The sequence below is a fragment of the Tepidanaerobacter sp. EBM-49 genome (assembly GCF_001896645.1).
Taxonomy (GTDB): Bacteria; Bacillota; Thermosediminibacteria; order Thermosediminibacterales; family Tepidanaerobacteraceae; genus Tepidanaerobacter; species Tepidanaerobacter syntrophicus.
The window spans coordinates 1-47,398 of record NZ_MPPE01000028.1; the positions used below are offsets into that span (position 1 = coordinate 1).

45 protein-coding genes, 2 tRNA genes and 1 riboswitch are annotated in these 47,398 nt (G+C 39.3%); of the genes, 28 read left to right on the plus strand and 19 right to left on the minus strand.

What is annotated here, in order from left to right; all coding sequences use genetic code 11:
- Positions 1–275: 275 nt before the first annotated feature.
- Both BUE08_RS04430 and BUE08_RS04435 read right to left on the minus strand, forming a co-directional pair.
- Positions 276–1,232, minus strand: a complete 957-nt coding sequence (locus BUE08_RS04430) for an L-lactate dehydrogenase (RefSeq protein WP_213951900.1) — start codon at positions 1,230–1,232, stop codon at positions 276–278.
- Positions 1,233–1,450: 218 nt separating this feature from the next.
- Complete coding sequence (locus BUE08_RS04435; protein WP_059033105.1) at positions 1,451–1,732, minus strand: hypothetical protein; 282 nt, start codon at positions 1,730–1,732, stop codon at positions 1,451–1,453.
- Between the two features lie 196 nt (positions 1,733–1,928).
- On the opposite strand from BUE08_RS04435, the gene BUE08_RS04440 reads away from it, so the two are divergent.
- The gene (locus BUE08_RS04440) at positions 1,929–3,335 is read left to right on the plus strand and encodes a B12-binding domain-containing radical SAM protein (protein ID WP_059033103.1); all 1,407 of its coding nucleotides are present in this window, start codon (positions 1,929–1,931) and stop codon (positions 3,333–3,335) included.
- A 42-nt stretch (positions 3,336–3,377) separates the two neighbouring features.
- Here BUE08_RS04440 and BUE08_RS04445 read toward each other — a convergent pair whose 3' ends face one another.
- The 3 genes from BUE08_RS04445 to BUE08_RS04455 form a co-directional block, all read right to left on the minus strand.
- Positions 3,378–3,617: a hypothetical protein gene (locus BUE08_RS04445; protein ID WP_286680436.1), complete on the minus strand. Its 240-nt coding sequence runs from the start codon at positions 3,615–3,617 to the stop codon at positions 3,378–3,380.
- On the minus strand, positions 3,593–3,754 hold the full coding sequence (locus BUE08_RS04450; RefSeq protein WP_238142672.1) for a hypothetical protein: 162 nt from the start codon (positions 3,752–3,754) through the stop codon (positions 3,593–3,595). The genes BUE08_RS04445 and BUE08_RS04450 overlap by 25 nt, the downstream gene beginning before the upstream one ends.
- A 210-nt stretch (positions 3,755–3,964) precedes the next feature.
- Entirely contained in the window at positions 3,965–4,261 is a 297-nt protein-coding gene (locus BUE08_RS04455; RefSeq protein ID WP_059033099.1) for a helix-turn-helix domain-containing protein, read from the minus strand.
- 187 nt (positions 4,262–4,448) lie between these two features.
- On the opposite strand from BUE08_RS04455, the gene BUE08_RS04460 reads away from it, so the two are divergent.
- The 9 genes from BUE08_RS04460 to BUE08_RS04500 all read left to right on the plus strand — a co-directional run bounded on the left by BUE08_RS04460 (position 4,449) and on the right by BUE08_RS04500 (position 13,366).
- The gene (locus BUE08_RS04460; RefSeq protein WP_059033098.1) at positions 4,449–4,649 is read left to right on the plus strand and encodes a helix-turn-helix domain-containing protein; all 201 of its coding nucleotides are present in this window, start codon (positions 4,449–4,451) and stop codon (positions 4,647–4,649) included.
- 46 nt (positions 4,650–4,695) lie between these two features.
- Positions 4,696–5,883, plus strand: a complete 1,188-nt coding sequence (locus BUE08_RS04465; RefSeq protein ID WP_059033096.1) for a MalY/PatB family protein — start codon at positions 4,696–4,698, stop codon at positions 5,881–5,883.
- 28 nt (positions 5,884–5,911) lie between these two features.
- Entirely contained in the window at positions 5,912–7,249 is a 1,338-nt protein-coding gene (locus BUE08_RS04470; protein ID WP_286680437.1) for an APC family permease, read from the plus strand.
- Positions 7,250–7,509: 260 nt separating this feature from the next.
- Complete coding sequence (gene glnA / locus BUE08_RS04475; protein WP_213951810.1) at positions 7,510–8,841, plus strand: type I glutamate--ammonia ligase; 1,332 nt, start codon at positions 7,510–7,512, stop codon at positions 8,839–8,841.
- Positions 8,842–8,912: 71 nt separating this feature from the next.
- Positions 8,913–9,200 (plus strand): Asp-tRNA(Asn)/Glu-tRNA(Gln) amidotransferase subunit GatC, encoded by a 288-nt coding sequence (gene gatC / locus BUE08_RS04480; RefSeq protein ID WP_059033089.1) that lies wholly within the window; start codon positions 8,913–8,915, stop codon positions 9,198–9,200.
- A 13-nt stretch (positions 9,201–9,213) separates the two neighbouring features.
- On the plus strand, positions 9,214–10,677 hold the full coding sequence (gene gatA, locus BUE08_RS04485) for an Asp-tRNA(Asn)/Glu-tRNA(Gln) amidotransferase subunit GatA (RefSeq protein WP_213996538.1): 1,464 nt from the start codon (positions 9,214–9,216) through the stop codon (positions 10,675–10,677).
- Between the two features lie 9 nt (positions 10,678–10,686).
- Entirely contained in the window at positions 10,687–12,117 is a 1,431-nt protein-coding gene (gene gatB / locus BUE08_RS04490) for an Asp-tRNA(Asn)/Glu-tRNA(Gln) amidotransferase subunit GatB (protein WP_213996540.1), read from the plus strand.
- 90 nt (positions 12,118–12,207) lie between these two features.
- Positions 12,208–12,975: a transposase gene (locus tag BUE08_RS04495; RefSeq protein ID WP_213951813.1), complete on the plus strand. Its 768-nt coding sequence runs from the start codon at positions 12,208–12,210 to the stop codon at positions 12,973–12,975.
- Positions 12,976–13,030: 55 nt separating this feature from the next.
- Positions 13,031–13,366 carry a hypothetical protein gene (locus tag BUE08_RS04500; RefSeq protein WP_213996541.1) on the plus strand — a complete coding sequence of 112 codons (336 nt, stop codon included), beginning with the start codon at positions 13,031–13,033 and terminating at the stop codon, positions 13,364–13,366.
- 77 nt (positions 13,367–13,443) lie between these two features.
- Here the strand turns inward: BUE08_RS04500 and aspA are convergent, their stop codons facing one another.
- From aspA to BUE08_RS04535, 7 genes are all read right to left on the minus strand, one after another.
- Positions 13,444–14,844 carry an aspartate ammonia-lyase gene (gene aspA, locus BUE08_RS04505; RefSeq protein WP_286680438.1) on the minus strand — a complete coding sequence of 467 codons (1,401 nt, stop codon included), beginning with the start codon at positions 14,842–14,844 and terminating at the stop codon, positions 13,444–13,446.
- 36 nt (positions 14,845–14,880) lie between these two features.
- Positions 14,881–15,606, minus strand: coding sequence for a cysteate racemase (gene cuyB, locus BUE08_RS04510; RefSeq protein ID WP_286680439.1), 726 nt, complete (start codon positions 15,604–15,606; stop codon positions 14,881–14,883).
- Between the two features lie 63 nt (positions 15,607–15,669).
- Positions 15,670–16,905: a dicarboxylate/amino acid:cation symporter gene (locus BUE08_RS04515; protein ID WP_273038987.1), complete on the minus strand. Its 1,236-nt coding sequence runs from the start codon at positions 16,903–16,905 to the stop codon at positions 15,670–15,672.
- Between the two features lie 188 nt (positions 16,906–17,093).
- Entirely contained in the window at positions 17,094–19,109 is a 2,016-nt protein-coding gene (locus BUE08_RS04520; protein ID WP_286680440.1) for a sigma-54 interaction domain-containing protein, read from the minus strand.
- 311 nt (positions 19,110–19,420) lie between these two features.
- A complete protein-coding gene (locus tag BUE08_RS04525; RefSeq protein WP_059033071.1) occupies positions 19,421–20,323 on the minus strand; it encodes an ABC transporter substrate-binding protein in 903 nt (300 codons plus the stop codon).
- A gap of 13 nt (positions 20,324–20,336) precedes the next feature.
- The gene (locus tag BUE08_RS04530; protein ID WP_213951820.1) at positions 20,337–20,987 is read right to left on the minus strand and encodes an ABC transporter permease; all 651 of its coding nucleotides are present in this window, start codon (positions 20,985–20,987) and stop codon (positions 20,337–20,339) included.
- A complete protein-coding gene (locus BUE08_RS04535) occupies positions 20,984–22,117 on the minus strand; it encodes an ABC transporter ATP-binding protein (protein WP_059033067.1) in 1,134 nt (377 codons plus the stop codon). The genes BUE08_RS04530 and BUE08_RS04535 overlap by 4 nt, the downstream gene beginning before the upstream one ends.
- Positions 22,118–22,223: 106 nt before the next feature.
- A riboswitch (cyclic di-AMP (ydaO/yuaA leader) is annotated at positions 22,224–22,356 on the minus strand.
- A 587-nt stretch (positions 22,357–22,943) separates the two neighbouring features.
- Here BUE08_RS04535 and BUE08_RS04540 point away from each other — a divergent pair.
- Complete coding sequence (locus BUE08_RS04540; protein WP_059033065.1) at positions 22,944–23,282, plus strand: encapsulin-associated ferritin-like protein; 339 nt, start codon at positions 22,944–22,946, stop codon at positions 23,280–23,282.
- Between the two features lie 16 nt (positions 23,283–23,298).
- Positions 23,299–24,087 carry a family 1 encapsulin nanocompartment shell protein gene (locus BUE08_RS04545; RefSeq protein WP_273038726.1) on the plus strand — a complete coding sequence of 263 codons (789 nt, stop codon included), beginning with the start codon at positions 23,299–23,301 and terminating at the stop codon, positions 24,085–24,087.
- A 50-nt stretch (positions 24,088–24,137) separates the two neighbouring features.
- On the opposite strand, the gene BUE08_RS04550 is transcribed toward BUE08_RS04545, so the two are convergent.
- The 6 genes from BUE08_RS04550 to BUE08_RS04575 all read right to left on the minus strand — a co-directional run bounded on the left by BUE08_RS04550 (position 24,138) and on the right by BUE08_RS04575 (position 30,567).
- Positions 24,138–25,559, minus strand: a complete 1,422-nt coding sequence (locus BUE08_RS04550; protein ID WP_059033061.1) for an FAD-binding oxidoreductase — start codon at positions 25,557–25,559, stop codon at positions 24,138–24,140.
- Positions 25,549–26,547, minus strand: a complete 999-nt coding sequence (locus BUE08_RS04555; protein WP_286680441.1) for an electron transfer flavoprotein subunit alpha/FixB family protein — start codon at positions 26,545–26,547, stop codon at positions 25,549–25,551. The genes BUE08_RS04550 and BUE08_RS04555 overlap by 11 nt, the downstream gene beginning before the upstream one ends.
- Before the next feature lie 14 nt (positions 26,548–26,561).
- Entirely contained in the window at positions 26,562–27,356 is a 795-nt protein-coding gene (locus BUE08_RS04560) for an electron transfer flavoprotein subunit beta/FixA family protein (RefSeq protein ID WP_213951826.1), read from the minus strand.
- Between the two features lie 46 nt (positions 27,357–27,402).
- The gene (locus tag BUE08_RS04565) at positions 27,403–28,980 is read right to left on the minus strand and encodes an L-lactate permease (protein ID WP_213996104.1); all 1,578 of its coding nucleotides are present in this window, start codon (positions 28,978–28,980) and stop codon (positions 27,403–27,405) included.
- 126 nt (positions 28,981–29,106) lie between these two features.
- Positions 29,107–29,802, minus strand: a complete 696-nt coding sequence (locus tag BUE08_RS04570) for a FadR/GntR family transcriptional regulator (protein ID WP_213996105.1) — start codon at positions 29,800–29,802, stop codon at positions 29,107–29,109.
- Between the two features lie 15 nt (positions 29,803–29,817).
- The gene (locus tag BUE08_RS04575; RefSeq protein WP_353682084.1) at positions 29,818–30,567 is read right to left on the minus strand and encodes an acyl-[acyl-carrier-protein] thioesterase; all 750 of its coding nucleotides are present in this window, start codon (positions 30,565–30,567) and stop codon (positions 29,818–29,820) included.
- 309 nt (positions 30,568–30,876) lie between these two features.
- Here BUE08_RS04575 and BUE08_RS04580 point away from each other — a divergent pair, with 309 nt between their 5' ends.
- The 14 genes from BUE08_RS04580 (at position 30,877) to BUE08_RS04645 (ending at position 46,685) form a co-directional block, all read left to right on the plus strand.
- Positions 30,877–32,445: a sigma 54-interacting transcriptional regulator gene (locus tag BUE08_RS04580; protein ID WP_286680443.1), complete on the plus strand. Its 1,569-nt coding sequence runs from the start codon at positions 30,877–30,879 to the stop codon at positions 32,443–32,445.
- The gene (locus BUE08_RS04585; RefSeq protein ID WP_286680444.1) at positions 32,438–33,613 is read left to right on the plus strand and encodes a trans-sulfuration enzyme family protein; all 1,176 of its coding nucleotides are present in this window, start codon (positions 32,438–32,440) and stop codon (positions 33,611–33,613) included. The genes BUE08_RS04580 and BUE08_RS04585 overlap by 8 nt, the downstream gene beginning before the upstream one ends.
- A 39-nt stretch (positions 33,614–33,652) precedes the next feature.
- Positions 33,653–34,855 (plus strand): M20 family metallopeptidase, encoded by a 1,203-nt coding sequence (locus BUE08_RS04590; protein WP_286680445.1) that lies wholly within the window; start codon positions 33,653–33,655, stop codon positions 34,853–34,855.
- 18 nt (positions 34,856–34,873) lie between these two features.
- Complete coding sequence (locus tag BUE08_RS04595; protein WP_059033047.1) at positions 34,874–36,274, plus strand: YfcC family protein; 1,401 nt, start codon at positions 34,874–34,876, stop codon at positions 36,272–36,274.
- Between the two features lie 190 nt (positions 36,275–36,464).
- Entirely contained in the window at positions 36,465–37,550 is a 1,086-nt protein-coding gene (locus BUE08_RS04600; RefSeq protein ID WP_273038720.1) for a stalk domain-containing protein, read from the plus strand.
- 81 nt (positions 37,551–37,631) lie between these two features.
- The gene (locus tag BUE08_RS04605; RefSeq protein WP_286680446.1) at positions 37,632–38,996 is read left to right on the plus strand and encodes a sigma-54 interaction domain-containing protein; all 1,365 of its coding nucleotides are present in this window, start codon (positions 37,632–37,634) and stop codon (positions 38,994–38,996) included.
- Between the two features lie 240 nt (positions 38,997–39,236).
- Positions 39,237–40,619 carry a tryptophanase gene (locus BUE08_RS04610; protein WP_059033044.1) on the plus strand — a complete coding sequence of 461 codons (1,383 nt, stop codon included), beginning with the start codon at positions 39,237–39,239 and terminating at the stop codon, positions 40,617–40,619.
- 90 nt (positions 40,620–40,709) lie between these two features.
- Positions 40,710–42,071, plus strand: a complete 1,362-nt coding sequence (locus BUE08_RS04615) for a sodium-dependent transporter (protein ID WP_213951838.1) — start codon at positions 40,710–40,712, stop codon at positions 42,069–42,071.
- 107 nt (positions 42,072–42,178) lie between these two features.
- Entirely contained in the window at positions 42,179–42,613 is a 435-nt protein-coding gene (locus BUE08_RS04620; RefSeq protein WP_286680447.1) for a hypothetical protein, read from the plus strand.
- 98 nt (positions 42,614–42,711) lie between these two features.
- Positions 42,712–43,527, plus strand: a complete 816-nt coding sequence (locus tag BUE08_RS04625; protein ID WP_059033042.1) for a transporter substrate-binding domain-containing protein — start codon at positions 42,712–42,714, stop codon at positions 43,525–43,527.
- Positions 43,528–43,546: 19 nt separating this feature from the next.
- Entirely contained in the window at positions 43,547–44,563 is a 1,017-nt protein-coding gene (locus BUE08_RS04630; RefSeq protein WP_286680448.1) for an ornithine cyclodeaminase family protein, read from the plus strand.
- A complete protein-coding gene (locus tag BUE08_RS04635) occupies positions 44,554–45,225 on the plus strand; it encodes an amino acid ABC transporter permease (protein ID WP_213951842.1) in 672 nt (223 codons plus the stop codon). Before BUE08_RS04630 ends, BUE08_RS04635 begins: the two co-directional genes overlap by 10 nt.
- 7 nt (positions 45,226–45,232) lie before the next feature.
- A complete protein-coding gene (locus BUE08_RS04640; protein WP_213951843.1) occupies positions 45,233–46,015 on the plus strand; it encodes an amino acid ABC transporter ATP-binding protein in 783 nt (260 codons plus the stop codon).
- Positions 46,008–46,685, plus strand: coding sequence for an amino acid ABC transporter permease (locus BUE08_RS04645; RefSeq protein WP_059033039.1), 678 nt, complete (start codon positions 46,008–46,010; stop codon positions 46,683–46,685). Before BUE08_RS04640 ends, BUE08_RS04645 begins: the two co-directional genes overlap by 8 nt.
- A gap of 19 nt (positions 46,686–46,704) precedes the next feature.
- Here BUE08_RS04645 and BUE08_RS04650 read toward each other — a convergent pair whose 3' ends face one another.
- On the minus strand, positions 46,705–46,986 hold the full coding sequence (locus tag BUE08_RS04650) for a DUF503 domain-containing protein (protein ID WP_213951844.1): 282 nt from the start codon (positions 46,984–46,986) through the stop codon (positions 46,705–46,707).
- Positions 46,987–47,165: 179 nt separating this feature from the next.
- Between BUE08_RS04650 and BUE08_RS04655 the strand changes: the two genes are divergently transcribed.
- Positions 47,166–47,252 (plus strand) — tRNA-Ser (locus tag BUE08_RS04655).
- A gap of 47 nt (positions 47,253–47,299) precedes the next feature.
- A tRNA-Ser gene (locus BUE08_RS04660) sits at positions 47,300–47,394 on the plus strand.
- Positions 47,395–47,398 lie beyond the last annotated feature (4 nt).

Below are 47,398 nucleotides of genomic sequence, written 5' to 3' on the forward strand. Positions count from 1 at the left end.
ACTTAAATCCAAGATATCAAAGCTGGATTCAGTTACCTTAGAGATAATAATTGATGGCATCTTTGACTATGAAAGCTTAGATGATGTGAAAAAGTATATTAACTAACTGAAAAGACCTAGTGCCCTACTTTTTCGAAAACAGACAGGTGCGGCAAAGAACACAAGGGGACTAAAGAACACAAGGGGACTGACCCCTTGTGTTCTTTGCCATTCCCTTGTGCCACTACACTATAAAATAAAGGAGTATAAGGACAGGACAAAACTGAACTTGATAATTATTTTAATTCATTTTCCACTTGCCTTATTGTTTCTTTTAGTTTAGTAGCTGATTCATTTAACATCAATTGTTCGTCTTCACTTATGTTAATATTAAATATTCTGTCTATACCTTTAACATTTACTACCGACGGTAAACTCAAAGCCACATCTTTTATTCCGTATTCGCCGTCTAGCACGCTTGAAACAGTCAATACAGAATTTTCGTTGCCCAGCATTGCTGAAAGAATGTTTGTTGTAGCAAGACCGATGCCATAATATGTTGCACCTTTCTTTTTTATTATCTCAGCACCCGCATCTCGAACATCTTCTATTAATTTTGACTTTTCTACAGCACCGTCCTTACCCGAATCTGCCCAAAATTCCTCTAATGGTTTACCGGCGATATTTGCAGTGCTCCACAAAGGCACTTCACTGTCACCGTGTTCACCTATTATGTAAGCATGAACATTTCTTACGTTGACTTCACAGTTTTTGCCAATTAAATACTTAAATCGTGCCGTATCCAGTGTTGTGCCTGTACCTATAACTTGATAACGAGGTAAACCGGATATCTTTTGAGCAAAGTAAGTAAGAATATCCACTGGATTCGATACTACCAAAATAATAGCATCACTGGTGTACTTGGTAACATTTACAATCACATCTTGAACAATCTTAACGTTGATTTTTGCAAGGTCTAGCCGCGACTGTCCGGGTTTTCTGTTGATGCCTGCAGTTATAACGACGATATCGGCATCTTTACAATCACTATATTCGCCTGCCCTAATGTCTACTTGCTTTACATAAGCAAGTCCATGGCTCATGTCCATAGCTTCTCCTTCAGCCTTGTCCCGATTGACATCGACAAAAACAATTTCAGATGCGATTCCGCTTACCACTGCCGTATAAGCAATAGTTGAACCTACGAAGCCCGCACCCACCATTACAATTTTCCCTTTTGCTTTCTTTTTCATAAGTTGTCCACTCCCCAGATCAGTTTCTGATTTATGTTATAATACAATCTACTACACATTGTATATATTATACATCCTGTTATATATAAGTAAATGAATAAGCAAGATAAATTTGGATAAATTTTCGCGGTTTTACAATACTAAGATATGATTTTAAGGCTAAATCTTATTAATGTGCCTTTTTTCACTAAATATCAATTATTAAATTAAGCTTGAAATTAACCGGCCTTTAAAGTGCTAGACAATACTATACTAATTACACCTAAAATGCCCATAATCACATCAAGTTGCCACCTAGGTTTAGATACAAGCATAAAATAAGTACCAGGAATTAACGAAAATAGTGCTATTAGACCCCATGGTGTGCCAATAAACGCATAAACAAACATGTTCAAAGCATTTTTTAGTATAAGCACATGAATAAACATAGCGACCGCATAGCCTACTATTCCAAGACCGATTAGGAAACGGACAACCTCAGCCCTTTTTGGTTTTTCCATAATTTTGGCCTCCAATAGAAATATTAAAATTTATTACATTATACCATATATTCACTAAGTATAAAATATTTATGTTTCTTATCTTTTACTGATAATAAGTAAAATCATCAGAAAATGTAATTTTGCAAATATTCGACATAACCTAAATAAAAGTGATACAATTATTTATATATTCTATTTACAGGAAGTGTGTGAGATGAAAGTAGTATTTATAACGCCGGCCAGTGATTTATGCCGGATGTTCCTCTACAGGTTGGGGAGCAAGGTTTACGGACAGAGAAACTCCATCACAGGTCCATTAATTCTTGGCAGAATATTAAAGGATGCAGGCCATGATGTCTCTGTATATGAAGAACTTTATGCAAATGTTGATTACTCCAAAATCATGGATGCTGATGTATACTGTATATCAACAATGACATCAACTGCTCCAAGAGCGTATTTTCTCGCAGATAGGTTACACAAAGAAACAAAAGGGCGTGTTATTATAGGTGGGATGCATGCAAGCGCATTACCTGAAGAAGCGGCTTTACACGCAGATCAAGTGGTTGTGGGAGAAGCTGAAACCGTAATACGCGACGTCATAGAAGGCAAAATCACCGACAAAATAGTTTATGCACCGCGCCTTGAAAATCTTGATGATGCACCGTTTCCTGATTATTCTCTTTTAAAAACTCCCTGCTCATGCGCAAATGTTATGACAACAAGAGGATGCCCTTTTTGCTGTTCTTTTTGCACTACTTCACGCATGTTCCATCCTTATAGGGAAAGAAGTGTTGATAGTGTGATGGAAGAACTTAGATACTATAAAAGCATTGGTTTTAAATACATGAACTTTGAAGATGATAATTTTACTGCAAATAAAAAAAGAGCAAAAGAAATTTGCCGTAGAATGATAGAAGAGGACCTTGTTTTTAGAGAAACATTTTTCTTTGGCAGGACCGACATGGCAAATGATGAAGAATTATTGGATCTTTTGGAAAGAGCGCATCTTACAAGGGTGCTTATAGGAATTGAATCGTTAAATCAAAAATCATTAGATACAATAAATAAACACCAGACGGTTGAAGATATAGAAAAATGTGCAGAGACTTTATCCCGCCACAAAATCAGAATTATTGCAAGTTTAGTGCTAGGCATTGATGATGACGGTAAAGAAGATATTAGAAAAAGTGTTGATTTTGCAAATAAAATCAATGCTTATCAGCTTCAGCCTGCAATTCTTACACCATTCCCGAAAACCGCAGTATATGAACAATATGAAAAAGAAAACAGGATGATGACAAAAGATTGGAGCCTATTTAATATGGCATATGTAACATTTATACCAAAAAAGATGAGCCCTTGGGAGCTCCAAATAGAAATAATAAGGGCATTAAAGAGATTTTATGCTTTTCTGCCGTCTTTTAAAATAGGAAAAATCTTTGGTATAGGTTATGGACTTCGCCGGTTGGGCATCTGGCTTATTGCAAAAATCGGAATCCCGGGAGTAAATCTTATAGCAAATTTTGCAAAAGGCACCTATATTTATAAACTAAAGCATATGACGCCTGAAGAAATTATAAAATCCGAAAATATTGGCACGCCAGCAACTAAATCTTAATAAGCAAATAAGCAAGTGCCTGGTAAGTTAACCGGTACTTGCTTATTTAAAGTACACAGCAATAAAACCTATTATGACCGTCACTATTAATCCAAATGCCCATTTCTGAATCCCAATGATTTCTTTATGAATGTCATCGAATTTCTCATCTACTTTATCAAACCTTGAGTCCATTTCCTTTCTCATAGACTCAAACTTAGCATCAGTTTTATCTGACAGAGCTTTTATTTCTCCATGAACTACCTCAAATTTAGTATCTACTCTATCAAATTTTGCATCCATACGTCTCTTAAATCGTTTATTTGCTGTGACAGATAAAAATATCCGGATGCATAAATCTTCGGTTCTGCAGGTCTTTTTGCGTTTTGTCCGTCATTTCCTGCGCCTCTGCCATCGATTTCCTTTTCCGCCATATCCATCACCTTCTTCCTTTCTATAACCATTATAGCATGAATTTCTATAATTTTCTATTAAACTGTCATCCTTTCATCTTTATGAATTATTATAATTGGAAATGCATCTATCACTTTTAAGATTTTTGCTAAATACTTCAAGATGTTTAACGATAGTTTATATATCATAACTTTGGTATATCGATTAAGGAACAGGAAATCAGAAGCAAAAAGTGGCTAAAAGTTTTCTATGATATCATTTAATATTTTCAGTTGTTTAGGTGTAAGATTTTTTGCATTTTGCATAAGGCGCAGATACTCAGGAGGCATTTCTTCCGCATCTGTGCTAAAAAAGTCCACCAGTGTAATACCCAAAGCCTCACATATCTTTTCTAGTGTCTCGATGTCGGCTTTTCGGTTGTTATTTTCTAGTTTGCTTATGACAGGTTGAGATATGCCAGTAATTTCAGATAATTCATATGTTGTTATCTTCTTTGCCATCCTAATATCTTTAAGGTGTTTTCCTACATTCATATTTATAACCCCTCTAAAAAATTCCAAAATAGAATTTCGATATATTCATTTTACTTAAATAAGAGAGAAATAGCAAGGTATATCAAGAAAAGAACGAATAAATTAAGCCTATTAAGTTTATTTTGGAATTATTGATTTGAAAATTATTCTAATTAATTCTATAATAGAATTAAAAGGAGGCTCGCTTATGTTTGGCCAGAAGATAAAACAAATCAGAAAGCAGCATAATCTTTCTCAATCTGAGCTTGCAAGGAGGACTAAGATATTTAACCAATCTCAGATTAGCAAAATAGAAAACAATACGCGATTTCTGAAGGCCAATGAGCTAAAAATTATTGCTGAGGCACTGGGGGTGAGTATAACAGAGATATTGGACAAACCGGCCTAGGCCGGAAGAAAAATTCCAGACAATAAATGCAAAGGAGAGGGTTTTGTTGAAGTATGATTTTGATGAAATAATTGATCGCTCAGGAACAAATTCGGCGAAATGGGACAAGAATACGTTAAAAGAAATGTTCGGCGCAGAGGATGTTCTGCCTTTTTGGGTAGCCGATATGGACTTTAAGGCAGCTCAGCCTATTATCGATGCGGTGGTAAAGCGAGCTGAGCATGGGATTTATGGTTATAGCAGCAGAACTGATTCGTATTATGAATCGATAATAAACTGGACAAAGAGGCGGCATGGATGGGAAATAGAAAAGGAGTGGATTAATTTTACCCCTGGTGTCGTGCCTGCCATAAACTACGCAATTCAGGCTTTCTGCATACCCGGTGACAAAATAATAATTCAAAATCCGGTATATTACCCTTTTCATGACGCAATAAAAAACAACGGCTGTCACATAATAGACAGCACACTTAAATTTAATGGCGAATACTATGAAATGGATTTCGAAGACTTTGAAAACAAGGCGAAAGACCCAAAGGTCACGCTATTTATATTATGTAGTCCCCACAATCCCGTATCAAGAGTATGGACAAAAGAAGAACTGGAAAAAATAGGAGACATATGCTGCAGAAATAATGTTTTAGTTATTGCTGATGAAATTCACAACGATTTAGTTTTTTCAGGGTATAAGCACACCATGTTTGCATCTATAAAAGAAGAATTTGCCCTAAACTCTATCACATGCACTGCACCAAGCAAAACCTTTAACCTTGCCGGCATGCAGGCTTCCAATATCATTATACCAAATCCCCTGCTTCGAGAAAGATTTCAAAGGATTTTGGAGAAAAATGCAATCGGCGGTCAAAACCCCTTTAGTATTGTGGCGCTTGAAGCTGCATATAACGAGGGGGAAGACTGGCTAAATCAACTTTTGGCCTATCTTGAGGGGAATATTGAATTTATCCATGAATACTTAAAAAAGCATCTTCCGAAAGCAAAACTTATTGACCCACAAGGCACTTACCTGGGCTGGCTTGATTTTAGAGGATATGAAAAGGATGGCAAAAAACTAGAAAGCCTTGTTTATGGCAAGGGAAGGGTAGCGTTGGACGGTGGAACATGGTTTGGAAATGGAGGAGACGGATTTATAAGGCTAAACTTTGCATGCCCGAAAATATTGCTTAAAGAGGGGCTTGAGAGAATAGCCAAAGCAATAAATGAGGAATACAACTAAAATAAAACTTGCATAAGGAGAGAAGGCAATGGACGATACGACTGTCAGCACCAAGGATCTAAACAGGGTTCTAGGCAGATGGGACCTTATGGCGATGGCTGTAGGTCAAATTATCGGAGCAGGCATTATGTCGATGACCGGAATTGCTATCGGTATGACGGGTAAATCAGTATTCTGGGCGTTTCTGATTGCTGCAGTTTTTGTGCTTATACAGGAAATTCCTGTTATAATATTGGGCGGGACAGTGAGAATGAGAGGAGGAAATTATACTCAGATAGCATTTTTGACAAGTCCTAAGTGGGCCGGTATGTATATAATTACATATATCGTAAGCAATATATCAATAGCAATGTATGCACTTTCATTTGCTGATTATTTTCTGTCTCTTGTGCCGGGAGTGCCTCACAAACTTGTGGCCGGCGGCATAATGACGCTATTTTTTATAACGAACTATTTTGGAATACAGCAGGCTGCAAAGCTGCAAAACATAATGGTTGTGGTTCTGGCGACCGCTCTTGCGGTGTTTACAGCATTTGGAATACCTAAAGTGCAGCCGGGGTTTTTTAGCGAACCATATTATATGACGTCAGGCATAATTGGACTCCTTTCCACAGCTGCGTTTTTGACCTTTGCTACAGGTGGAGCAAGTATCATACTAAACTACGGAGCGGAAGCAAAAGATCCGGTAAAAGACATGCCATTTGTGATAGTAGTAGCGACATTGGGCGTTGCCCTTCTTTACGGTTTGATGTCAATTGTTGCAGCCGGAGTTCTTCCTGTGCCGGAGGTTGCAAATAAGCCGCTAACAGTAGTAGCGGCTGAAATCCTTCCAAAGCCTCTATATGTATTTTTTATAGTATGTGGAGCGCTTTTTGCACTGACAACTACCCTAAATTCTCAAATAGGCGGCATGACAAAACCAGTGCTTCAGGCATGTGTTGACGGCTGGTTTCCTAAAACCCTCGGCAGGCTTCATCCAAAATATAAGACGCCGGTTTACCTGCTCTTGCTTTTCTATATAGTTGGAATGCTGCCGATTTTGACAGGATGGGATATTGGATTTGTAGGAAACATGGTACTATTTATAAACCGGGGGTTTTTAATAGTTCTTTCTGTTTCCATAGTGAGACTGCCTAAGGTTATCCCTGAAATATGGAAAAAATCCAAGTTTCATGTAAGCAGTGGTATGCTTTGGTTTTTTGCCTTAATTTCTGTAGGAATAAATATAGTGAAAACCTTCCTGCTGGCAAGAAATATTTCTAAGGCCGCGGTTATCGGTAATCTCTGCATCTTTGCTTTTGCCATAGTCTACGGATTTCTTTTAGAGAAAAAAGTAACCATGGAAATCAGCTATGAAGAAAGCTGATTAGCCATGGTCACAGTAAAAACTGAGCTTAATAGAATAATAACACAAACAGCATAACAAGACAACAAAAGGCCGGACTTTATTTAGAGTCCGGCCTTAAACATTTAATAAAAAATTTTTATTGCATTTGTAAATTGTTTTTGATAATATAAATTGTAATTTTTTGCAAAGGGGGAATGGCGTTCTTAACATTAAAAGCGTTAAGGCGCCTTTTTCTTATTTACATCCTAAAAATTTAATAAATGGGAGAGCGCATATTTATGCCAAAGTATTCAAAAGAAGATGTAATGCGAATGGCCAAAGATGAAAATGTCATGTTTATAAGGCTGCAATTTACCGACATATTCGGTGTGCTGAAAAATGTAGCTATAACAGTAAATGAACTGGAAAAGGCTCTAAATAATGAAATCATGTTTGACGGGTCTTCTATTGAGGGATTTGTGCGCATTGAGGAATCAGATATGTATTTAAGACCTGACCCATCAAGTTTTGTAATATTTCCATGGGGGCAGAACAACGGCAAGGAAGCTCGCCTCATATGCGACACTTACAATCCTGACGGCACGCCGTTTATCGGATGCCCTCGGAATGTGTTAAAGAAAGCGCTGGCAGAAGCTGCTCAAATGGGCTATGAAATGTCGGTGGGACCCGAATGCGAATTTTTCTTGTTTTTAACGGATGCAGAAGGAAAGCCTACACTTAACACTCATGATAAAGCCGGTTATTTTGATTTAGCTCCGGTAGATTTAGGTGAAGATGCACGCCGGGATATGTGCCTTACGCTGCAGCAAATGGGTTTTGAAATTGAGGCATCCCATCATGAAGGCGCTCCCGGGCAGCATGAAATTGATTTTAAATATGATGATGCCCTTATGACGGCTGATAAGATAATGACATTTAAAATGGTGGTCCGCACAGTTGCCAAACGCCATGGTTTACATGCAACCTTTATGCCCAAACCTATATACGGTATAAGCGGCTCGGGGATGCATACAAACCAGTCGCTCTCTAAAAACGGTAAAAATATATTTGATGACCCCAGCGGTGTGCTAGGCTTGAGCCAAGAAGCTTATTATTATATGGGCGGCCTTATGAAACATGCAAAAGGAATGACGGCTATTACAAATCCGACAGTAAATTCCTACAAAAGACTTGTAACAGGCTACGAAGCCCCTCTTTATATAGCTTGGTCTCCTAAAAATCGCAGCCCGTTAATACGTGTTCCGGCAAAGCGCGGATCTGCAACAAGACTTGAGCTGCGCAATCCGGATCCTACAGCCAATCCTTATCTTGCACTGGCGGTAATGCTAAAGGCCGGTCTTGACGGAATAAGAAATAAAATTCAACCACCGCCACCTGTTGATAAAAACATATTTGACATGAACCAGGATGTAAGAGCAGAGTATGCCATAGAAAGCCTGCCCCAGAATTTAGAAGATGCTATTTGCGAGATGGAAAAGGATCCTCTGATTCGCGAAGCCTTAGGTGAACATATTTATACTAAATATGTAGAAGCTAAAAAATTAGAGTGGGACGAATACAAGACAAAGGTATCTTTGTGGGAGATAGAAAGATATATAAGCGAGTTTTAACATATTTAGGAAGCGGCACTTTTGTTGAATCAGAAGCTAAATAGTGATAAAATGCCAGTGAGGTGTTGCAAATGAAAGTTAAACCGGAAGAAGTAGATTATATAGCTTCATTATCAAGACTAATACTTTCGCAAGAAGAAAAAGAAATATACGCAAATCATTTAAGCCAAATACTAGAACATGCCGAACGCTTAAAAGAACTAGATACAGATAACGTAAAACCTACAGCACATGTTTTACCCATGACTAATGTTTTTCGAGAAGACGAAGTCAAACCCTCCCTTGATAGAGGTGTATTGCTCAGCAACGCACCGGAAGTGGAAAGCGGCTGCTTTAAAGTGCCTAAAATTGTGGAATAAGGGGTGTAATTAGGTGGAATTATATAGACTTACTGCTTGCCAGGCTTATGATATGCTAAAAAAACGTGAAATAAGCTGCCGTGAGCTTACCCAATCGGTCATAAAACGTATCGAAGATGTGGAAAAAGACATTGATGCATATCTTTACCTTGATACTGAGCAAGCCCTCAAACAAGCTGACAAGGTGGATAGATTAATTGCATCAGGAAAAGAACTTGAACCCTTAGGCGGTCTGCCGATAGGGATAAAAGACAATATGTGTACAAAAGGCATGACGACTACGTGCGCATCCCGAATGTTGGCAAATTTTGTTCCGCCTTATGACGCTACTGTAGTTAAAAAGCTCAAAGATAGACATGATATAATTCTTGGTAAACTGAACATGGACGAATTTGCCATGGGATCCTCCACGGAAACCTCTGCGTTTAAAAAAACAAAAAACCCTTGGGATATTTCCAGAGTGCCGGGAGGTTCTAGCGGCGGGTCGGCTGCAGCTGTTGCAGCGGATGAGGCATTTTTTACGTTAGGTTCTGATACGGGAGGTTCCATCAGACAGCCTGCCTCTCTGTGCGGAGTTGTAGGCATGAAACCTACTTATGGAGCAATATCCCGTTATGGCCTTATAGCTTTTGCATCCTCTTTGGATCAGATAGGACCTTTTACAAAAGATGTGACAGACTGCGCCATGGTACTAAATGCCATAGCAGGTCACGATGCAAACGACTCCACATCTGCTGTAAGGGAATGTCCGGATTATAAGTCTGCTTTAATAGACGACGTAAAAGGTCTCAAAATAGGTGTCCCGAGGGAATACTTTGGCCAAGGCATAAATGAAGAAGTGAAGAAAGCTGTAATAGACGCAATTGAATTGCTTAAAACCTTGGGAGCAGATTATGAAGAAACTTCGCTCAAATATACGGATTATGCCCTGTCGGCTTACTATCTAATAGCTTCGGCTGAGGCAAGCTCTAATCTTGGACGATATGATGGGGTAAAATACGGCTACAGAGCGGCAAACTATGAAGATATGATAGATATGTATAAAAAGACACGCAGCGAAGGATTCGGCAGTGAGGTTAAGCGCCGGATAATGTTAGGGACTTATGCACTAAGCTCCGGGTATTACGATGCCTATTATCTGAAAGCACTCAAAGTGCGCACACTTATAACAGAAGATTTCAAGAAGGCCTTTGAAAAATATGATGTGTTAATAGTTCCTACATCTCCTACGACGGCATTTAAAATCGGAGAACGCATAGATAACCCCATGGAGATGTACTTATCAGATGTTTGCACAGTACCTGTTAATATAGCAGGCCTGCCGGCCTTGTCAATGCCCTGCGGATTCGACAGCCGCGGCTTACCGATAGGGCTGCAAATTATAGGAAAGGCATTTGACGAAGAGACTATACTGCGTGTTGCTTATACCTTTGAAAAGAATACAAAATTTCACAATAAGAAACCTGACGAAAGGTGATAAAAGGAAATGGATATAAAGACTCTTATAGGTTTAGAAGTCCATGCCGAACTGGCTACAAAAAGCAAGATGTTTTGCAGCTGCAGCACCCAATTTGGAGCAGAGCCTAATACCCAATGCTGTCCTATATGCACAGGAATGCCGGGCGTGCTGCCGGTACCCAATAAAAAGGCTATAGAATATGCTGTAAGAGCCGGATTAGCATTAAACTGCACTATTTCGGAATTTAGCAAAATGGACAGAAAAAATTACTATTATCCGGACCTTCCCAAGGCGTATCAAATATCTCAATATGATTTGCCTTTGTGTGTCGGTGGGTATATAGATATAGAAACCGACAGCGGTCCTAAACGGATAAATATCCGGCGGGTTCACATAGAAGAAGATGCAGGAAAGCTGCTGCATGAAGGGTGGGGCGATAGCTCACTGGTAGACTACAACAGATCAGGGGTTCCGCTGATAGAAATAGTAACCGAGCCTGATATGAATTCGGCGGCGGAGGCAGGGGCTTTTCTTGATAAGTTAAAAGCGATACTTCAGTATATAGAGGTATCCGACTGCAAAATGGAAGAAGGGTCTTTACGCTGCGATGTAAATGTAAATGCCGTATCAAGTGATGGATCAAGAGCCACGGCAATTACCGAGATGAAAAATCTTAATTCATTTAAAGCAGCTATAAAAGCTATGGAATATGAAGAAAAGCGCCATCATGATGCCATTGTGCATGAGACGGCTACGGTCCATGAAACTCGCCGCTGGGATGAAGCAAACGGTGAAACAGTGCCGATGAGGAGCAAAGAAGAAGCCCATGATTACAGATATTTTCCTGAACCGGATCTTGTTCCGATAGTATTGAGCAGAGAATATGTAGAAGAAATAAGAAAAAGTCTTCCTGAGCTGCCTGACGAAAAATACCGCCGCTTTATAGCCCAATATGGCCTGCCTGAATATGATGCAATGGTTCTAACATCTTCAAAGGATTTAGCGAATTACTTCGAAGAATGTGCAGCAATTTACAAAGACGCAAAAGCCGTAAGTAATTGGCTGATGGGGGATGTCCTAAGGGTATTAAATGAAAAAAGCTTATCTCCTTCGGATATACCGTTTCCCCCTGCATATTTAGCACAGCTCTTAGAATACATCGATGAAGGAACTATAAGCACTACCATAGCAAAGAAAGTATTTGATGAAATGTTTGCAACCGGCAAAGCGCCCGGCACAATAATTGAAGAACAAGGCTTAGTGCAGATAAGCGATGAGGATGCCCTTTTAAAAGTAGTAAAGCAGGTTCTGGAAGATAATGAGCAATCGATAGCAGATTACAAAGCCGGCAAAAAGAAAGCAATGGGATATCTTGTAGGTCAAGCTATGAAACTTACAAAAGGAAAAGCCAACCCTCAGCTTTTAAATAAACTGCTAGAAGAAGAGTTGAACAAATAAGTACACATACACAGAGGGACGGTTCTTTTGTGCTATTTTGTGTTGCCTTTTATGCTGTTTTAGTTTACAATTTACATCAGGGGCGAGAATATGCCAAGAGCAGCGAGAGATAAAAGCAGTACCGGGATTTATCACGTGATGTTAAGAGGCGTTAACCACCAAATCATATTTGAGGATGACGAAGATTATCAAAAGTTTCTGCGGACACTGAAGCACACCAAGGAAAAAAGCGGCTACATAATTTATGCCTACTGTCTTATGAGTAATCATATTCATTTATTGATAAAGGAAGCAGAAGAAGACCTGGGGATAGTGTTTAGAAGAATCGGAGCTAGTTATGTATATTGGTATAACCGGAAATATGGCCGCCGGGGTCATTTGTTCCAGGATCGATATAAAAGTGAAGCGGTGGAGACGGACAGTTATTTTCTAACAGTGCTCCGCTACATTCATCAAAACCCGTACAATGCCGGAATAGTGGAAAATATAGCTGATTACCCATGGAGCAGCTATCATGAGTATATTGAAGAGCCAAGACTTTGTGATACTGAATTTGGGCTCAGCCTCTTTTCTAGCGATAGGGTAAAGGCAATAAAATTATTTGAGGAATTTAACTTAGCGGAAAATCAGGACCGATGTCTGGACTATGATCAAGGTGTCAGATTAAATGATATGCAAGCTACCGATTTTATTAAAAGTATATGCGATGTCCAGAGCCCAAGCGAAATAGCGCTTTTTGAAAAGGGTAAGCGCAATAAAATCATAAAACAGTGTAGGGAAAAAGGCTTATCCATCAGGCAAATTGAACGGCTGACCGGTATCAGTTTTGGGGTGATACGGGGCGTAGATAGTCGCTAAAGCAATAACTTGCGAATTATTAAAACAAGGCATTATTATTATAATCCAACCGACAGTGAAAAAGAAAGCCACAAAATGGCTTTCTTTTTCGTTAAAAGCAGCTTCAAGATTCCTTGCTCCGCAAATTTTATATCACGGTACAACACCTAAGTCAGCAGAAAACATATTAAAGACCGGGCTAAAACCTTGTGGCAGGAAAATAGATAAAGACGCTACTAAGCTTATTATAACTCCTAAGGTAGAATTTGAAGTATTAGGCGAAGACGGACATCGGATAATTGGCCCCTCAATTCTTAAAAGTGATGAAAAAGAAGTATTAGATTATTTAAAGCAGAAAGGGACATTGCCAAAAGAGGTATTCTTAGATGATATAGTTATAGATTTGAAATAGAATTAAGCAATATAGAAGAAATAATACCTGCTTTTTCTAAAGATTGATACTTATAAACTCGCCCTGGGGCGAGTTTTTTATCTGTGAGAATAGATAGGTTGCGTCATGTTCTGAGGACTCAATATGACTTTCGTTTCTTCCGGTGTCAAAATAGACTTTTCGAGGATTATTTCAGGCACACTTTTGCCGCTTATTATAACCTCTTTAGCAAGCTTTGACGCACCTTCATATCCTATATGAGGCACTAATGCCGTGATAATTCCTACACTTCTATTGACCATATCTTGGCATCTTTCACGATTTGCTGTTATCCCCATTATGCACTTTTCTCTAAATACCTTTATAACATTCGTAAGTATTTCTATAGATTGTATTATATTAAAGACCATTACCGGCTCCATAACATTTAGTTCAAATTGGCCTGCTTGTGCCACAAGAGCAACAGTGTGGTCATTTCCCATGACTTGAAAAGCTACTTGGTTTACAACTTCTGCCATTACAGGATTTACCTTACCGGGCATAATCGATGAGCCGGGTTGAACCGGCGGGAGGTTGATTTCATGAAGGCCGGCTCTTGGGCCCGATGCCATCAATCTTAAATCATTAGCTATCTTTGATAGATTTAATCCTAGAATCTTCAAACTTCCTGAAAAAGCTGCAAGTGTATCTACATTTTGTGTTGCATCTACTAAATCTTCAGCACTATAGACTTGAAAGCCGGAAATCTTTCTCAGGTTTTCTATCGTGGATTCGATATATTCTATTTGAGCATTTAGACCGGTACCTACAGCAGTTGCTCCAATATTCACTTCTTTTAGAGCTTCGGAAGCTGTTTTGATTCTGTGCAAATCTCTGTTAATCACTCGGGCATATGCTCCAAATTCCTGCCCTAAACGAATAGGAACCGCATCTTGAAGATGGGTACGACCCATTTTTATAACATCATCAAACTCCTCGGATTTTTTTAGAAGTGCCTCATGCAAATGTTCTAATTCTGCCAAAAGGCTTTTCACTAATTTTAATATGGCAATTCGAACAGCAGTAGGGAAAACATCATTAGTAGATTGAGACATATTTACGTGGGAGTTTGGTGAAATCAGCGTGTAGTCACCTTTTTTACCTCCGAGAATCTCTATTGCTCTGTTTGCAATTACTTCATTGACATTCATGTTCAGTGATGTTCCGGCGCCGCCTTGTATAACATCTACAACAAATTGGTCTAAGAATTGCCCTGACAAGATTTCATCGGCAGCTCGGATAATTGCATCAGCTCTTTTTTTATCTAATTTCCCCAATTGCATGTTGGCAAGTGCAGCTGCCTTTTTAACCATAACCATAGCAAGTATTAGTTCTTTATGAGGCCTGTAGCCTGTAATAGGGAAATTTTCCAATGCACGTTGAGTTTGTATGCCATAGTAGGCATCAATTGGCACCTTTTTTTCACCTAACAAATCATGCTCTATGCGATACTGTTCCATTTTTTAATCACCTTCCATGTTGATTTTTACAGTAATTTACATAAAACAGCAAGTATTTACACCTACACTGCTCTTTTTTTCCGCTTCAGCAACATCAACACAACGCTTGGCGAGTATCGAAAGAGGATCTATATACTCCTCGGAAAATCCTATTTTCTGTGCCAGCAAAGGCAATTCAGTGCATCCTAAAATTGGCAAGACAGTTTTGCCTCCACAATATTTATTAATAACAAAGGTAAATTCATTTAAAGATATATCAAAGTTTGAAGATTTTACCTTATAAATCCAATCCATGATACGCTCTTTATCATTGTTGTCTGGTTCGATTATTCTTAAACCTACTGCATCAAATGTTTTCTTATAAATTCCCGAGAAATATGTGCCTTTAGTTGCTAAAAGTAAATAATCCTTACAATCTGGTTTCGTATCTTTTAAAAAGATTGCTGTTTCATGTATCATGTTAAGTATTTTTACTTTTGTATATTTAGTTAAATCATCGTAAAAATAATGGGCAGTATTGCAAGGAATTGCTATATAATCGGCTCCCATTGCTTCTAATTTTATAACTGAACGAATCATCTCGACCCTGGGATCTTCTCCGGAACCGCAGATATAACTTGTTCGGTCAGGTATTTCTACATTATTGTCAATAATTACATGCAGATGTTCCTGATCGCTTTTTGCATCAGTGCAACTAATTATTTTTTTAAAAAAATTACTAGTGGCTGCAGGACCCATGCCGCCCAATATTCCAAGTATCATAGCTACCACCTCGAATAGTAAAGTTTATGTTGAATGAATAGGCAACTTTTCGATATTTAAATTTTAAGCCAAGACTGATTCTTGTTCTTTAACAGATTCTTGCAGCTCTCCTTCAGTAGATGCTATCACCACAGCACAAGCCATATTGCCAGTTGTATTAACACAAGTTCTTGCCATATCTAATATCCTGTCAATTCCGCCAATGAGAGCAACGCCCTCTAAGGGAAGGCCAACTGATTGAAGAACCATTGTAAGCATGATAAGTCCTCCGCCGGGAACCCCAGCAGTGCCTATAGAAGCTAAAGTTGCTGTTAATACTACAGTCATCTGTTGTGCAAGATTAAGGTCTAAACCATAGACTTGAGCTACAAATAGTGCGCAGACTCCTTGATATAAAGCTGTGCCATCCATATTGATCGTTGCTCCTAAAGGCAGCACAAAACTGCTAATGGATTTTGGAACACCTAAATTTTCCTCTGTGCATTTCATAGTAATAGGCAGTGTACCTGAACTAGAGCTTGTAGTAAATGCGAGCATCATAGCAGGAGCTGCGCCTTTAAAAAACATGATAGGGTTCATCTTTGTAAAGAGATAAACTGCGCCGGAGTAAACTACAACAGCATGGACGATACAGCTGAGATAAACTGCAATAATCACCTTCAAGAGGGGAAGCAACGCCGATGCTCCGTGCTCTGCTACAACAGGAGCAATTAAACCAAAAACTCCTATAGGTCCAAATTCCATTATTATAGCAACTATCTTGTAACATACTTCTGCCATACTATCAAAAAAATCAAAGAATGGTTTAGCTTTATCGCCTACTAGCGTAATTGAAATTCCCAAAAATAGAGCAAAAATAATAATTTGGAGCATATTAGCCTCAGCCATAGCTTGAATAGGATTTGTTGGAACAATATTTAATAAGGTATCTAACATAGAAGGAATTTCCCCAGCTTCGGTTGTGGCATCTAAAGGAATACTTAAACCAAGACCCGGCTGTAAAATATTAGCAAAAAATAGCCCTAAAGTAACAGCTAAAGCAGTAGTAATTAAAAAATAAGCCAGGGTTTTGATACCTATTCTGCCTAGCTTTCCAACATCGCCGGTGCTCGCGCTACCTACTACTAATGAAGATAATACTAGAGGAACTATGACCATTTTAATAAGATTTAAAAACAAAACTCCTAACGGCTTGATGTAAGTTATTGCAACTTCTGGCGATGATTGAAAAATAAGACCTACTACTATACCTAATACCAATCCGATAAAGATCTTTACAGGTAAACTGAGTTTTTTCATAATTACCCTCCCCTACATTTTGCTAAATATATTAAAAATATAATGCAAATTACATGCCAAATATCAAAGCACTAAGTATTGCGTATATCTTGTAATTAAAATTAAGAAACGGGAGATATTTTTTCCCGTTTCTTAATTAATTTGACCCATTTAGTTTTAATTAAAAAGAAAATAGATTTGGGCAGGTATTAGATTTTAATTAATGATATAACAGCATATCCTTTTTCGGTCAGTATAGTACCTTGCCTTCCTGTGTAAGATTTTACAAACCCCAGAGATTCCGCCTTATTAATCAAATTTCTTATCTGTCCTTCCGTAAGAGGAATATTTTCATTTTTGGCAAACTCTGCTAAGTAGCGCCTTCCCAAGCCGTCTGAGTTCTTTAATTTACTTAAAAGCCACAGCATATCCTTGCCCAATATGTCTAAAAGGAGGGTGTTTTTAGAGACATTGCTGCCTGATATGATGTATTCAGGAAGATCATTCTTGCTTAATTTTTTACCATTTTGCCAAATAACAGCTAAATACTCCATAGCATTTTCTAATTGCCGTATGTTTCCCGGCCAATCATATTCGTATAGTGCCTTAATAGCTTCATTATCTAAAATTTGTTCGATATTGATAATTTGACCATTGCTATAGTTTTTTATAAAATGGTTTGCTAAAACAAAAATATCCGACTTTCTTTCTCTCAGGCTCAATGTCCTAAGAGGCAAGATATTTAATCTGTAGTATAAATCTGATCTAAAATTGCCCTTATTAACTTCTTCTACCAAATTTTTATTTGTTGCAACTATAATCCTTACATCTACAGGGATTTCTTTGATGCTTCCAACCCTTCTTACTTGCCTTTCTTGAATTACTCTCAGTAATGTGCATTGAGATTCTAATGAAGCATCTCCGATTTCATCTAAGAAAATTGTTCCTCCATGCGCCTCTTCAAAAAGCCCCCGCTTTCCACCTCTTATAGCACCTGTAAAAGAGCCTTCTTCATAGCCGAAAAGCTCAGATTCAATTAGATTTATAGGTATAGATGAAAAATTAACAGGTACAAAAGGTCCATTTGCTCGCCTCGAGGCAGAATGAATTGCCTGGGCGAATAATTCTTTTCCTGTGCCGCTTTCCCCCTCTATCAAAATTGTGGAATCTGTAGCCGCAAAAGTCCTAGCTTTCTCAACGAGTTTTTCCATCTCTTTACTTTCATAAATGATATCATCAAAGGTGTAATAACTCTTGACAGCCTTCCTTGTTGTCATTCGGCGAATTTTGTGCTCGTTTTTTTCAATTTCTTCGCTTTTTTCAAAAATATAAATGATTCCATCTTCGCTGTTTTGGCCTTCTATGACTTTGGCAGTAACAAATAGTGTATTATTATGGATTGTGACAATTTCTGACTTATTATGGTTTCGCACAGTTATTTGGGGCAATATGTCATTAATATTTTTTCCAATGATATTCTCCCTGCTATATCCCAAAATATTATGCAATTCCTGATTACTGACTAAGATAGTGCCATCGTTTTTAATGTATAGAATTGCCTTTGATAGACAATTGGCAATAGTATCAAGCCTGCTACTAACTATTTTTAGACCTTTTGCGTAATCGTTTATTTGATTTAGCAGTTCTATTATTTCATTTACATATTGAGAAGACAGCTTATCTGCTAGTTTGTCAATTAATCCGAGCCTTCTTGCTATATCTGCTAATGTTATGATATCTATTTGTCTTGTGCCTATATTAATTACCTTCTTGACTGCATATGGGACAAGATTTGGCTCTCCAACCGTTACGGCAATATTAAGCCTTGGATATGAATCTATACCGGGATAATAAGGGTGATATTTTATATAATTTATCCCTAGCGCCTCTAGCTGTTCTATGGTCTGATATGTTGTCTCGGCTCTGTCGTTTACAAGCAGAACCTCAGTTGCCTTAGGAAGGTCTAATAATTCTGAAATATATCTATGATTTATTACTCGCTGAGCTATAATATAATTTAATCCACGATCTACTAATGATTTAATTTTACCCTTTATAATGCGAGGAGAGGACAGCACAACAAGTGAGTTTGTAATATTAAAATCTAAATCGTCTTCTAGACAATATGGCTCTATTTTAATATATTTGCCAAAAACTTCCTCAAGCTGCACAGATAAATTAATCGAAGTGGTTCTGCCGGGACTCAGCATTATGAGTTTTTCCATAATATTTCACCTCTTGTTCATCTTGTTGTGAATAAAAGAAAAAGAGCGCTTTGCAAGGCTATTTTAACACAAATACGGGAACTTTCCCATCTTAAGACCTTCTTAAAATAACAGAGACTGATACTTCTAAACTTGCTCCGGCAGCAAGTTCTTTATCTGCTCTCCGACATTTTAATTATTATCGATAAAAGTTGCCAAGATTTGTCAGGAACCGTATATACGGTCTGAACATATGGTTATGTAAAAACGCCGTGCTAATTATCAGACGGCGTTTAACTAATGCCCGTTATTTTAATTAATATATATTCTCGCTATTTTTTGCCTATAAGACCTTCTTCTTCAAGAAACTTTCTTGCAACATCAGCAGGCTCTTGTTTATCCAGGTCTACTGCAGCATTAAGTTCAGCCATTTTCTTATCGTCGATGCGCCCGGCAAGCTTATTTAGTAAATCTTCTAGTTCAGGGTGTTTTTCTAACACTTCCCCTCTTACTATAGCTGTTGCGTCATAAGGAGGGAAAAACTTTTTATCGTCTTCAAGGGTCACCAAGCCGAAAGCAGCTATTCTGCCATCGGTTGCAAATCCGCTAATTACATCAACACTGCCTTGAACCAGGGCTTGGTACATCAGTGAAGGATCCATCCCCCGAACATCGCCAAATTTGAATCCATAGTGTTTGCTAAGCCCGGGATAGCCATCGTCTCTTTCGGTAAAGACGTAAGTGCACCCGAGGGTCAGTTTGTCTGCCACCTTAGCAAGGTCGGATATTGTTTTTAAATTATATTTTTCAGCGGTTTCTTTTGTAACTACCATTGCATAGGTATTATTGAAGCCATAAGGCTTCATCCATTTTATGTTAAACTGTTTGTCAAATTCTTCTTTGACGATTCTATAAACTTCGTCGGGATCGCTTATAGGATCTATACCAAGGTTAGTCAATGCAGTTCCGGTGTATTCCAAGTATAAATCTATATCACCGGATTTTATCGCATCGAAAATAACAGTTGCTGCTAAATTAGTCTTAACACTGGTGGTAAGATCGGTATTTTCTTCGATAAGGATCCTGAACATTTCTGCCATTATAAATTGCTCAGAGAAGTTTTTGCCTCCGATTTTTATATCAGGTTCTTTTGGACCGCCACAGCCGATTAAGCTTGTTGCCAAAAATACGCCAATAATTAACAATCCCATAGCAGACAACCATTTTCTCTTCATTTAATATACCTCCCTATGATGATTTTTTTGCCTTACGGATACTTCTCGGCGTTAGCCTATATTCAACATATCCAAGCAACTGATCCGCCAAAATCGCGAGAATTGCAGCAGGAATAGCTCCAGCCAGTATCATATCATTTCGATATATCTGGATTCCGGTAAAAATTAATTCTCCAAGTCCTCCTGCGCCGATGTATGCTGCTATAGTAGTTGTGCCGATGTTTATTACAGTTGCAACCCTTATACCCGCCATGATTACAGGCAAAGATTGGGGCAATTCTACCATTCGCAGTATTTGAAAGTCCGTCATTCCCATGCCTCGTCCTGCTTCGATCATAAAGGGCGAGACTTCCTTTATACCCGTATAGGTGTTTTTTACTATGGGAAGCAGGGCATACAGAAACAAGACCAATATCGCAGTTTTTCTGCCAATGCCAAGAAAAGGTATCAGGAGGCCAAAAAAGGCTATACTGGGAATTGTTTGAAATATACTAGAGATGGCAAGTATTGGGCTTGCCAGGTATTTATAGCGGGTTATTGCTATGCCGATAGGGACACCAATTGCTATGGCAGCAAGTATCGCGGTTCCGGTAAGTGTAAGGTGTTGAAGCAGCAATTCAAATATACGATCGTAATTATTTATGAAAAATGTAATTAGCTTCATTTTTTGTCCTCTCCTTTCCCTCGATTAGCTGTTGCCCCCAAAACATTGACTAAACTGGATCGGGTGACAAGCCCTACAAGCCTATTGTCGCTGCTGACGACTGGCACATAACCCACTTGTTTTTGTGCCATTATTGAAAGCACCTGGCTTACGTTAGCATCTTCATTTACATAATAAACCTCTGTCTTTACTATTTCGGATATTTTTTCTACTTTGTCGAAGCTTTGAAGCACATCGTTTGCGGTAACAAGCCCTATAAACTTTTCAGATCGGTCTACGACCATAAGGCTATCAACTTTTTCTCTTCGCATTTTTTCCAATGCTTGAGTTAAAGTTCTTTCCGGAAGAATTGTTACAGGTTCTGTTATCATAATATCTTTAACTTTGATTAATTCAGGCCTTTTGAGCAATCGATCTCTCCCAATGAACTCCTCTACAAAACCATGAGCAGGATTTTTCAATAATTGCTCGGGAGTATCATATTGGAGTACCTTTCCGTCCTTCATAATAGCTATTTTATTTGCAAGCTTTAACGCCTCATCCATATCATGGGTAACAAAAACAATGGTTTTTCCAAGCTTATCCTGCATGTCCAAAAGTTCGTCTTGGAGGGTTGCTCTGGTAATAGGATCGAGCGCTCCGAAGGGCTCATCCATCAAGATTATATCCGGATCTGCCGCAAGGGCTCTGGCTACGCCTATTCGTTGCTGCTGACCGCCGCTTAGCTCATCAGGATAGCGGTTGTAGAATTTAGACGGGGGCATCCCCACCATTTCGAGCAGTTCTTCTATTCGCTCCTTGCGCTTGGCCTCAGGCCAATTTTTTAGATATGGCACAAGACCGACGTTTTGAGCAATGGTCATATGGGGGAAAAGCGCAATTTGCTGTATGACATAACCGATATTTCGCCTTAGCTCTACCGGATCTACTTTGCTTATGTCAGTTCCGTTAATGTAAATTACACCCTCGGTCGGTTCTATCAAACGGTTAATCATCCTTAAAGTCGTGGTCTTCCCGCAACCGCTGGGACCAATCAATACAGTGATTTCGCTGGAAGGCAGATCTATTGTCAAATTGTCTACAGCGATTTGCTCTCCAAATTTCTTAGTGACATTTTTAAAGCTTATCAAAAAAAGCCCTCCCTTCTTTTTTGCAGAAATTTAAGCAACTGATAAAATAAAAACAAAGCCATGGAGATCCATAGCTTTGTTTTATCAACAAGCTCAACAACTATCAACCTCCTCTTGGCACGCTTACGAGGTTAGCTGACGGGTTCAGGTCCAAGAGTAACCCTACTTCGTATAAGAAGATACACCCCAAGAAATTGGTTCCCCCGTTCCTTTATAAAAGGATTAAGCGGTATATTCAGAATATGTTTTTCTTTATTATAACAAATATTATAAAATATTGTCAATGCATAGAAACTTTAGGGCAGGTATAGCCCGCTCTAAGAGCTTAAATATTTTTTCTTCTACAAGCAGGAATTTATCCATTACAAGAGAATTTTCTCCATAAAGACCTCACCTTTCTATGAGTTTCCACAGCACAGAGGGACTGACCCCTTGTGCTACGCCCGAATGAATTTTTCCTGCAAAAAACCTAGAAAACAGCACAGAGGGACTGACCCATTGTGTTCCTCCAAAAAACCTAGAAAACAGCACAAAGGGACTGACCCCTTGTGTTCTTCTTACCAGCAATTAGCACAAAGGGACTGACCCCTTGTGTTCCCTTGTTATGTGGCCTCCCCTTGTGCTACGCCCGAATGAATTTTTCCTGCAAAAAACCTAGAAAACAGCACAGAGGGACTGACCCCTTGTGTTCAGGATTGACCTTGTATTTTTCAAATGATATAATGAAGGTGTTGATGTGGCAGGAAAAGCACCTGTATATGCACACAATTTGCCGCAACATATACCGTAAAAGTGCTTATAAAAATTACTTAGGGAGGTATGTGTAATGGCGTACACTGAACCTGTTGACAAGTTAGACAATCATACCCTTAATATTTCCAGAGCACTAACCAGTTTAAAAGAAGAAATTGAAGCAATAGATTGGTACAACCAAAGAGTCGATGCATCGGATGACGCAGAGCTAAAGGCTATAATGGCACATAATCGGGATGAGGAAATCGAACATGCAACTATGCTAATCGAATGGCTTAGAAGAAACATGGACAAATGGGATGGCGAGCTTAAAGACTATCTGTTTACAACAGCTCCCATTACAGAACTGGAAGGCCAAGCGGCCGATGACGGAGAAGCAAAACCCGGATTAAATATTGGAAATTTAAAATAAGGGGAGGGTGTGCATTATGTTTAACAGAGAGCAAGCTCCTATAAGCGCAAAAGCGTGGGAAGAAATAGATGAAAGAGCAGAAAAGGTTTTAAAATCCTATCTTTCGGCAAGAAAAGTTGTAAAAGTAAATGGTCCTTACGGATTAAGCTTTAATGCAATATCAGAAGGAAGATTAACAGATGTTGAAGAGGCTGGAGCGCTTTGCTGTGGGGTTTACAAAGTACAGCCTTTAACAGAAGTAAAAGTTGAATTCGAAATGGACAGATGTGAATTAAACAATATTGACCGAGGAGCGCGAGACATCGATTTTGAACCTCTGGAGGAAGCTGCTAAAAATATTGCACTGTTTGAGGAAAATGCTGTATTTAACGGCTTGGAGAAAGCCTCTATTGTTGGCATAAAGAATTCCGTAAAGCACGATGCGATACCCTTTGGAAAAGACCAGACAGCAATAATGGAGGCAATATCAAAAGGTCTCATAACCCTTAGGAAATCATACCAGGAAGGCCCTTATGATCTTGTGGTAAGCGATAAGGTGTACACAAGAATCATGGCGGCTGATGGAGAGTATCCTCTTGATGAAAAAATAGAGGATCTGATCGGCGGAAAGATAGTATTCAATCACGTTATTGATGGAGCATACTTACTGCCTCATGACCATGATGATTTGGAATTTACGATTGGTCAAGATTTTGCAATAGGATATAAATGCCATACTGCTGATAAAATCAAATTCTTCATAAAGGAATCCTTCACCTTTAGAGTTTTGGATCCAACCCTGATAGTTAAATTTAATCTTGATTAAATAATGTAGGCAGGAGAATAAAATCTCCTGCCTTTGCTGTATCAAAGTTCCTAATCTATATCGAATAACTTGCCCGGATTTAGTATCATGTTAGGATCGAAGGCTTTCTTTATGCGCTTCATCAATTCAATTTCTGTATCCTTTAGCACAAGAGGCATGTATGGTTTCCTCTTGTGGCCTATGCCGTGTTCACCGCTTATGGTGCCTCCGAGATTTGCTACGATCTTATACATCTCCGGCAGCAATTTGTTTAAGGTGTCATACCATTTGTCAAGTGACCATTCCGGGTCTTTGACCGGTGTTACGTGCAGGTTTCCATCACCTGCGTGACCGTAGCATGGGATTGATACATTATATTTTGTTTGAAGCTCTGCCAGTCTATCCATGAATGTGGGTATTTCAGATATTGGAACAACAATGTCTTCAAGGCTTTGGTGGGGGCTCACCAGTTTCCATGCCTCGGCAACGTTTCGCCTTATCCTCCACACTCTTTCAATGGTTGTAGCATTGTCGGCTACATAGACTTCTATAGCTCCGTTTTGCATGCAAAGCTCTCCAATGGTTTCATACTGTGATTCGATTATATCCATGTTATCACCATCCAGCTCAATAAGGAGCATGGCTTTTGCGCTCTGATAGGGAAGCTTTTCGTTTAAGTATTCACATGATGTCTTAAATGACAGTTCATCCATAAACTCTATGGAAGTAGGTATTATTTTGCCGTTTGTCATTATTATGGGGACTATGTCGATTGCTTCCTTGACACTGTTAAACAGCACCAAAAGATCTGCTGTGGCAACAGGCATCGGCTGAAGTTTTACTATTATCTTGGTAAATATGCCAAGAGTGCCTTCTGAGCCAACCATAAGATGCAGGAGGTTGTAGCCTGTAACATCTTTTACTCTCTTGCCGCCTAAAGTTATGATATCTCCTTCCGGAGTTACCATTTCCAGTCCCATGATATATCTTGCGGTAACACCATACTTTATGGCTTTGCCGCCGCCGGCATTTTCAGCTACGTTTCCGCCCACATAGCATGTTTCTACGCTCATGGGGTAACCTGCATAATAGAGACCATATTCTTTTACAACATTGTTTATTTCATTGGTAACAACACCCGGCTCGACGACAGCCATCAGGTTTTGGGTGTCGATTTCCAAAATTTTGTTCATCTTTTCTACAGATAAAACTATGCCTCCGCAGATGGGAACAGCGCCGCCGGAAAGACCGCTGCCTGCTCCTCTTGGCGTTACAGGTATCTTATATTTGTTAGCAAGCTTTACTATCTTTGAAATCTGCTCAGCAGAAGTTGGTTTTAGCACTACATCAGGCATGTGTGCATAATGTTTTTCCGCTACTTCGTCGTGAGAGTATGCTTCCATTGCTTCTATATCATCATATATGACATTTCTTTCGCCCACTATCTGTTTTAGCTCATCTACAATCTGTGGAGTTATGCTATTATACTTCACTTTTTGCCACCTCCAGCCTTTCTATAAGTGCAGGCACTAATTCGGTTACATCTGCTACAATGCCTAAATCAGATACTCTAAATATCTGGGCATCAGGATCTTTGTTGACAGCTATTATTGTGTCGGATGTCTGCATACCTGCCAGATGCTGTATCGCCCCGGATATACCAAGAGCTATATAAAGTTTTGGATTTACTGTCTTACCGCTTAAACCTACTTGGTGAGGATACCCTATCCATCCTCTGTCTACCACATCTCTAGAGCCTCCTACCGCACCGCCCAAAAGCTCTGCCAGCTTGTAGACTATCTTAAAGTTATCTGCTTTGCCTACGCCCCTGCCTCCGGATACGATAACATCAGCATCTTGTATAGTGCCGCCTTGCGTCTCATCTTTTATAAAGTCCAGTCTTGCTGTTGGAAGGTCCTCTTGAGTAAGCTGAATCTTTATATTTATTATCTCGCCCTGCCTTTGCCCATCCATAATAGGCGCAGGTCTGGTAGAGTGAGGTCTTACTGTCGACATTTGAGGCCGTGTAGCTGTCTTTATGGTTGCCATAATATTGCCGCCTATGGCAGGTCTTGTCTGGAGTAAATTGCCTTCTTCATCGATATCAAGGCCGGTGCAATCAGCAGTAAGTCCTGTTCTTAACCTTACAGCGGTGTAAGGCATAAGTGTGCGTCCTTGAGTGGTAGCAGGCGCGATGATGATTTCAGGTGTGTATTCTTTTACAAGCTGGATGAGCACTTTTGAATAAGGTTCCACTAAAAAATCTTTAAGCTTAGGGTCATCTACACAGTACAGCTTATCCGCCCCTCTTTGAATCAGCTCCTGTTTATCCTCATCAGGTATATCATGGCCGATTAAGACAGCCGATACTATCGAGTTATCCAACTTTTCCTTTAAATCTAGAGCCCTTGTGAGAAGTTCATGGGCAACTTCATTTACCCGTCCGCCTCTTGCCTCGGCATATATCCATATTTCCTTCAAATCTATTCCCTCCCTTATATTACTGCCTTCTCTTTGAGAAGTTCTATTATTTCATCTAAAGCCTGATTAAGGCTATTTTCGTCTTTTACTTCTATAACCTTACCCTCTCGTGTTACCTTAGGACTAAATGTCTTGACTACCCTTGTAGGAGAGCCTTTAAGCCCCAAGCTTTCCGGGTCAGCTTCGATATCCTTTGCTGTCCACTGCTTTATTTCCAGCTTTTTAGCTTTAAGTTTCCCTGTAAGTGTAGGAAGCCGCGGATCTGCTATTTCTTTGACTACAGTTACCAAAGCAGGCATCGGCAGATTTAAGACTTCATAACCGCCTTCTATAAGTCTGTTGGCCTTTATATGGCCATCTTCTACCTCTACTTTGCTGGTAAATGTTGAAAGAGGCAGACCTAAAAGAGAAGCAATACCGGGCCCTACTTGAGCGGTGTCGCCGTCTGTTGCTCTTTCGCCGCATAAAATCAAATCAAAAGGTTTTAATTTTTCTATTGCCTTAGAAATCGTGTAAGAGGTTGCAAAGGTATCTGAGCCTGCAAAAAATCTGTCTGTAAGCAGCACTCCATCGTCACAGCCCATTGCAATAGCTTCTTTCAAAGCTTCCTCTGCTTTTTTAGGTCCCATGGAAACTACAATAATCTCGCCGCCGTATTTTTCCTTTAGCCTTATACCTGTTTCTATTGAATAAAGGTCTAAAGGATTTATTATGCTTTCCACACCCTCCCGAACCATTGTGCCGGTTTCGGGATCCATTTTAACATTGCTGGTTTCAGGAACCTGCTTGATTGGTATGATTATTCTCATAAGGTTTCTCCTCCCAAATTTAATTATTTATTTAAACTTTCTTTTCCTATAAGCTGATTATGAAAACTTCTGCACCCAGTAAAAGTGCATATATCAGGCAGTACAAAAGAGTAGAATTGAGTATCTGCCCTTCATGCTTTTCAAGACCCGTAGCTGAAGCTGCTATGGCTATGCTCTGAGGGGATATCATCTTACCGGCTGAAGCTCCGGTAGCATTAGCTGCCGCAATCCAAACAGGGTCTTTGCCTATCTGCAGCGCAACCTGTTTTTGCAGCGCTCCAAAGAGTATATTAGATGAGGTATCGCTTCCGGTTACAAATGTACCAAGTGCTCCTATCATTGGCGCAACGAAGGGATATATGGGTCCTGCGGCGTTTGCCAGGGCTATTGCTACACTGGAAATCATACCGCTGTATCCCATTATTTTAGCCATGGATACTATCGAAAGTACTGTGCCGATAGTAGGCAAAAGCTGTTTAATCGTGCGCAGGAATATGGAAAATAGCTGCTCAAGGCTTGCTTTTTGTACCAAACCCCCTATGATAGCTGATATTAACATCAGAGTGCCCGGTGTTGTAAGCCACTGGAAAGTAGCGGGTTTGCCGCCGGGTCCAAAGTAAAGCTGCACGCTGGATGCGAAGGGTGCCTTTCCTAAAAATTTTAGTGATGGCACAAGGTTTATGCTCATAATCAGTATAAAAAGGATAATATAAGGCATCCATGCAGCGGCAAGGCCTATTTCTTTATCTGAGTTAATTGCGATATTTGCTTTATTTGTTGCCTGGCTTTCACCGGGGAAAAGCCATATATTTTTAAGTGGAAATATTCTGACATATATAATTGTACCTACCAAGGATGCAAGTGAGCCAATGATGGCTGCTACTTCAGGTCCGATATATACTGCAGTGATGGTTTGGAAAAGGGCAAAAAGTACGCCGCTTACTAAGCATGCGCCCAACACATCCTTTAAACTTTTGAAAGATTTTGTAAGCAAGAGGACAAGCGCGAAGGGAAGGATGATAATGAAAATAATAAGTTGGTATGCAATGCTTGCCGTAACAGCTAAAAGGTCCAGTTCTGCTACCTGGGCAAGAGTTATAACTGGTATGCCTACACCACCGAAAGCTACCGGCACTGTGTTTGCAACAAGGCAAATTATTGCTGCAAAAATCGGATTAAAGCCTATACCCGCCAAAAGACTTGCAGGTATTGCAACTGCCGTGCCGAAACCTGCGGCAGCTTCGAGAAAACCTCCAAAGGAGAAAGCAAGTATCAGTGCTTGGATTCTTCTGTCGGGAGATATTTTAGCCAGGGTTGATTTAATAGTGTCCATACCGCCAGTTGCCACAGTAACATTGTATGTATACATAGCTGCGATGATAACCCAGAGTATTGGCCAAAAACCGGTAAGAATTCCTTCGACTACAGACTGCAGCACAAAGACACCCGGCATTTTCCATGCGGTAAGTGCGATGATTGCAGTTAGGACAAGTGAAGTAAAACACACCTTGTAAGAAGGGAGTTTTAACCAGCCAAGGCCCAACAGTAAAAATAAAAGGGGAAGAAAAGCTACTAGGCTTGAAATAAAAAGGCTTGCAAAAGGAGACGTCACAGGCTCCCACATTTTTTAAAACCTCCTGTCAAAATATTTTAGCCTATATAAATATTTCTTACTATTTAGCTTAATTATATTATACTATTATACTGGTCAGACCGCAAGAGGAAAATAAAAAATATTTTGACAAATATTTCACAAGCTCTTTAACTTTTCTTCCACAAAATCTATGTGTATTTCCATTTCTTTGGCGGCAGCTTGTCCGTCCTTGTTTTTTATGTGGTTATATATGGCAATGTGCTGCTGAAGCAGTGCGTCTACATTGCCGGGATCCTGCATAAGTTTTTTTCTCGCATCTTTTATATATGCCTCTATGCCATCGGCTATTACCTCTACCATATCTATAAGTAGTTTGTTACCGGTGGCTTCGCTTATAATCCGGTGCAGCTTTTTATCTGCTTCGGCTCGCTCGCTTTCATTATCGCTTTCCATCATAATCTTTATTTGCGACTGCATTTTTTCAAGGTCTTCATCTGTACGCATTTCTGCTGCTTTTTTCGCGCAGGCGCTTTCTAATATCTTTCTTAATTCAATAAAGTCGTCCTGATTTTTTTCTAAGGCTATAATAAGTGAGAGAGGCTTGAATATTGAGGAGGTAATCTCATCTACAATGTATGTGCCTTCACCGGGCCTGCTGTCAACTATGCCCATTACTTCCATTGCCCTTAAAGCCTCACGCATAGACGCCCTGCTGACGCCTAATATCTGACAGAGCTCTCTTTCCGGCGGGAGCTTGTCTCCTTTTTTAAGTTGTCCGCTGTATATCATATTTTTAAATTGTTCTATAATATCTTCATATACTTTTTGTACTCTAATTGGTGTAAAATCCATTCCATATATTCCTTTCTAGCTATTTTTAATCCATCTGCCTTCTAAAAGGCAAAGCTGTTTTCCTTCTTCGCTTAATATGTTGTGCCTTGTAGTAACGTGGTCATCATTTTTGATAACCTGACATTGAGATCTTATAATCATGCCATAGGTTGTTTCCTGCTTATATGTAACCTTTAAATTTCTAAGTTCATAGTTTGAAATTATATCATAAGGCAAAGCCTCTAATGCCCATGTGACATATACTACATTATTTACATGGCTATTGGTGTCTATGTCACTGTATCTTACCTGAAACTTTTTTTCTATATCACAGGAGGAAAGCTCCGTTATTTCCCTGATTTCCAGAGGCTCATCAGAAGTTACCTGATAAGCTTTATACATCACATCAGGAATTTTAAGAGGGCGCCTTTTGTCTTTATCTACAAAAAGCCAGACAGAATTAGCCGTTACCAGCCTTTCCCCATCCTTATTTAGGACATCAAACCAGCGGTAGGCGTAAAATTTTCTAAAAGAGTAAGGGGCGGTTCTGACCTTAATAGTTTCTCCGTATCTTGGATATTTATTTATTTTAATATCCCATCGATATAGCATCCAGGCTACATTATGCTCTTTAAGATAACTTATGCCGACTCCCAGTTCTCGGCTTTGCTGTGTTGCAATATCATCGAAATATCTGATCAAGCTAGTAATTAAAATCCTTCCCTTGACATCTGCTTCGTAATAATGAATGCGATATTCTTTTTCAAGCATGTTGCTGCCGCTCAAAACCATGACACCTCCGAGAAAATAGGGCTTTACAATCACTATAATATTATCATAAGATTGAGGTAAAGTCATTGCTGCTTAAAGAAAAAATAAATAGGAGGCGGAGATAAAAAACGATATATAGAAGTCATAAGTAAAATGGTTCGAATTTGTTCCGATGTAATGAGTTTAAACCGGAGGCTGTCATTAATAGAAGTTCAGTAAAATATTATGGAATAAATTTGTTCCATATATTATTATATATTTATGCCATTTCAATGTTTTAAGGAATGGCATAAATTTTGCATATATCAAAATGAGGTGAATTACATGCAAACAACGAGAATTAAAATTGAAACCATCGATCGGCCATATATGACGTATGATATCCTTTCGGTTTTGGTGAAATACGAATTAAGTGTTACATGGATGGAGGTATACACCTATGTAGTTTACATAAAGCTTCCCAAAATAGATTCTAACCTTTGGAAAACTATAAAATCGGAGATATTAGAGATACCGGGAGTAAAAAGCGTTACAGAAATTGATTTGATTGATTTTGAAAAAAGAGAAATTGAGAAGAAAGCCATTTTAGACTTACTCCCCTATGGTATTTTATTGCTTGATAAAGAAAAAAAGATAAAGTATATTAATAAATTTGCGGCAAAAACTATCTTAATGACAGATGAACACGGCGCCATAGACAAAAGTATATGGGACTTTATTCCAAGAAAAAGCTTAAGAAGCTATATAGGTTCGGATTTGTCATTTTACGATGATATTGAAAATATTGAGATAAGATTAAAGAATAAATCCTATCTAATGGATATTTATGGTTTAAAAACCGAGGAAGGCGCAGTTTTTGGTTACATATTTACAATGCAGGATTCAGGAAAAATTAGTGAGATTATAAATCTTAAAAGGTATGATAACCCGATCACATTCGATGACATTATCGGCAGTAGTGCAAAACATCATCAAGTAATTGAACAGGCCAAAGTATTTTCTCAATCTGATTCTCCCGTACTGATTCTTGGCGAAAGCGGAACAGGAAAAGAACTTTTTGCACGAGCAATACATAACGCAAGTTTGAGATCGTCAAAGCCTTTTATACCTGTTAATTGCGCAGCTGTACCGGATCAGTTGCTCGAAAGTGAACTTTTTGGATATGAAGAAGGCGCTTTTACAGGAGCAAAAAAACATGGTAAAACAGGGATATTTGAAATAGCTAATGGAGGCACGATTTTTTTAGATGAGATAGGCGAAATGCCGCCGCATTTGCAAGCAAAATTACTTCGTGTGCTTCAAGAGAACAAAATAAGAAAAGTCGGGAGCAATACCTTTGAAAATATAAACGTAAAAGTTATAACAGCAACCAATAAAAACCTATACAAAATGGTAGAGGACGGTCAGTTTCGCCTTGACCTGTTATACAGAATAAATACATTTTCTTTAACTGTGCCGCCGCTTAGAGAAAGGAGGGAGGATATCAATGAGCTAATAGAACACTTTATAAAGATTTATAGCGGAAAGTACGGTAAAAAGATTAACGGCATTGCGCCTCAAGCTTTAAAAAAGCTCCTGGCGTATAATTGGCCGGGGAACGTAAGAGAACTTCAAAATGTCTTAGAGAGAGCAATAGCGTTTACAAAAGGAAATGAAATTGATGCAGAAGATATAGTGTTAAATAATTTGTCTGTTCAAAATCAAATCAATGAATCAATGTCTCTTAAAAGTACACTTGATGAAGTGGAAAGGAATATTATTTTAAACACATTAAAGCATAGCAGCAGCATACGGGAAGCTGCAAGAACATTGCAGGTTACTCATACTATGCTTATCAACAGAATTAAAAAATACGGAATAAAAAATTCCGAATGGAGGTTTCAAAATGAATAAAAAATATATGACTAAATTAACTCATACAGGAGAGAAAGTTATGCCTTCAGTATCTGCTCCTAAGGTTCCGCCTATTTATATGAGTTCGGTTTTTTCTTTTGATAGTGTTAAAGAATTAGATGAAGTATATGAAGGCACCCCCGGGTATGTGTATTCTCGCATGGGAAATCCCAACCATGATAGCTTGGAAGAGATTTTAGCTACTATAGATGAAGGAGAAGATGCACTGGTCTATTCTTCCGGAATGGGTGCAATTTCTATGTCGCTGCTTGCGAACATAAAATCCCAAGATCATATTATATCGAGTAATGTCTTGTATGGCGGGACATGGGAGCTTTTGACGGAAGAACTGAAGAAATTCAATGTGGAAGTTACGTTTTTGGATTTTAATAAGGATGACATTGAACCATATTTTAAACCCAACACAAAAGTTGTTTATATGGAAACTATCTCTAATCCGCTCATGGAAGTTGCAGACATACGAAAAATAGCAAAAATTGCCCACCAGCATAATGCAAAATTAATAGTAGACAATACTTTTGCAACACCGGTAGTATGCCAGCCGCTAAAACTTGGAGCAGATATAGTGGTTTACAGTTTGACTAAATATATGGGCGGCCATAGTGATGTTATAGGCGGGGGTGTGGTTTCTGACAAAGAAACTATTGAAAACATAAGACATGTCGGTTCAATTTACGGTCCTACCATGAGTCCGTTTGATGCTTGGCTTATAACAAGAAGTCTTAGAACCTTAGAACTTAGGATGCGCCAGCACAGTCAAAATGCCATGAAGCTTGCGGAATACCTGGAAAATCACAAAAAGGTCAAAAAAGTATATTATCCGGGACTTGCATCATCACCTTCAAAAAATATAGCAGAGGAAATATTTTATAACGGGCTTTTTGGCGGTATGATGAGCGTGGATTTGGTAGGCGAAGAAGAAGAGGCATGCAAATTCATAGACAGCCTTGAAAAAGTAAAACTGGTTCCCAGCCTTGCAGGAGTGACAACTACAATGTCCTACCCTGCCAAAACATCCCACCGGTCTATGAGCCGCAAAGAACGGCAAGATGCAGGAATATCCGATAGCCTACTTAGAATTTCTGTGGGTCTTGAAGAAATAGAAGATATAATCGAAGAATTTAATAAGGCATTTGAAAAGATATGATATAATCTTGATATTAAATAAGTAAAGGAGTGGCGCACGATGAAGGAAAAATTCGAATCACTGGTAAAGCAATATAAAGATGAAATTATAAAAACCGCTTCTGAGATGATACAAATTAATTCCCAATCAACACAGGAAGGTGAGTTTGCTCAATATGTAGTGAAAAAAATGCAAGATCTGGATTACGATGAGGTAGTTGTTGATACTTACGGAAATGTCTTTGGGACAGTGAAAGGCACCGGCGGTGGAAGCTCTGTCATGCTCAACTGCCATCTGGATGTGGTAGATGAAGGGGACATATCAAAATGGAAATATCCTCCCTACAGCGGCACAATTGCTGAAGGCAGGATATGGGGAAGAGGGGCTTCGGATACCAAAGGGACCTTTGCTATCCAGATTTACGCTCCGATTATGCTTAAGCGGGCAGGGCTACTGCCTAAGGGTGATAGAGTAGTTGCAGGTGTCGTATGTGAGGAGATTGCAGGTTTTGGCGCAATGATGCAGGCTAAGGATAACTTTAAGCTTACAGACTATGCTATCGTAGGTGAAGCCACAGAAAACGATCTTGCGATAGGATGCCGGGGCAGATTCTGTGCTGTTGTTACCATAACAGGCAAGTCATGTCATGCATCTATGCCCCATATGGGCAAAAACCCCTTTGACTTTCTTGGTAAATTCCTTGTGGAATTAAAAACCGTAGAAATGGGTAAAGATGAATTATTCGGTTCTTCCACAATGTCGGTTACCAATATCGAATCCTCGGAAAAGGGAACCAATATCATACCGAATGAACTAAAAGTATACATAGATTATCGACAATCCAGCGTTGACACAGAGGAAGTCGCCCTTGCTAAAATTCAAGAGGTCATTGACAGATGTAAAATGGAAGGTATTACAGTCGACCTTAAATCCCTATATTTTCCACTGAAAACATATACAGGTTTTGAAGGTATGGCACACCAAGGCGAACCTCCTTTTAGTGTAAGCCCGGAAGAACCCTATGTTCAGCTGTGCAAGAAGACATTAGAAAAGATTACGGGTCATCCTATAAAAACAAAAACTTGGGAATTTGCTACTGATACCGGCCATTATGCAGCAAAAGGCGTAAAATGTATCGGTTATTCTCCGGCAGAAATAAGGCTTTGCCATACAACAGAAGATAGCATAGATATCAATATGATGGAAGAAGGCACATTGGGATATTTGGCACTGGCTTATACCCTTGCAAATATAGAAGACTAAAGGGAGGAAGACTAAACAATGAAAAAAGAGAAAAAACAAGTTGGCATTAACCCATTTGTTCTAATTTTTGCTGTAATATTTATCTGCGGATTATTGACATTTGTAATTACTCCCGGCACTTTGACGGATGGGGTCTATACCCCGCTTCCTAAAAATCAGTTGAATTTTAATAACTTATTTAACATTTTCAGAGCAGTTCCTTATGGAATAAAAGACTCAGCTAATATAGTCATACTTATTTTGACAGTGGGAGGCGCCCTTGAAGTTTACAAGAAAACCGGTGCTATTGATGCAGGAATCTTGACGGTGGTGCAAAAATTCGGGAAATCTTCGCAAACTATGCTTTTGGTAGCACTGATAGTGCTTTTTTCTGCCATTGGCGGCTTCTTGGGCTGGATTGAAACCCTTATACCTTTTGTTCCCCTTGTAGTTGCAACGGTACTAGCGCTGGGCTATGATGCTATGACCGCTGTCGCAGTCTGCATTATCGGTGCAATGGGCGGCTTTATTGCAGGACCTACAAATCTTTATACTGTGGGCGTTGCAAACGGGATACTTCAGAAAATGGGCGTTTTGCCCGAGGGCAGCGACTTGTTTGTGGGTCTGGGACTGAGGGTAATATTGTGGATTGTTATAACTGCTGTCAGCACAATATACATTCTTGTTTATGCAAATAAAGTATTAAAAGATCCCTCAAAAAGTCTGGTAGCCGATATTGATGTTTCAGATATTCGTCTGGATACAACTAAAGCTGACGAGGCAAAACTTACAACGCCGCAAGTTATGGTTTTGCTTACCATAGTAGGTGCCGTAGTGCTTACGGTAATCGGCATGAAATACGGCATTAATGGTGTAAAATGGGCTATTGATGATGTGTCTGCTGTATTTCTACTTTCAGGTATTCTTTCAGGCATTATTGGAAAAATGAGTGCAGGAGATATTGCCGACTGCTTGATTGCGGGCGCTAAGGGTTCAATTGGAGGCGCTATGGTAGTAGGTGTTGCTCGGGGAGTTTACTGGGTTCTAAATGCTGCTAATGTAAATGCCACCATTATTTACAGTGCAATAAAACTGTTGGAAGGGACTTCACCTTTTGTGGCAGCTATTGGCATTGTTATTATTGTAACCTTTATAAATGGTCTTATCCCATCAGGAAGCGGCAAAGGCGCTCTCCTTATTCCAATACTCGTGCCTATAGGCCTAAGTCTTGGCTTAACACACCAGACAACGGTTCTAGCTTATCAGTTTGGAGACGGAATCACAAATATGTTCTGGTTTAGCTATGGAACATTGCTTATTTTTTTAAGCTATGGCAAAGTGCCTTTGGACAAGTGGTATAAATTCTTCATACCACTAATGGGTATTTTCTATGTAATTGCCTTCGTTTTTATTGTAATTGCGCTAAAAATAGGATATTAAGTTTAGATATTACATACTAATACAAAAACGGTCCTTTTTGACAGTATCTAAATGTCAAGAAGGCCGTTTTTATTTAACAAGTTGTCAGTTAAAATTTGCCACAATCTTGCATTCCTTGATGCAAGCAGGTATGATAGTATAAGAGTAACAAAATTACAATAAAATATAAATTCTTTGGGGGTTTTTAATAATGAATAAGAGGGTTGCGATCTTTACGGCGGTGCTGGTGTCAGCAGTGCTGCTACTATCGTCTGTAGCAATGGGTGCCACAGGGGCAAAAGACATCAAGGCATTTTACAGAAACATTAAAATCAAAGTTAACGGCAAATTAGTTGATGTCGGAAATACAGAGCCCTTTATTTACAATGATTCTACATATGTGCCCATAAGACTTATAAGTGAAGCCTTAGACAAGGTTGTTGAATGGGACAATAATCAGAGCACGGTGATAATAACCGACAAATCTACATCACAAACATCCCAGGAGATTGCAAACAAAGATGCTCAAATCCAAAATCTGACCTATCAAAATTCACTTTTGCAAAGTAAGATTATCGAGCTCAATAAAACCATTGATGATTTAAAGAAGGAAAAAGAGGAAAAGGAAAATGCCGATGAGTATTTAGAGGATTATCTATACGATGAATACTCTAAGTGGAACGATATCAAGTTTAATTATAAGGTTAAGGAATCGTCAAGCGGGGATTTGACACTGACCATTGAGTTTGACAAAAGTGACTACAAATCAGAGTGGAATAAGCTTACGGAAAGAAAGATCGAAAATTGGCTAAATGATATATATGATTACGTAAAAGATGAGTTTCCGAAAGCCGATTTTGAAGGAACAATCAAGGATACCGACAAGAAGGAAACCCTTGTTTCATTTGAAGAATCCGGCAGCAAATTGAAAGTAAAATTCTATGATAGCACCGTATCTTTTGCCGACCTAGAAGATGACTTGAACTATTTTTATGGCTCAAATCTTACAAAATACAGTAAAAACTTTGGAAGTCTGAAAGCTACTATAGAAGTAGAAGATTACGATGACGACGAAATCTATATAACTGTTATCGTAAATACCTCGAAATACGGCGATGAATGGGACGATGTCAAAGACACCGCAGCTTCTGATGACTGGCTGTATGACATAATGGAATATGCCCACGGTGAATACAAGGATTATATCATATCAGGACATGTAGAAAACAGCAGCGGCAAAACCCAAGCTACCTTCAGCTGTACTTCGTCCGGACGCATGAAAATAAATTGGAAATAAAAAACGAAATGGCTGGTTCGAAAGGATCGGCCATTTTTTAAAATGCAGCCTCTATATTAAAAACAAGGGGACGTATAGTTTATGGATAAACTTGAGAAGATAGTAAGGTCCATCGATTTTATTTTAAAGCATGTTCATGAAGGAATAGTAATAGCTGACAGAGAAGGCAGAGTTATTTATGTAAATGAAGCCAATGAAAGAATTACAGGGCTTGATAACAAAAAAATACTTGGACAGAAAGTCATCGATGTGGTTCCGACTTCTTCGCTTATCGATGTGCTAAAGTCAGGCAAAGAAAGGCTGGGTGTTAAAACACGGGTTAATAACAAATATGTTTATTCTAACATAGTTCCGATATATGAAAGCGGTGTGTTAATAGGCAGCATCTCGGTTTTTCTAGACCTTACAGAAATTCAGGATCTAAATCAAAAGCTGGAGTCGGCAAGACAGCAGATCAATAGCCTTTCTAAGCAGCTTTCGGGTTTTATTGGAGATAAAGATTTTATAGTAGGTCGAAATCCAAAGATGCAAAAGGTTTTGGAAGTGGCAAAAAAAGCTGCGGGAGTTATTTCAAGCGTTTTAATTACCGGAGAAAGCGGCACCGGCAAAGAAGTTGTGGCAAAGTTTATCCATAACAACAGCCCGCGAAAGAATGGCCCATTTATAGAGGTAAACTGCAGCGCGATTCCGGAAACACTTCTGGAAAGCGAGCTTTTCGGATATGAACCCGGAGCATTTACCGGCGCTGATCCCAAAGGAAAGACAGGACTGCTGGAAAAAGCAAATGGCGGCACTATTTTTTTAGATGAAATCGGAGATATGCCCTTTTCTATCCAGGCCAAACTACTTAGAGTGCTGCAGGACAGTGAAATTAGAAAACTTGGCGGTGGACGCAAAATTAAACTGGACATTAGAGTTATATCGGCCACAAACAGATCTCTGGAAGCTATGGTAAAAAGTGGTGAATTCAGAGAAGATCTTTATTACAGACTAAATGTTATACATATCGAACTTCCTCCTCTTCGAGAAAGAAGCGAGGACATTCCTGTATATGCAAAATTGCTTATGGACAAAATTGGGCAGCGGCTGAACAAGAAAATACAAGATATTTCACCTGCGGCTTTGCGCTGCCTCATAAACTATCATTTTCCGGGAAACATAAGAGAACTAGAAAATATCCTTGAAAAGGGCTTTGTTATGGATGAAGACGGAATTATAGGAGTTGATGATCTGCCGGAATTCCTGTCCTTAAAGCCGGAACATAATATCTTAAAATGGAACTTTGACGAAAATTGGCCTACACTTCAAGAGGCAGAAAAGGCCATAATCGAAAGAACATTAAAAGCTTTTCCAAATAAAACAAAAGCTGCAAAAGTACTGGGTATATCAAGAGCTACGCTTTATAGGAAGATGGAAGAAATGGGATTGGATAAAGATATTGTATAATTTTAAGACAATCTTTATTAAAACCAATTACGTGAAACCGGCAAATTCTATTAACTGTCTAGAAATGATACAAATAACTCAAAGTGTATCATTATTTGACAATTATTCACTTATTAAATACGCTTTTACGCCCTGCGCATACCTTAAGATTCGGCGAAGAAGCGTATTTATTATATTGGCACGAAACTTGCAATTATATATTTTCAAATAAAATTTTTTCATAAACAGGAGGAAGCCGAGATGTACAAAAGAGTACCTGAGCCTTTTAAAATTAAAATGGTTGAACCGTTAAGAATAATAAGCAGGGAAGAAAGAATAAAAGCACTGGAAGAAGCCGGTTATAATCCATTTTTACTAAATTCCGATGATGTTTACATTGATCTTTTAACTGACAGCGGAACCGGGGCAATGAGCGACAACCAGTGGTCCGGCTTGATGCTGGGGGACGAATCTTATGCCGGAAGCAGAAACTTTAGAAATTTGAAGAAAACCGTTCAAGATTTATTTAACTACAATTATGTAGTGCCTGTTCATCAAGGCAGAGGAGCAGAAAAATCGCTTTTCCCTTGTCTAATTAAGAAAAAAGGACAGTATGTGCTGGGGAACATGCATTTTGACACAACAAAAGCTCATATAGAACTAAACGGTGCAAGGGCAGTGGATTTAGTTACCGAAAAAGCTTTTGATACAGCGACTCCTTATGAATGGAAGGGTAATTTTGATCTTGATAAATTAGAAGGCTTTATAAAGGAACACGGAGTTGAAAATATAGCTTTTATACTGATTACCATTACCTGCAACAGCTCCGGAGGTCAGCCTGTATCAATGGAAAATATTAAGGCAGTAAGCGAAATTGCCAAGAAATATAAGATAAGGCTGTTCTTTGATGCTGCAAGGTTTGCAGAAAATGCCTACTTTATAAAGAAGCGTGAAAAGGGTTATGAAAACAAGAGCATTGCAGAAATAGTCCGAGAGATGTTTTCATATGGCGAAGGCTTTACGATGAGCGCAAAAAAGGATGCAATAGTAAATATCGGGGGTCTTATCGGAATCAAGGAAGACGAAGAACTGTTTAATGAAGTGGCCAGTATGGTTGTACCCAATGAAGGATTCATAACATATGGAGGACTTGCAGGAAGAGATATGGAATGCCTGGCCAGAGGTCTTATAGAGGGTATCGACGAAAATTACCTAGAATATAGGATATCACAGGTTGAGTATCTGGGACACCGGTTGACAGAAGGCGGAATTCCTATTCAAACACCTACAGGAGGACACGCGGTTTTTGTTGATGCAAAAAAGGTTTTGCCGCATATACCCTATTATCAATTTCCGGCCCAGGTCCTTGCAAATGCCCTTTATATTGAATCAGGCGTGCGGGCAGTGGAAGTGGGTTCCTTCTTGCTGGGAAGAGATCCGGAAACCGGAGAACAGTTAGAATCTCCACTGGAGCTTTTAAGGCTTACAATTCCTCGCAGAGTTTATACTAATGATCATATGGACTTTGTAGCTGATGCGTTAATTTCGATTAAAGATAAAGCAAAAGACTTAAAGGGTCTGGAATTTACTTATGAGCCAAAAGTCCTAAGACATTTTACCGCAAGATTAAAACCTATCGAATAAGGACACGCAAATCTATCACAATATGGCCACTATAGGCGTAATGCCTGTAGCGGCCTAACTTTGCAGTATAAAAAGAGGGGAGAGGAAATAATGGAAAGCGAAAAACCCAAAAAATCCGAACGCGGCCAGTGGGCGACAAGTATAGGTTTTGTAATGGCTGCTGCAGGTGCGGCAATTGGTTTAGGCAATGTGTGGAAATTTCCCTATCTTGCAGCAAAGTTCGGAGGCGGAACATTTCTTTTTGCCTATATCTTGATGCTGCTGTTTTTAGGGATACCGGTTTTAATAACGGAAATGGTGCTGGGTAGGCGGGGAAAACTAGATCCTGTAGGCACTTATTCAAAGCTTTCAGGAGGCAGTAAGTTCTGGAGATCTGTGGGCTATGTTGCTATTGCGGTAAACTTTATAGTGCTTTCGTTTTATGCTGTAGTTGGCGGATGGATTACTCACTATATGTTCCGCTACATTACAGGAGGCATTAAAGGAGATATTGTCGGATATTTCGGAAGTTTTGTCTCTAATCCTTATGCTCCCCTGCTGTGGCATGCTATATTCATGGGCGTTACGATTTATATAGTAGCAAAAGGAGTGTCCGGCGGTATAGAAAAAGCCAGCAACATCCTTATGCCGACACTATTTGTGCTATTTATTGTTTTAGTAATTCGAGCAGTCACATTGCCCGGCGCACTCGAGGGCATAAAGTATTACTTAATGCCGGATTTTAGCGAGCTTACAGGAACTACTTTTCTTATGGCTATGGGGCAGGTATTTTTCAGCTTGAATATTGGTGCAGGATGCACCATGACTTATGCCAGTTATTTGTCCGAAAATGAAAACATACCAAAATTAGCTAATATTGTGCCTATAATGGACTTTTTAGCGGCGTTTCTTGCGGGAATGATAATCATACCTTCGGTTTTTGCATTTGGCCTTGATCCTGCAGCAGGACCTCCGCTATTGTTTATAACAATGCCCCATGTCTTTGAGAAAATGCCGCTGGGGGCACTGTTTGGCTTCATATTCTTTGTATTAATGCTTTTTGCAGCTCTTACATCTGCAATTTCTATGCTTGAGGTAAACACTGCTTTCCTAGTGGACAACTATAAGATAGATAGAAAAAAAGCAGCGCTGACCGCAGGAATCTTAATATTCATCATGGGAATTCCTTCTTCACTGTCACAAGGAATACTGGCGAATTTCAAGATATTCGGCCTAGATTTTCTCAGTGCCATGGACTTTTTAGCATCATACATCTTAATGCCTTTCGGAGCTTTTATGATGACGCTTTTTGTAGTAAGAGTTTTGGGACTTGATGAAGCAATTAAAGAAGCCACAAACAACGGTACTGTTCATTTTGGCTTAGAAAAAATATGGAGTGTATTGGTAAAATATGTTGTTCCTGTAATAATATTTTTGGTATTTTTAAGTTCCACAGGTATTATTAAAATCTAACAATCGAAAGACTTGACTTTAACTTTAAAAAACAATACCATTTAGATAACAAGAACAAAATGGCTGGTTCGAAAGGATCGGCCATTTTAACATGTGGAGAGATTGCTGTGAGAAATAATAGCGGATACGCCTTGGTGATTGTTTTATTTGTTTGCGCAATTACAACAACGCTTGCGATATCTTTGCTTAACATTGCATCTAGCGAGTATATAATGGGGTGTTATGCAAGGGATTATACTCTGGCGTATTATCTTGCAGAAGCCGGTGTTCAAGAAGCGCTTTCCGCTTTAAAAAATGATCCTTATTATAGAGGGGCAAACAATTGGAAGGCTTTGGGAGAAGGCAGATATAAAACGAAAATCGCATCAAAAGGCACTGACTCGCTAACCGTAACTTCTACCGGCAAAGTCAGAAAAGCCGAGGCAGTGCTTACTGTCTATGTAGATTTATATATTGAAACAGATCCTGAAATTTACCCTGATCCACCTTATATGAACACCGAAATAAGGGTTACATCCTGGGATTTCTATGGCCCTATTTGAAAAACAGAGAAAATTTTTATATGAATTCAGGTATTGAATAATTATACATAACAGTGTATAATTATATCCAGCATTTTAAACCAAGGGGGATAATGAAGATGAAAAGGACAGTTAAGATAATAACTTTTATTTTATGCTTAAGTTTGGTGTTGGGTGTGGTATCCGGCTGCGGAAACAGTGGACAGCAAAGCCAAAGCGGCGAAAGTTCAAACCAACAGTCAGGAGAAAAGGAAGTATGGGTTGTAGGCACATCTCCAGACTATCCGCCTTTCGAGTTCGTTGATGAAAACGGGAATTTTGCCGGTTTTGACATAGACTTAATAAACGAAGTCGGCAAGAGATTAGGAGTGGAAGTTAAGATTGAGTCTTTAGAGTTTGAAAGCCTTATTGCTTCTTTGAAACAGGGCAAAATAGATGCGATTATTGCATGTATGAGTCCAAATGAAGAAAGACTTAAAGAAGCAGATTTTACAAAGCCTTATTACAAGACGAAACACGGTGTGCTTGTAAATCCTGAAGGTAAAGCGGAGATAAAAGAACTTAGCGATGTTCTAAAATACGAGTTTGGCGTTCAAAGCGGCACAACAATGGCTGCATGGGCACAAAAGCAAATAAAAAGCGGTGCGGTAAAAGAATCTCAAGTAAAATATTACACTGATGCTAATGCCGGAGTGCTGGACGTTAAAAATGGTAGACTGGCGGCATTTGTAATAGATTTGCCTGTGGCTTACGCAAAAGCAAAAGAACTGGGACTTAAAGTAGCAGTAGAGACAACTCTTGATAATGATGAAGATCCGGGGATTGTACTTAAAAAAGGCTCTACTGAAATGGTAGAAAAGCTAAACAAGATAATAGACGATATGGTAGCAGACGGAACTATAGCAAAATTAGAAGACAAGTGGTTTAGACAGTAATAAGGAGGTACAAACAATCATGAAAAGCGAATTGCTATTTATGAAGCAAGAGGACGTAATAGCAGCCGGTGTATTGGATATGAAAAAGATACTAGAGCTTGTAGAGAAGGTTTTTTATCTGCAAGGACATGGACAGATAATTAATCCGCCAAAGACGGTATTTGGCATACCTATAGGTGAAGAACCCCAATCCCACTTTTTTTCAATGCCGGTCTATATAGGCGGAGATATAAATCGACCAGGTACTAAATGGGCAGCAGAGTCACGCACAAATGCAAAGGTTGGTAATCTCCCAATGGGGATAGATATGGTGATCTTAAGCGATCCCATGACGGTGCAGCCTGTGGCAATTATGGACGGTATGGTTATTACGGCTATGAGAACAGCGGCAGCGGCAGGAGTTGCGGCAAAATACCTTGCACCGAAAGATGCACAGGTTGCAGGGTGTGTAGGAGCAGGTGTCATAGGCAGAACCATGATTATGGCATTACGAGAGGTTGCTCCAAGCCTTAAACAGATAAAACTGTGCGATCTTAATCTAGAAAAAGCGCAAAATCTTGCAAATGAATTCAAGGATGAAATAGAAGTTATTCCTACAAATAGTGTAGAAGAAGCCGTAACCGGCGCTGATATTGTAGCTACAATGACTACAAGCAAGAAACCTTTTGTCAAGTCCGACTGGATAAAGAAAGGCTCCATGATTATACAGATGAGTTCCTGCGAAGTCGAGGGCGGCGTTGTAGAAAAAGCCGAGAAGATTGTAGTGGACAGCTGGGATCAAATGAAAGAAAACGATCTTTCAATAATAAATCAAATGGTGCAGCAGGGCAAGATTGATGAAGCAGACATATGGTCATTAAGCGATATAGTGTGCGGAAATAAGCCCGGCAGAGAAAATAATGATGAAATCACAATGTTTAGCTCCCGAGGAATGGGCGCTCATGATATAATAATCGGTGATTATCTGTATAAAGAAGCCATAAAAAAAGGCCTCGGACAGAAGCTGACATTATGGGATGAGGCGTTATGGGTTTAATGAATAGCAATGCAATAAAAGTTTTTAAAAGCATTCCCTACCTCCTTGAAGGTGTGGGAATAACACTAGAAATTACAGTAATAGCCCTTGCCCTGGGAACAGTGGCAGGGCTTCTGCTTGCATTATGCAGGGTTTACGGCGGTACAATTCTGCACACTTTTGCACTATTTTACAGCAGGATAATACGAAGCCTGCCTTTGCTTGTGATATTATTTATGCTTTATTTTTTAGGTTCAGAAGTTGTAAATATACCGGCATTTTGGGCAGTAGTTATTGGCCTTGCCATTCATACAAGTGCATATCAAATTGAAATTTTCAGAGGCGCGCTCCAATCCATAAGTAAGGGGCAGATGGAGGCTGCGTTAGCGCTGGGTATGAGCAAATATCAAAGCATATTTGCAGTTATTTTACCTCAATCTTTGCGACGGGCTATCCCTTATTGGGCAAACGAAGCAAGCATAGTTTTAAAAGATTCTTCTATGGCATATGTGTTGGGCATTGCCGAACTTATGCGGCGAAGCGAATATGTAAGCGCTAGAACTGCTCAGCCTATGCTGACATATATAGTATCAGGGCTAATATATCTAATATTAACTTATGCATTTACGCGAAGCATGTCTAAAATCGAAGTAAAAGTAAAGATTCCAGGTCTTGAAAGGTGAATTTTTGATGTCAAAACCAATTTTAAGAATCAACAATTTGCATAAAAAATTTAAAGATACAGAAGTGCTAAAAGGAGTAAGCCTTACCGTAGATGAGGGCGAAGTTGTTGTAATAATAGGCCCCAGCGGCACAGGCAAAAGCACCCTTCTTCGCTGCATTAATAGGCTTATAGAACCTGATGCAGGGGAAATTTACTTGGGTGATGAGAAAATTGAACCGGGTGTTTCAAATTTAAGTAAAGTCCGGCAGCGTATAGGCATGGTGTTTCAAGATTTTAATCTCTTTAACCACCTTACTGCTTTACAAAATGTTGCAATTGGTCCCATAAAGGTGAAAAAAATGGACAAAAAAGCTGCCTTAAAGCTTGCCACACAGGAACTTGAAAGGGTCGGACTTGCCGACAAGGCCAATAGCTATCCGGCAGAGCTTTCGGGCGGACAAAAGCAGCGTGTGGCAATTGCCAGAGCCCTTGCAATGGATCCTGAGATTATGTTATTTGATGAGCCCACATCTGCCCTTGACCCGGAGCTGATAGGTGAGGTTTTGGAAGTTATGAAAAAACTTGCTGATGCCGGTATGACTATGCTGGTGGTAAGCCATGAAATGGGATTTGCCAGGGAGGCGGCAGACAGGATAGTGTTTTTAGAAGATGGCGTTATCGTAGAAATGGGACCTCCCGAAAAGATATTCAATAATCCTGAAAAAGAGCGCACACGGGAATTTATAAGCAAGATTGCAAGGCTGCACGGCAAGGCTCAAGATGTATCAGGGGCTGATTTGCATGATTGAACTGATACAGTTTTTTATCAAGATTTGGCCGGAACTTTACAAAGGTCTCATAGTTTCATTACAGCTTTCAGCAGGAGCTCTTGTATTAGGATTTGCAATCGGACTTCCCATGGCCCTTGCCAGAACTTATGGAAAAGGCCTTTTAAGGACATTAGCCACTGCATATATTGAGATTATTCGCGGTACCCCCATGATTGTGCAGCTGTTCATAATATACTACGGCCTGCCTGATTTTGGGATATTGCTTGACAGAATGCCTGCGGCTATTTTGGCTCTTGGAATAAACAGCAGTGCTTATCAGGCTGAATACTTCAGGGGAGCTATTTTGTCGATAGATGAGGGGCAGGGTCTTGCCGCTCAAGCCCTTGGAATGACGAAAAGCCAGACGATTGTAAACATCATACTTCCCCAGGCCTTAAGGATAGTACTGCCGCCTTGGTCCAACGAAGTGGTCTATATGGTAAAATATACATCAGTTGCATTTTTAATTGCCGTGCCGGAACTTATGGCCAGAGGCAAAATGCTTATTACTCAAACGTTTAAGCCTATTGAAACGCTGTTTTGGGTGGGTGTTGTGTATATCATTGTATTATCGATAATCGCAAAGATCGTGGATATATTCGAAAGAAAACTTGCAATACCCGGATTTCAAATGAGCAGAGAGGACTAAAATCTGCTCATTTTGCTTTCTACAATATTTCTTTATGAACCTCCTCTACGGTAAACCTGCCATCTGATTCCAAAAAGTCAAGGATAAGATCAAGCTGCCTGTTGACAAATTGTGTGTTATTTGATACACAAGCAATGCCTATAACGGCCCATCTCTTGACATCCTGCTGATCCACTTCGGCAATTGACACATTAAATTTATTTTTTACTTTGTCTATTACGCTTTTTACTATCTGTCTTTTTTCCTTTAAGGAAAAAAGATCTCCCAAAGAAAGCTTCACAGTAAGCGTTCCAACTATCATAAAAATCACCTGCCAAATATAATTACTTTTATCCTATCAGATGTAGCTGCTATATGCAATAATGCTGTATTTGGAACTTAAAGAATAGTAAGAGAGCCTTGAATCCAAATTTTATGTGGCTTTGACAGTGTTGACAAAAGAAGGATTATTGTGCTATACTTTAAAATAGTCATCGGACGGGAGGGGTGTCCGAGCGGTTTAAGGAGCTGGTCTTGAAAATCAGTGTCTCGAAAGAGCCGTGGGTTCGAATCCCACCCCCTCCGCCATAACTTGATACAAAAACAAAAGCCGTAAGATGCCGGGCTTTTGTAATGGAGAGATGGCCGAGTAGGTCGAAGGCGGTCGCCTGCTAAGCGATTATACGGACTAAAATCCGTATCGAGGGTTCGAATCCCTCTCTCTCCGCCATTTG

What these genes read in the sequence shown, in the direction of transcription:
- BUE08_RS04545 (WP_273038726.1), top strand. Translation starts at nt 23,299, where the DNA reads ATGTTTAACAGAGAGCAAGCTCCTATAAGCGCAAAAGCGTGGGAAGAA.
- BUE08_RS04640 (WP_213951843.1), top strand. Translation starts at nt 45,233, where the DNA reads ATGTCAAAACCAATTTTAAGAATCAACAATTTGCATAAAAAATTTAAA.
- BUE08_RS04645 (WP_059033039.1), top strand. Translation starts at nt 46,008, where the DNA reads ATGATTGAACTGATACAGTTTTTTATCAAGATTTGGCCGGAACTTTAC.
- aspA (WP_286680438.1), bottom strand. Translation starts at nt 14,844, where the DNA reads ATGGAACAGTATCGCATAGAGCATGATTTGTTAGGTGAAAAAAAGGTG.
- BUE08_RS04605 (WP_286680446.1), top strand. Translation starts at nt 37,632, where the DNA reads ATGGATAAACTTGAGAAGATAGTAAGGTCCATCGATTTTATTTTAAAG.
- BUE08_RS04595 (WP_059033047.1), top strand. Translation starts at nt 34,874, where the DNA reads ATGAAAAAAGAGAAAAAACAAGTTGGCATTAACCCATTTGTTCTAATT.
- BUE08_RS04515 (WP_273038987.1), bottom strand. Translation starts at nt 16,905, where the DNA reads ATGAAAAAACTCAGTTTACCTGTAAAGATCTTTATCGGATTGGTATTA.
- BUE08_RS04560 (WP_213951826.1), bottom strand. Translation starts at nt 27,356, where the DNA reads ATGAGAATAATCATACCAATCAAGCAGGTTCCTGAAACCAGCAATGTT.
- BUE08_RS04430 (WP_213951900.1), bottom strand. Translation starts at nt 1,232, where the DNA reads ATGAAAAAGAAAGCAAAAGGGAAAATTGTAATGGTGGGTGCGGGCTTC.
- BUE08_RS04590 (WP_286680445.1), top strand. Translation starts at nt 33,653, where the DNA reads ATGAAGGAAAAATTCGAATCACTGGTAAAGCAATATAAAGATGAAATT.
- BUE08_RS04445 (WP_286680436.1), bottom strand. Translation starts at nt 3,617, where the DNA reads ATGGATGCAAAATTTGATAGAGTAGATACTAAATTTGAGGTAGTTCAT.
- BUE08_RS04610 (WP_059033044.1), top strand. Translation starts at nt 39,237, where the DNA reads ATGTACAAAAGAGTACCTGAGCCTTTTAAAATTAAAATGGTTGAACCG.
- BUE08_RS04530 (WP_213951820.1), bottom strand. Translation starts at nt 20,987, where the DNA reads ATGAAGCTAATTACATTTTTCATAAATAATTACGATCGTATATTTGAA.
- BUE08_RS04540 (WP_059033065.1), top strand. Translation starts at nt 22,944, where the DNA reads ATGGCGTACACTGAACCTGTTGACAAGTTAGACAATCATACCCTTAAT.
- BUE08_RS04450 (WP_238142672.1), bottom strand. Translation starts at nt 3,754, where the DNA reads ATGGATATGGCGGAAAAGGAAATCGATGGCAGAGGCGCAGGAAATGAC.
- gatC (WP_059033089.1), top strand. Translation starts at nt 8,913, where the DNA reads ATGAAAGTTAAACCGGAAGAAGTAGATTATATAGCTTCATTATCAAGA.
- BUE08_RS04495 (WP_213951813.1), top strand. Translation starts at nt 12,208, where the DNA reads ATGCCAAGAGCAGCGAGAGATAAAAGCAGTACCGGGATTTATCACGTG.
- BUE08_RS04520 (WP_286680440.1), bottom strand. Translation starts at nt 19,109, where the DNA reads ATGGAAAAACTCATAATGCTGAGTCCCGGCAGAACCACTTCGATTAAT.
- BUE08_RS04580 (WP_286680443.1), top strand. Translation starts at nt 30,877, where the DNA reads ATGCAAACAACGAGAATTAAAATTGAAACCATCGATCGGCCATATATG.
- BUE08_RS04615 (WP_213951838.1), top strand. Translation starts at nt 40,710, where the DNA reads ATGGAAAGCGAAAAACCCAAAAAATCCGAACGCGGCCAGTGGGCGACA.
- BUE08_RS04470 (WP_286680437.1), top strand. Translation starts at nt 5,912, where the DNA reads ATGGACGATACGACTGTCAGCACCAAGGATCTAAACAGGGTTCTAGGC.
- BUE08_RS04565 (WP_213996104.1), bottom strand. Translation starts at nt 28,980, where the DNA reads ATGTGGGAGCCTGTGACGTCTCCTTTTGCAAGCCTTTTTATTTCAAGC.
- BUE08_RS04585 (WP_286680444.1), top strand. Translation starts at nt 32,438, where the DNA reads ATGAATAAAAAATATATGACTAAATTAACTCATACAGGAGAGAAAGTT.
- BUE08_RS04650 (WP_213951844.1), bottom strand. Translation starts at nt 46,986, where the DNA reads ATGATAGTTGGAACGCTTACTGTGAAGCTTTCTTTGGGAGATCTTTTT.
- BUE08_RS04630 (WP_286680448.1), top strand. Translation starts at nt 43,547, where the DNA reads ATGAAAAGCGAATTGCTATTTATGAAGCAAGAGGACGTAATAGCAGCC.
- BUE08_RS04460 (WP_059033098.1), top strand. Translation starts at nt 4,449, where the DNA reads ATGTTTGGCCAGAAGATAAAACAAATCAGAAAGCAGCATAATCTTTCT.
- BUE08_RS04600 (WP_273038720.1), top strand. Translation starts at nt 36,465, where the DNA reads ATGAATAAGAGGGTTGCGATCTTTACGGCGGTGCTGGTGTCAGCAGTG.
- BUE08_RS04570 (WP_213996105.1), bottom strand. Translation starts at nt 29,802, where the DNA reads ATGGATTTTACACCAATTAGAGTACAAAAAGTATATGAAGATATTATA.
- BUE08_RS04525 (WP_059033071.1), bottom strand. Translation starts at nt 20,323, where the DNA reads ATGAAGAGAAAATGGTTGTCTGCTATGGGATTGTTAATTATTGGCGTA.
- gatB (WP_213996540.1), top strand. Translation starts at nt 10,687, where the DNA reads ATGGATATAAAGACTCTTATAGGTTTAGAAGTCCATGCCGAACTGGCT.
- BUE08_RS04625 (WP_059033042.1), top strand. Translation starts at nt 42,712, where the DNA reads ATGAAAAGGACAGTTAAGATAATAACTTTTATTTTATGCTTAAGTTTG.
- glnA (WP_213951810.1), top strand. Translation starts at nt 7,510, where the DNA reads ATGCCAAAGTATTCAAAAGAAGATGTAATGCGAATGGCCAAAGATGAA.
- BUE08_RS04455 (WP_059033099.1), bottom strand. Translation starts at nt 4,261, where the DNA reads ATGAATGTAGGAAAACACCTTAAAGATATTAGGATGGCAAAGAAGATA.
- BUE08_RS04440 (WP_059033103.1), top strand. Translation starts at nt 1,929, where the DNA reads ATGAAAGTAGTATTTATAACGCCGGCCAGTGATTTATGCCGGATGTTC.
- cuyB (WP_286680439.1), bottom strand. Translation starts at nt 15,606, where the DNA reads ATGATACTTGGAATATTGGGCGGCATGGGTCCTGCAGCCACTAGTAAT.
- BUE08_RS04435 (WP_059033105.1), bottom strand. Translation starts at nt 1,732, where the DNA reads ATGGAAAAACCAAAAAGGGCTGAGGTTGTCCGTTTCCTAATCGGTCTT.
- BUE08_RS04635 (WP_213951842.1), top strand. Translation starts at nt 44,554, where the DNA reads ATGGGTTTAATGAATAGCAATGCAATAAAAGTTTTTAAAAGCATTCCC.